The 55982-nt window shown below is 56.5% G+C and carries 59 protein-coding genes (1 of these 59 running past the window's edge); 19 read left to right on the plus strand and 40 right to left on the minus strand.

Annotated features, from left to right (window positions below):
- The 9 genes from ACOTYH_RS17685 to fkpA all read right to left on the minus strand — a co-directional run.
- Positions 1 to 170: GTP-binding protein (locus ACOTYH_RS17685; RefSeq protein WP_001692288.1), on the minus strand; the 170-nt coding region annotated here is incomplete at its 3' end.
- Positions 171 to 239: 69 nt separating this feature from the next.
- A complete protein-coding gene (gene fusA, locus ACOTYH_RS17690; RefSeq protein ID WP_006812195.1) occupies positions 240 to 2354 on the minus strand; it encodes an elongation factor G in 2115 nt (704 codons plus the stop codon).
- A 96-nt stretch (positions 2355 to 2450) separates the two neighbouring features.
- The gene (gene rpsG, locus ACOTYH_RS17695) at positions 2451 to 2921 is read right to left on the minus strand and encodes a 30S ribosomal protein S7 (protein WP_003861706.1); all 471 of its coding nucleotides are present in this window, start codon (positions 2919 to 2921) and stop codon (positions 2451 to 2453) included.
- 96 nt (positions 2922 to 3017) lie between these two features.
- Entirely contained in the window at positions 3018 to 3392 is a 375-nt protein-coding gene (gene rpsL / locus ACOTYH_RS17700; RefSeq protein WP_000246815.1) for a 30S ribosomal protein S12, read from the minus strand.
- Between the two features lie 124 nt (positions 3393 to 3516).
- The gene (gene tusB, locus ACOTYH_RS17705; protein ID WP_015571409.1) at positions 3517 to 3804 is read right to left on the minus strand and encodes a sulfurtransferase complex subunit TusB; all 288 of its coding nucleotides are present in this window, start codon (positions 3802 to 3804) and stop codon (positions 3517 to 3519) included.
- 7 nt (positions 3805 to 3811) lie between these two features.
- Positions 3812 to 4171 carry a sulfurtransferase complex subunit TusC gene (gene tusC / locus ACOTYH_RS17710; RefSeq protein WP_003861700.1) on the minus strand — a complete coding sequence of 120 codons (360 nt, stop codon included), beginning with the start codon at positions 4169 to 4171 and terminating at the stop codon, positions 3812 to 3814.
- Positions 4171 to 4557 (minus strand): sulfurtransferase complex subunit TusD, encoded by a 387-nt coding sequence (gene tusD / locus ACOTYH_RS17715; RefSeq protein ID WP_045910888.1) that lies wholly within the window; start codon positions 4555 to 4557, stop codon positions 4171 to 4173. Before tusD ends, tusC begins: the two co-directional genes overlap by 1 nt.
- Positions 4557 to 5279 carry a helix-turn-helix transcriptional regulator gene (locus tag ACOTYH_RS17720; RefSeq protein WP_003861697.1) on the minus strand — a complete coding sequence of 241 codons (723 nt, stop codon included), beginning with the start codon at positions 5277 to 5279 and terminating at the stop codon, positions 4557 to 4559. The genes tusD and ACOTYH_RS17720 overlap by 1 nt, the downstream gene beginning before the upstream one ends.
- Positions 5280 to 5446: 167 nt before the next feature.
- Positions 5447 to 6265 carry an FKBP-type peptidyl-prolyl cis-trans isomerase gene (gene fkpA / locus ACOTYH_RS17725; protein WP_058689703.1) on the minus strand — a complete coding sequence of 273 codons (819 nt, stop codon included), beginning with the start codon at positions 6263 to 6265 and terminating at the stop codon, positions 5447 to 5449.
- A 238-nt stretch (positions 6266 to 6503) separates the two neighbouring features.
- Here fkpA and ACOTYH_RS17730 point away from each other — a divergent pair, with 238 nt between their 5' ends.
- Positions 6504 to 6722 (plus strand): protein SlyX, encoded by a 219-nt coding sequence (locus ACOTYH_RS17730; protein ID WP_003861693.1) that lies wholly within the window; start codon positions 6504 to 6506, stop codon positions 6720 to 6722.
- Positions 6723 to 6773: 51 nt separating this feature from the next.
- Here the strand turns inward: ACOTYH_RS17730 and slyD are convergent, their stop codons facing one another.
- The 4 genes from slyD to kefG all read right to left on the minus strand — a co-directional run bounded on the left by slyD (position 6774) and on the right by kefG (position 10029).
- Complete coding sequence (gene slyD, locus ACOTYH_RS17735; RefSeq protein WP_003861691.1) at positions 6774 to 7364, minus strand: peptidylprolyl isomerase; 591 nt, start codon at positions 7362 to 7364, stop codon at positions 6774 to 6776.
- A 94-nt stretch (positions 7365 to 7458) separates the two neighbouring features.
- Positions 7459 to 7659: a YheV family putative zinc ribbon protein gene (locus ACOTYH_RS17740; RefSeq protein WP_003861689.1), complete on the minus strand. Its 201-nt coding sequence runs from the start codon at positions 7657 to 7659 to the stop codon at positions 7459 to 7461.
- Between the two features lie 13 nt (positions 7660 to 7672).
- On the minus strand, positions 7673 to 9478 hold the full coding sequence (gene kefB / locus ACOTYH_RS17745; RefSeq protein ID WP_017384173.1) for a glutathione-regulated potassium-efflux system protein KefB: 1806 nt from the start codon (positions 9476 to 9478) through the stop codon (positions 7673 to 7675).
- Entirely contained in the window at positions 9478 to 10029 is a 552-nt protein-coding gene (kefG, locus tag ACOTYH_RS17750) for a glutathione-regulated potassium-efflux system ancillary protein KefG (RefSeq protein ID WP_003861686.1), read from the minus strand. The genes kefB and kefG overlap by 1 nt, the downstream gene beginning before the upstream one ends.
- Before the next feature lie 132 nt (positions 10030 to 10161).
- Here kefG and ACOTYH_RS17755 point away from each other — a divergent pair, with 132 nt between their 5' ends.
- Both ACOTYH_RS17755 and ACOTYH_RS17760 read left to right on the plus strand, forming a co-directional pair.
- The gene (locus tag ACOTYH_RS17755) at positions 10162 to 12066 is read left to right on the plus strand and encodes an ABC transporter ATP-binding protein (protein ID WP_017693878.1); all 1905 of its coding nucleotides are present in this window, start codon (positions 10162 to 10164) and stop codon (positions 12064 to 12066) included.
- 15 nt (positions 12067 to 12081) lie between these two features.
- Complete coding sequence (locus tag ACOTYH_RS17760) at positions 12082 to 13014, plus strand: LysR substrate-binding domain-containing protein (protein WP_017384171.1); 933 nt, start codon at positions 12082 to 12084, stop codon at positions 13012 to 13014.
- A gap of 85 nt (positions 13015 to 13099) precedes the next feature.
- On the opposite strand, the gene mdcH is transcribed toward ACOTYH_RS17760, so the two are convergent.
- The 8 genes from mdcH to mdcA form a co-directional block, all read right to left on the minus strand.
- Positions 13100 to 13996 carry a malonate decarboxylase subunit epsilon gene (gene mdcH, locus ACOTYH_RS17765; protein WP_421637849.1) on the minus strand — a complete coding sequence of 299 codons (897 nt, stop codon included), beginning with the start codon at positions 13994 to 13996 and terminating at the stop codon, positions 13100 to 13102.
- Positions 13996 to 14613 (minus strand): malonate decarboxylase holo-ACP synthase, encoded by a 618-nt coding sequence (locus tag ACOTYH_RS17770; RefSeq protein WP_045910890.1) that lies wholly within the window; start codon positions 14611 to 14613, stop codon positions 13996 to 13998. Before ACOTYH_RS17770 ends, mdcH begins: the two co-directional genes overlap by 1 nt.
- Positions 14614 to 14615: 2 nt before the next feature.
- Positions 14616 to 15575, minus strand: a complete 960-nt coding sequence (locus tag ACOTYH_RS17775) for an AEC family transporter (protein ID WP_000222846.1) — start codon at positions 15573 to 15575, stop codon at positions 14616 to 14618.
- Between the two features lie 123 nt (positions 15576 to 15698).
- Positions 15699 to 16499 (minus strand): biotin-independent malonate decarboxylase subunit gamma, encoded by an 801-nt coding sequence (mdcE, locus tag ACOTYH_RS17780; RefSeq protein WP_032104009.1) that lies wholly within the window; start codon positions 16497 to 16499, stop codon positions 15699 to 15701.
- Entirely contained in the window at positions 16499 to 17332 is an 834-nt protein-coding gene (locus ACOTYH_RS17785; RefSeq protein WP_421637850.1) for a biotin-independent malonate decarboxylase subunit beta, read from the minus strand. Before ACOTYH_RS17785 ends, mdcE begins: the two co-directional genes overlap by 1 nt.
- Positions 17325 to 17624: a malonate decarboxylase acyl carrier protein gene (gene mdcC / locus ACOTYH_RS17790; protein ID WP_000411786.1), complete on the minus strand. Its 300-nt coding sequence runs from the start codon at positions 17622 to 17624 to the stop codon at positions 17325 to 17327. Before mdcC ends, ACOTYH_RS17785 begins: the two co-directional genes overlap by 8 nt.
- Before the next feature lie 9 nt (positions 17625 to 17633).
- Complete coding sequence (locus ACOTYH_RS17795) at positions 17634 to 18491, minus strand: triphosphoribosyl-dephospho-CoA synthase (protein ID WP_017384166.1); 858 nt, start codon at positions 18489 to 18491, stop codon at positions 17634 to 17636.
- Positions 18491 to 20146 carry a malonate decarboxylase subunit alpha gene (gene mdcA, locus ACOTYH_RS17800; RefSeq protein ID WP_015571421.1) on the minus strand — a complete coding sequence of 552 codons (1656 nt, stop codon included), beginning with the start codon at positions 20144 to 20146 and terminating at the stop codon, positions 18491 to 18493. The genes ACOTYH_RS17795 and mdcA overlap by 1 nt, the downstream gene beginning before the upstream one ends.
- A gap of 228 nt (positions 20147 to 20374) precedes the next feature.
- On the opposite strand from mdcA, the gene ACOTYH_RS17805 reads away from it, so the two are divergent.
- From ACOTYH_RS17805 to ACOTYH_RS17815, 3 genes are read left to right on the plus strand one after another with little or no spacing between them, the layout of a single operon-like run.
- Complete coding sequence (locus ACOTYH_RS17805) at positions 20375 to 21394, plus strand: hydrolase (protein WP_045339151.1); 1020 nt, start codon at positions 20375 to 20377, stop codon at positions 21392 to 21394.
- On the plus strand, positions 21394 to 21612 hold the full coding sequence (locus tag ACOTYH_RS17810) for a YheU family protein (protein ID WP_014171926.1): 219 nt from the start codon (positions 21394 to 21396) through the stop codon (positions 21610 to 21612). The genes ACOTYH_RS17805 and ACOTYH_RS17810 overlap by 1 nt, the downstream gene beginning before the upstream one ends.
- Before the next feature lie 30 nt (positions 21613 to 21642).
- Positions 21643 to 22512 carry a phosphoribulokinase gene (locus ACOTYH_RS17815; RefSeq protein ID WP_003861663.1) on the plus strand — a complete coding sequence of 290 codons (870 nt, stop codon included), beginning with the start codon at positions 21643 to 21645 and terminating at the stop codon, positions 22510 to 22512.
- Positions 22513 to 22598: 86 nt separating this feature from the next.
- Here ACOTYH_RS17815 and ACOTYH_RS17820 read toward each other — a convergent pair whose 3' ends face one another.
- Positions 22599 to 23003 (minus strand): OsmC family protein, encoded by a 405-nt coding sequence (locus tag ACOTYH_RS17820; protein ID WP_015571423.1) that lies wholly within the window; start codon positions 23001 to 23003, stop codon positions 22599 to 22601.
- 310 nt (positions 23004 to 23313) lie between these two features.
- Here ACOTYH_RS17820 and crp point away from each other — a divergent pair, with 310 nt between their 5' ends.
- Positions 23314 to 23946, plus strand: coding sequence for a cAMP-activated global transcriptional regulator CRP (gene crp, locus ACOTYH_RS17825; protein WP_000242758.1), 633 nt, complete (start codon positions 23314 to 23316; stop codon positions 23944 to 23946).
- Between the two features lie 57 nt (positions 23947 to 24003).
- On the plus strand, positions 24004 to 26091 hold the full coding sequence (locus tag ACOTYH_RS17830; protein ID WP_032104001.1) for a YccS/YhfK family putative transporter: 2088 nt from the start codon (positions 24004 to 24006) through the stop codon (positions 26089 to 26091).
- Here the strand turns inward: ACOTYH_RS17830 and argD are convergent.
- The 4 genes from argD to ppiA form a co-directional block, all read right to left on the minus strand.
- A complete protein-coding gene (gene argD, locus ACOTYH_RS17835) occupies positions 26088 to 27308 on the minus strand; it encodes a bifunctional acetylornithine/succinyldiaminopimelate transaminase (RefSeq protein ID WP_421637851.1) in 1221 nt (406 codons plus the stop codon). The genes ACOTYH_RS17830 and argD overlap by 4 nt on opposite strands.
- A gap of 87 nt (positions 27309 to 27395) precedes the next feature.
- On the minus strand, positions 27396 to 27959 hold the full coding sequence (gene pabA / locus ACOTYH_RS17840; protein ID WP_017384162.1) for an aminodeoxychorismate synthase component 2: 564 nt from the start codon (positions 27957 to 27959) through the stop codon (positions 27396 to 27398).
- Positions 27960 to 27989: 30 nt separating this feature from the next.
- Positions 27990 to 28574: a putative adenosine monophosphate-protein transferase Fic gene (locus ACOTYH_RS17845; RefSeq protein WP_063660120.1), complete on the minus strand. Its 585-nt coding sequence runs from the start codon at positions 28572 to 28574 to the stop codon at positions 27990 to 27992.
- Positions 28575 to 28679: 105 nt separating this feature from the next.
- Positions 28680 to 29252, minus strand: coding sequence for a peptidylprolyl isomerase A (gene ppiA / locus ACOTYH_RS17850; RefSeq protein ID WP_000920483.1), 573 nt, complete (start codon positions 29250 to 29252; stop codon positions 28680 to 28682).
- Between the two features lie 278 nt (positions 29253 to 29530).
- On the opposite strand from ppiA, the gene tsgA reads away from it, so the two are divergent.
- The 5 genes from tsgA (at position 29531) to ACOTYH_RS17875 (ending at position 35663) form a co-directional block, all read left to right on the plus strand.
- Positions 29531 to 30715, plus strand: a complete 1185-nt coding sequence (gene tsgA, locus ACOTYH_RS17855) for an MFS transporter TsgA (protein WP_015571426.1) — start codon at positions 29531 to 29533, stop codon at positions 30713 to 30715.
- Between the two features lie 260 nt (positions 30716 to 30975).
- Positions 30976 to 33519: a nitrite reductase large subunit NirB gene (nirB, locus tag ACOTYH_RS17860; RefSeq protein ID WP_032669047.1), complete on the plus strand. Its 2544-nt coding sequence runs from the start codon at positions 30976 to 30978 to the stop codon at positions 33517 to 33519.
- A complete protein-coding gene (nirD, locus tag ACOTYH_RS17865; RefSeq protein WP_015571429.1) occupies positions 33516 to 33842 on the plus strand; it encodes a nitrite reductase small subunit NirD in 327 nt (108 codons plus the stop codon). The genes nirB and nirD overlap by 4 nt, the downstream gene beginning before the upstream one ends.
- A 134-nt stretch (positions 33843 to 33976) precedes the next feature.
- Positions 33977 to 35350 carry a siroheme synthase CysG gene (cysG, locus tag ACOTYH_RS17870; protein ID WP_045907646.1) on the plus strand — a complete coding sequence of 458 codons (1374 nt, stop codon included), beginning with the start codon at positions 33977 to 33979 and terminating at the stop codon, positions 35348 to 35350.
- Positions 35351 to 35492: 142 nt separating this feature from the next.
- A complete protein-coding gene (locus tag ACOTYH_RS17875; protein ID WP_008503029.1) occupies positions 35493 to 35663 on the plus strand; it encodes a YhfL family protein in 171 nt (56 codons plus the stop codon).
- A gap of 137 nt (positions 35664 to 35800) precedes the next feature.
- Here ACOTYH_RS17875 and trpS read toward each other — a convergent pair whose 3' ends face one another.
- The 12 genes from trpS to pilM form a co-directional block, all read right to left on the minus strand.
- The gene (gene trpS, locus ACOTYH_RS17880; protein WP_048973134.1) at positions 35801 to 36805 is read right to left on the minus strand and encodes a tryptophan--tRNA ligase; all 1005 of its coding nucleotides are present in this window, start codon (positions 36803 to 36805) and stop codon (positions 35801 to 35803) included.
- On the minus strand, positions 36798 to 37559 hold the full coding sequence (gene gph, locus ACOTYH_RS17885; RefSeq protein WP_015571431.1) for a phosphoglycolate phosphatase: 762 nt from the start codon (positions 37557 to 37559) through the stop codon (positions 36798 to 36800). Before gph ends, trpS begins: the two co-directional genes overlap by 8 nt.
- Positions 37552 to 38229, minus strand: coding sequence for a ribulose-phosphate 3-epimerase (gene rpe / locus ACOTYH_RS17890; RefSeq protein WP_003861634.1), 678 nt, complete (start codon positions 38227 to 38229; stop codon positions 37552 to 37554). The genes gph and rpe overlap by 8 nt, the downstream gene beginning before the upstream one ends.
- A gap of 39 nt (positions 38230 to 38268) precedes the next feature.
- Positions 38269 to 39081, minus strand: coding sequence for an adenine-specific DNA-methyltransferase (gene dam / locus ACOTYH_RS17895; protein ID WP_015571432.1), 813 nt, complete (start codon positions 39079 to 39081; stop codon positions 38269 to 38271).
- A gap of 67 nt (positions 39082 to 39148) precedes the next feature.
- A complete protein-coding gene (gene damX / locus ACOTYH_RS17900) occupies positions 39149 to 40453 on the minus strand; it encodes a cell division protein DamX (RefSeq protein WP_032649714.1) in 1305 nt (434 codons plus the stop codon).
- A gap of 92 nt (positions 40454 to 40545) precedes the next feature.
- The gene (gene aroB, locus ACOTYH_RS17905; protein ID WP_003861631.1) at positions 40546 to 41634 is read right to left on the minus strand and encodes a 3-dehydroquinate synthase; all 1089 of its coding nucleotides are present in this window, start codon (positions 41632 to 41634) and stop codon (positions 40546 to 40548) included.
- Between the two features lie 57 nt (positions 41635 to 41691).
- The gene (gene aroK / locus ACOTYH_RS17910; RefSeq protein WP_003861630.1) at positions 41692 to 42213 is read right to left on the minus strand and encodes a shikimate kinase AroK; all 522 of its coding nucleotides are present in this window, start codon (positions 42211 to 42213) and stop codon (positions 41692 to 41694) included.
- 286 nt (positions 42214 to 42499) lie between these two features.
- Positions 42500 to 43738 carry a DNA uptake porin HofQ gene (hofQ, locus tag ACOTYH_RS17915; RefSeq protein ID WP_421637852.1) on the minus strand — a complete coding sequence of 413 codons (1239 nt, stop codon included), beginning with the start codon at positions 43736 to 43738 and terminating at the stop codon, positions 42500 to 42502.
- Positions 43650 to 44054, minus strand: a complete 405-nt coding sequence (locus ACOTYH_RS17920) for a HofP DNA utilization family protein (protein ID WP_234095384.1) — start codon at positions 44052 to 44054, stop codon at positions 43650 to 43652. Before ACOTYH_RS17920 ends, hofQ begins: the two co-directional genes overlap by 89 nt.
- Complete coding sequence (locus tag ACOTYH_RS17925) at positions 44044 to 44496, minus strand: hypothetical protein (RefSeq protein ID WP_023295534.1); 453 nt, start codon at positions 44494 to 44496, stop codon at positions 44044 to 44046. The genes ACOTYH_RS17920 and ACOTYH_RS17925 overlap by 11 nt, the downstream gene beginning before the upstream one ends.
- Before the next feature lie 3 nt (positions 44497 to 44499).
- Positions 44500 to 44991: a PilN domain-containing protein gene (locus ACOTYH_RS17930; protein ID WP_421637853.1), complete on the minus strand. Its 492-nt coding sequence runs from the start codon at positions 44989 to 44991 to the stop codon at positions 44500 to 44502.
- Entirely contained in the window at positions 44991 to 45764 is a 774-nt protein-coding gene (pilM, locus tag ACOTYH_RS17935; RefSeq protein ID WP_017384153.1) for a pilus assembly protein PilM, read from the minus strand. The genes ACOTYH_RS17930 and pilM overlap by 1 nt, the downstream gene beginning before the upstream one ends.
- Positions 45765 to 45884: 120 nt before the next feature.
- Here pilM and mrcA point away from each other — a divergent pair, with 120 nt between their 5' ends.
- The gene (gene mrcA, locus ACOTYH_RS17940) at positions 45885 to 48437 is read left to right on the plus strand and encodes a peptidoglycan glycosyltransferase/peptidoglycan DD-transpeptidase MrcA (protein WP_045907643.1); all 2553 of its coding nucleotides are present in this window, start codon (positions 45885 to 45887) and stop codon (positions 48435 to 48437) included.
- Positions 48438 to 48531: 94 nt separating this feature from the next.
- On the opposite strand, the gene nudE is transcribed toward mrcA, so the two are convergent.
- Positions 48532 to 49092 carry an ADP compounds hydrolase NudE gene (nudE, locus tag ACOTYH_RS17945; RefSeq protein WP_003861622.1) on the minus strand — a complete coding sequence of 187 codons (561 nt, stop codon included), beginning with the start codon at positions 49090 to 49092 and terminating at the stop codon, positions 48532 to 48534.
- 327 nt (positions 49093 to 49419) lie between these two features.
- On the opposite strand from nudE, the gene ACOTYH_RS17950 reads away from it, so the two are divergent.
- The 5 genes from ACOTYH_RS17950 (at position 49420) to pckA (ending at position 55576) form a co-directional block, all read left to right on the plus strand.
- Entirely contained in the window at positions 49420 to 51558 is a 2139-nt protein-coding gene (locus ACOTYH_RS17950; RefSeq protein ID WP_063138910.1) for an intracellular growth attenuator family protein, read from the plus strand.
- 64 nt (positions 51559 to 51622) lie between these two features.
- Positions 51623 to 52306, plus strand: a complete 684-nt coding sequence (gene yrfG, locus ACOTYH_RS17955) for a GMP/IMP nucleotidase (protein WP_000550486.1) — start codon at positions 51623 to 51625, stop codon at positions 52304 to 52306.
- On the plus strand, positions 52303 to 52704 hold the full coding sequence (hslR, locus tag ACOTYH_RS17960) for a ribosome-associated heat shock protein Hsp15 (protein ID WP_003861618.1): 402 nt from the start codon (positions 52303 to 52305) through the stop codon (positions 52702 to 52704). Before yrfG ends, hslR begins: the two co-directional genes overlap by 4 nt.
- 24 nt (positions 52705 to 52728) lie before the next feature.
- Complete coding sequence (gene hslO / locus ACOTYH_RS17965) at positions 52729 to 53607, plus strand: Hsp33 family molecular chaperone HslO (protein WP_023304550.1); 879 nt, start codon at positions 52729 to 52731, stop codon at positions 53605 to 53607.
- Between the two features lie 352 nt (positions 53608 to 53959).
- On the plus strand, positions 53960 to 55576 hold the full coding sequence (gene pckA / locus ACOTYH_RS17970) for a phosphoenolpyruvate carboxykinase (ATP) (protein WP_047740758.1): 1617 nt from the start codon (positions 53960 to 53962) through the stop codon (positions 55574 to 55576).
- 92 nt (positions 55577 to 55668) lie between these two features.
- Here pckA and envZ read toward each other — a convergent pair whose 3' ends face one another.
- Positions 55669 to 55982, minus strand: the final stretch of a protein-coding gene (envZ, locus tag ACOTYH_RS17975; protein WP_003861615.1) for a two-component system sensor histidine kinase EnvZ. 1033 nt of this gene lie beyond the right edge of the window; only the last 314 of its 1347 coding nucleotides appear in the window; its start codon lies off the right edge, out of view; the stop codon is at positions 55669 to 55671.

The raw sequence follows: 55982 nt of genomic DNA on the forward strand, positions 1-55982 counted from the left end.
TTTTCTTCTGGTGCGTTATCGATCTGGTCGAAAGCACGAGCAGCACCGCCGTAGGTTTTAGCCAGTACGGTGGTGATTGCAGCAGTCAGGGTAGTTTTACCATGGTCAACGTGGCCGATAGTACCAACGTTGACGTGCGGTTTTGTACGTTCAAATTTTTCTTTAGACACGGCTATATTCCTTACTATAGTGCTCTCCCCTTCGGAGAGAGCACGGGACTTAGGTTTTAATCCTGTGGATTACTTACCACGGGCTTCGATAACGGCCTGAGCAACGTTGTTCGGCGCATCATCATACTTCAGGAATTCCATAGTGTATGATGCACGACCTTTGGTCAGAGAACGCAGCTGAGTTGCATATCCGAACATTTCAGACAGCGGAACTTCAGCGTGGATCTTAACGCCAGTTACTTCGGATTCCTGACCACGCAGCATACCGCGACGACGGCTCAAGTCACCGATAACGTCACCGGTGTTCTCTTCAGGAGTTTCTACTTCAACCTTCATGATCGGCTCAAGCAGAACTGGTTTTGCTTTCTTAAAGCCTTCTTTAAAGGCAATAGACGCAGCCAGTTTAAACGCCAGTTCAGAGGAGTCAACGTCGTGGTAAGAACCGAAGTGCAGACGAACACCCATGTCTACAACCGGGTAACCAGCCAGAGGACCAGCTTTCAGCTGCTCCTGGATGCCTTTATCAACGGCAGGGATGTATTCGCCAGGAATTACACCACCTTTGATGTCGTTGATGAACTCGTAACCTTTAGGGTTAGAGCCCGGCTCCAGTGGGTACATGTCGATCACAACGTGACCGTACTGACCGCGACCACCAGACTGCTTAGCGTGTTTACCTTCAACATCGGTAACTTTCGCGCGAATCGCTTCGCGGTAAGCAACCTGAGGTTTACCCACGTTCGCTTCAACGTTGAATTCACGCTTCATACGGTCAACGATGATGTCCAGGTGCAGTTCACCCATACCAGCGATGATGGTCTGGTTAGATTCTTCATCAGTCCATACGCGGAATGATGGGTCTTCTTTCGCCAGACGGCCCAGAGCCAGACCCATTTTTTCCTGGTCAGCTTTGGTTTTTGGTTCAACTGCGATGGAGATTACCGGCTCAGGGAATTCCATACGCTCCAGAATGATCGGGTGATCCGGGTCACACAGGGTGTCACCAGTGGTCACGTCTTTCAGACCGATAGCAGCAGCGATGTCGCCCGCACGAACTTCTTTGATCTCTTCACGTTTGTTAGCGTGCATCTGTACGATACGGCCAAAACGTTCACGCGCCGCTTTCACGGAGTTCAGGATGGTGTCACCGGAGTTAACCACACCAGAGTAAACGCGGAAGAAGGTCAGGTTACCCACGAATGGGTCGGTAGCAATTTTGAACGCCAGTGCAGAGAACGGCTCGTCATCACTTGCGTGACGCTCAGCCGGAGTATCTTTACCGTCGTCCAGGATGCCGTTGATCGCAGGAACGTCAACCGGGGATGGCAGGTAGTCAACTACCGCATCCAGCATCGCCTGAACACCTTTGTTCTTGAACGCAGAACCACAGGTTACCAGGATGATTTCGTTGTTCAGAACGCGCTGACGCAGAGCAGATTTGATCTCTTGCTCAGACAGTTCTTCACCACCCAGGTATTTCTCCATCAGCTCTTCAGAAGCTTCTGCTGCGGATTCGATCAGGTTCTGGTGCCATTCGTCAGCCAGGTCCTGCATCTCTGCCGGGATATCTTCGTATTCGAAGGTAACGCCCGCATCTGCTTCGTTCCAGTTGATGGCTTTCATTTTCACCAGGTCGATAACGCCGGTGAAACCTTCTTCAGCACCAATTGCCAGCTGAAGCGGAACAGGGTTCGCGCCCAGACGGGTTTTGATCTGGCCAACAACTTTCAGGAAGTTAGCACCCATACGGTCCATTTTGTTAACGAACGCGATGCGTGGAACTTTATATTTGTTTGCCTGACGCCATACGGTTTCAGACTGTGGCTGAACACCACCAACTGCGCAATAAACCATTACCGCGCCGTCAAGAACACGCATGGAACGTTCTACTTCGATGGTGAAGTCAACGTGCCCTGGGGTGTCGATGATGTTTACGCGATGCGGTTCATACTGCTTAGCCATACCTGACCAGAATGCAGTAGTCGCTGCGGAGGTGATAGTAATACCACGCTCCTGCTCCTGTTCCATCCAGTCCATGGTGGCTGCGCCGTCATGAACTTCACCGATTTTATGGTTTACACCGGTGTAGAACAGAATACGTTCGGTAGTAGTGGTTTTACCGGCGTCGATGTGCGCACTGATACCGATGTTACGGTAGCGTGCGATGGGTGTTGTACGAGCCATTTGATTCCTCGTTTATATCTTTAGGCGTTCAGTTAAGTTACCCAGAGCGGGCGGCTTCTCTGAAGCGCCCGCCTGGTGACTACGACTCCGAAGGGATTACCAACGGTAGTGTGCGAACGCCTTGTTGGCTTCTGCCATACGGTGAACGTCTTCACGTTTCTTAACTGCGGTACCTTTGTTTTCCGCAGCATCAGAAAGTTCGTTCGCCAGACGCAGAGCCATGGATTTATCACCGCGTTTACGAGCAGCTTCAACGATCCAACGCATTGCCAGAGCATTACGACGAACCGGACGAACTTCAACTGGAACCTGATAAGTAGAACCACCAACGCGGCGAGACTTAACTTCTACAGTCGGGCGCACGTTGTCGAGAGCGACTTCGAAGGCTTCCAGTTCATTTTTACCAGAACGCTGAGCCAGGGTCTCCAGCGCGCTGTATACGATTGCTTCTGCGGTAGATTTTTTACCATCTACCATCAGGATATTTACAAATTTTGCCAGCAGTTCTGATCCGAATTTCGGATCTGGAAGAATTTTACGCTGACCAATGACGCGACGACGTGGCATGGGATTACTCCGTTGTTAATTCAGGATTGTCCAAAACTCTACGAGTTTAGTTTGACATTAAGATAAATCAGTTTGGCCTTACTTAACGGAGAACCATTAAGCCTTAGGACGCTTCACGCCGTACTTGGAGCGAGCCTGCTTACGGTCTTTAACACCTGAGCAGTCCAGCGCACCACGAACGGTGTGGTAACGAACACCCGGAAGGTCTTTAACACGACCGCCACGGATCAGGATCACGGAGTGCTCCTGAAGGTTGTGACCTTCACCACCGATGTAGGAAGTCACTTCGAAACCGTTAGTCAAACGCACACGGCATACTTTACGCAGTGCGGAGTTTGGTTTTTTAGGAGTGGTGGTATATACACGAGTACATACGCCACGTTTCTGCGGGCAGGCTTCCAGCGCAGGCACGTTGCTTTTTGCAACTTTGCGTGCACGTGGTTTGCGTACCAGCTGGTTAACTGTTGCCATTAAATAGCTCCTGGTTTTAGCTTTTGCTTCGTAAACACGTAATAAAACGACCTCATACAATATGAGGACGCGAAATTTTAGGGCTACGTCGAAAAGGTGTCAAGAAATATACAGCGATCTCAAATCACCAGTTCATTTGACTGGCGTGCGTCACAGTAAGATTGACGAAATCAGTATAGCCAACCACGTCAATTTTGGCTGAAATTTGACCAGAAAGACCCCGCGCATCCAGATCCTCTTTCAGCGCAGAGACTGTTATGGGGGCATTAGCGAGGATTTCAACAAAACGGCTGCCTTCAAGCGCCGCAAGCACGCCATCCTGAATCAGCAGCAGATCATCACCTTCGCGCAGCATGCTCAGTAACGTGTCGATATCGCATTGCCACGGTGAACGGCTCAGGGTATGGAGCATGACAGCCTCAGAAAGTCAGAACGGTATCGTAGTGAGAGAGTTGTTCGCGCAGCGCAGCAGATGTCAGGATCGTCACGTCCAGCACGAACGGTGTTTTCTCGTTTAACCCACGCGCGGCCAGCGAGTCGGCGCACACATAGAAGGTTTCAATGTCATAGAGCGGCAGAACTTTGAAGGTCGCAATGTAGTCGCGCGCAAGAATGGCCTGCGGTTGTTGGCCTGCCAGAAGCTGGAATACGCCATCGCCTAAAAAGAAGACGCCGATATCTTCGGTTAAAGCCGATGTCGCGAGCAATGCATCCAGCCCTTCCCGGCCTGAAGCGCTGCCATGCGGCGCAGAAGTAAAAACAAACGCTACGCGCTTCATCAAAATTGCACCATTCTGTCGCAGGTCAACGCCGCCTGTGCCAGGGCACCTAGTCCGCTGAGCGAAAAGCCCGGTTGCAGGTTAGCCCCCGCCAGACCAAGGCGCTCGGCTTCGGTCGCATCCGTCACGCCGCGACGCAGTGCCGCCGCGACGCAGATATGCAGGTCGACGCCCTGCGTTTCGTTTAATTTTTGCCAGGCGCGCACGAGGTCAAACTCATCGCTCGCCGGAGACGTAAACTGGTTCGCGTTATATACGCCTTCGCGATAAAAGAAGACGCTTGCCAGTTCATGACCGGCATCAAGCAGCGCATGGGCAAACTGTAGCGCGCTGCTGGCCTGCTGGGTACCGTACGCCGGGCCCGTCACCATTAACGCAAAACGCATTACTTGTCTTGTCCCAGGAAGTCGCCGCTTTTGAACTGGCGAATATAGAGGTAAACCGTGTGTTTGGAGATATTCAGGCGATCGGCCACCTGGTTGATGGCATCTTTGATATCAAAAATCCCTTTCTCATAGAGGTTCAGGACGATCTGACGATTCTTGGCGTTGTTGGATACGTTGCGATCGGCATTCACCTCTTCAATGGTGAACTCCAGCGTCTGGGTCACGAGATCCTCAACCGAAGAAGCAAAGTTCACCGATGAGCCCACGTCTGGCGTTTCTGGCGGAATAAAGGTGCTCATGATTTGCGAGAATGGCACATCAAGGTTCATGTTGATGCACAGGAGCCCGATCACACGGTGCTCGCGATTTCGTATTGCAATGGTTTCCGATTTCATCAGTACGCCACTCTTGGCGCGCGTAAAATAACATTTGGAGACGCTGCTATCCGCGCCGGTCATATCATGCAGCATACGCAATGCAAGATCGGTGATTGGCGAACCAATTTTACGCCCAGTATGCTCGCCATTGGCAATGCGAATGGCGGAACATTTCAGATCCTGCAGGGAGTGCAATACGATTTCGCAGTGGGAGCCAATGAGCATCGCTAACCCGTCCACCACCGCCTCGTAGGATTTCAGAATATCGAAGTCGGTCTGGTCAAAAGGACGTTGATCCAGCAAATCAAGTTCACTGGTTTCGTTGGTTAAAAGCGACCTGGACATGAAAAAAACACTCCTTTTCAGGAGCCTGTCGTTAGGTTTTCAGGGCAGGCTCATTATCTACACGGACAACTAAATTAATACAGCGTGTATAGCGCTTTCCAGTGTTAATTATATCTGCCCTACAATAAAAAAACCGCCGCCTCAAAGGCGGCGGTTTTTTTTCACCCTTACTTCTTAGCAGCAGCGGCTTTATCGTCAGCCGGAGCGTCTGCTTTGGCATCCGCTTTCGGTGCTGGTTTGATGTCCAGCAGTTCTACGTCAAAGACCAGCGTAGAGTTGGCAGGGATACCCGGAACGCCGGTTTTGCCGTATGCCAGATCCGGTGGGATGACCAGCTTGATCTTACCGCCTTTTTTGATGTTCTTCAGGCCTTCGGTCCAGCCTGGGATCACACCGTCCAGACGGAAGGAAAGAGGTTCACCACGGGTGTAAGAGTTGTCGAACTCTTTACCGTCGATCAGCGTACCTTTGTAGTTAACCACCACGGTGTCGCTATCTTTAGGCGCGTCGCCGGTACCTTCTTTCTCAACTTTGTACACCAGGCCAGTAGAAGACGTTTTTACGCCTTTCTCTTTAGCAAAGGTGTCACGATAGGCTTTGCCTTTCGCTTCGTTATCTTTGGCATCTGCTTCCATCTTGGTCTGAGCGGCGCCTTTCACGCGCGCTTCAAACGCCTGCAGAGTCTGCTCGATTTCCTGGTCAGACAGTTTGCTCTTGTCTGCGAATGCATCCTGAACACCTGCAATCAGCTGCGCTTTATCCAGTTTGATGCCCAGTTTCTCTTGCTCTTTCAGAGAGTTTTCCATGTAACGACCCAGAGACGCGCCAAGTGCGTAGGCGGATTTCTGGTCGTCATTTTTGAATGCCGCTTTGCTGTCTGTAGTCGCAGCAGGCTTCGCAGCAGTATCAGCAGCGAAAGACAGCGGCGCATTGAGCGCTACAGCCATAGTGGTCGCCAGCAGCGTAACTTTAAACAGTGATTTCATCCATATCTCCAGGACCTGAGGTCTCTCACCCCAGTGTTAAACGTAAATGAGTGACGTACTATAAAACGTTGCGGAAGAAATCTACAGACAGACTCCCCCGAATGTCGCTTCTTTTCAGACTATTTTTGTTTAAATAAGTTTCTTGTCAGGGAGATGGATACTGTACTTAAGGAAAAAGTCAGCTAAACTTCGCCGCCGCTGGTCCATTATGGCGAATGAGAGATAAACGAGGTGAATGATGAAGGATACAACGATCGAAGCGAGACTGGCTGAGCTGGAAAGCCGCCTGGCTTTTCAGGACATCACCATCGAAGAACTGAATCAGACCGTGACGGCCCATGAGCTTGAAATGGCAAAACTGCGCGATCACATGCGCCTGCTGACGGAAAAGCTGAAGGCCACGCAGCCGTCAAACATTGCCTCTCAGTCAGAAGAGACGCCACCACCTCATTATTGAGGCGTAAAAAAAGCGGGATTATCCCGCTTTTTTATTTTCCGGAGTACGGAATCAGTGGCAACCGCAGCCGCCGTTACCGCAACCACCTTTACCGTGGCCGTGGTCATGACCATGGTCGTGGCCGTGACCACCGCAGCAGCCATCGTGGCCGTGATCGTGGTCATGATCGTGACCGTGCGCACCGTGAACGTGGCCATGAGCCAGCTCTTCTTCGGTCGCTTCACGGATCGCAACAACTTCTACGTTGAACTTCAGGTTCTGACCCGCCAGCATGTGGTTGCCGTCAACCACAACGTGGTCGTCTTCAACTTCAGTGATTTCAACCGGAACCGGACCCTGGTCAGTTTCCGCCAGGAAGCGCATGCCAACCTGCAACTCGTCAACGCCCATGAATACGTCTTTAGGAACGCGCTGAACCAGGTTGTCGTCATACTGACCGTAAGCGTCGTTCGCGCCTACAGCAACGTCGAATTTGTCGCCAACTTCATGGCCTTCCAGCGCCGTTTCCAGGCCGGAAATCAGGGAACCGTGACCATGCAGGTAGTCCAGCGGCGCACTCACCGGAGACTCATCAACCAACACACCGTCTTCTGTACGTACCTGATAGGCCAGGCTGACCACCAGGTCTTTTGCTACTTTCATGATATCTCCTGAGCGTGGGAAAATTGCTGGCGCAGATTGTAGCGGAAATCTGCACCCGTGTACCCTTAAGCTTAAAAAAACTCAGAGCATATCGCTAGTCTGGATGAAAAATGCCGATCACTTGCTCTTCTTTGCGAACGTGATCGCGGGCTTCTTTATCGGCCTCACGCATCTGGTGACCGCACTTAACACATTCAACGATATCGATATTATTTTCACGCCACATGGCCAGCGTATCTTGCGCCTGGCAGGAAGGGCATTTTGCGCCCGCGATAAAGCGTTTACGTACAGCCATCTTTCGTTACCCTTTATTCAAATTCATCCCAGCCGTCGAGCTGGCGTCGTTCCTGTTGCATCTCACGCTGGAAGATCTCCTCCAGTTCGCGACGCGCTTCCCGAACGCGGGAGATCTGCGCCGTGTCGCTGTGCACGGGCATCAGTTCACGCAGCATTCGCATATCCAGCCGGCGGAAATGCATCTGGGCGCGTTGCGCCTGGTGAGGATGCATACCCAGCGAAACCAGCGCCTTGCGTCCCAGCTCCAGCGCGCTGGAGAAGGTTTCGCGGGAGAAGTGTTTCACACCCGCCTGCAAAAGTTCGTGAGCCTCCACACGTCCACGCGCACGCGCCAGAATATGCAGATGCGGGAAATGCTGCTGGCACAGCTCCACCAGCTTCATCGTGTCTTCCGGATCGTTGCAGGTGATGACGATGGACTCCGCAGCCTCTGCCCCCGCCGAGCGCAACAGCTCAAGCTGCGTCGCATCGCCGTAGTACACCTTATAACCATATTTGCGCATCAGGTTGACGGCGCTGATATCGCGCTCCAGCACCGTAATGCGCATTTTATTCGCCATCAACAGGCGACCAATCACCTGTCCGAAGCGACCAAAGCCCACGACGATCACCTGCGGTTTATCATCTTCCACCCACGGCGCTTCGTCTTCATCGTCTGCGGGATTCAGGCGGCGCGACAGCAGTTTGTCCACCAGCTTCATCAGCAGCGGGGTGGTCATCATCGACAGCGTAACCGTCACCAGCAGCAGCGCCATCTGGTCATCTTTGAACAGCTTCTGAGACGACGCAGTGGAAAACAGCACAAACGCAAATTCTCCACCCTGGCTTAACACGCTGGAAAACTGCATTCTTTCCGAGCTGCGCAGCCCGTAAATCCTCGCGAGGACATACAGCACCAGCGTTTTGACCGCCACCAGCACGGCGACACTCGCAATAACCCACAGCAGATGGGTATAGAGCACGCCAAGATTAAGCGCCATACCCACCGAGATAAAGAACAGCCCTAACAGCAGCCCCTTAAACGGATCGATGGCGGTCTCCAGCTCGTGGCGGTACTCGCTTTCCGCAAGCAGCACCCCGGCGATAAACGTCCCAAGCGCCATCGACAGCCCCAGCGCATCCATAAACAGCGCTGAGCCAAGCACCAGCAGCAGCGTTGCGGCGGTGAATACCTCGCGCACGCCGGATGCGGCAATAAACCGGAATACCGGACGCAGTAAAAACCGTCCGCCGATCAGCATCCCCGCGAAGGCCAGCACCTTCATGGAGATCTTCATCCAGTCGAAATGATCGTCTCCGGAGCCCGCCAGCAGCGGCACCAGCGCCAGCGCCGGGATCACCGCTAAATCCTGGAACAGCAGCACCGAAAAACCCAGCTGCCCCGCCTCGTTGCGGTTCATCCCTTTGTCGCGCATCAGCTGAAGCGCCATCGCCGTCGACGACATCGCAAGACCGATCCCGCCAATCACCGCGGCCTGCCAGGAAAACTGCGTCAACATCAGCAGTCCCGCGAGAATGGCCGCGCTGAGTAACACCTGCGCCGCCCCGACGCCAAAAATAGATTGCCGCAGTTGCCACAGCTTGGCGGGGTTCAGCTCCAGCCCGATGATAAACATCAGGAAGACCACGCCCAGCTCGGAGAAGTGGAGAATTTCATCCACATCGCTGATAAACCCAAGCCCCCAGGGGCCAATGGCGATCCCCGCCAGCAAATAGCCCAGCACCGCGCCAATGCCGAGACGCGCGGCAAGCGGGACCGCGACGACGGCGGCAAACAAAAACAGCACCCCGGCAAGGAGTAAATTCGAACCGTCCATTAGCGTCCTCCCGCCGGAATCGGTGACGCCAGCCATTCGCCATAGGCCCTGGCATGGCTCGCCAGTGCTTTCGGATCCTGCCGCCGTGCCCAGTAGATAATAATCGGGCTCATCCAGTGCATACGGCACATCGCCGCCGTCAGCTCAAACGGCCGCAGAATGTCGCTCATGGGGTAACGGTTCAGCCCGTCGTGACGGTAAGCGCTTTCCGGCTCACCGGTGGTAATGACACTCCGCCAGTACTTTCCCGCCAGCTGGTTGCCCCCCACCCCGCTGGAGAAGCCCCGGCTCAGCACGCGGTCCAGCCACTCTTTGAGCAGCGCCGGACAGCTGTAGGTATAAAGCGGATGCTGGAACACAATCACGTCGTGCTGACGCAGCAGTTCCTGCTCGTAAGGAATATCGATAAAAAAATCAGGATAGTGCGCGTAGAGATCGTGCACCGTTACATTACTGAGCTGTGTGGCCGGCTTAAGCAGCACCCGGTTCGCCACCGAGTCCTGTGATTCCGGATGGGCATACAGCAGCAGCACTTTCGCTGTCTGAGACATCACTCCCCTCCCGGTTCTGTTTTTGTGTATTGTTGTCGTTTTGGGCTACCATGGCGGCCCGGTGGGGAAAATGGCCCACACCTTACATTATCATAATGACAAATTAACATAGTCGGAACATACGGCGCTTCTATGATTGTTTTCTCCTCGTTACAAATTCGTCGCGGCGTGCGCGTCCTGCTGGATAACGCGACTGCTACCATCAACCCGGGCCAGAAAGTGGGGCTGGTCGGCAAAAACGGCTGCGGTAAATCCACCCTGCTGGCGCTGCTGAAAAACGAGATAAGCGCGGATGGCGGTAACTTTACCTTCCCGGGCAACTGGCAGCTCGCCTGGGTGAACCAGGAGACGCCCGCGCTGAGCGAACCCGCGCTCGACTATGTTATCGACGGCGACCGTGAATACCGCAAGCTCGAAGCGGAGCTCAACGCCGCCAACGAACGTAACGACGGCCACGCCATCGCCACCGTCCACGGCAAGCTGGACGCCATCGATGCCTGGACCATTCGCTCCCGCGCCTCCAGCCTGCTGCACGGTCTGGGTTTCAGCAACGAACAGCTTGAACGCCCGGTGAGCGATTTCTCGGGCGGCTGGCGCATGCGCCTTAACCTGGCCCAGGCGCTGATCTGCCGCTCCGACCTTTTGCTGCTCGATGAACCAACCAACCACCTCGATCTTGATGCGGTTATTTGGCTGGAGAAGTGGCTCAAGAGCTATCAGGGCACTCTGATTCTGATCTCCCACGACCGCGACTTCCTCGATCCGGTAGTGGATAAAATCATTCATATCGAACAGCAAAGCATGTTCGAATACACCGGCAACTACAGCTCTTTCGAGCGCCAGCGCGCGACGCGCCTTGCCCAGCAGCAGGCGATGTATGAAAGCCAGCAGCAGCGCGTGGCGCACCTGCAAAGCTTTGTGGATCGCTTCAAGGCCAAGGCGTCAAAAGCCAAGCAGGCGCAGAGCCGCATCAAGATGCTGGAACGCATGGAGATGATCGCCCCGGCGCACGTGGATAACCCGTTCCACTTCAGCTTCCGCGAGCCTGAAAGCCTGCCTAACCCGCTGCTGAAGATGGAGAAGGTCAGCGCGGGCTATGGCGATCGCATTATCCTCGACTCTATCAAGCTCAACCTGGTGCCAGGTTCACGCATTGGTCTGCTGGGACGTAACGGCGCCGGTAAATCGACGCTGATCAAGCTGCTGGCGGGCGAGCTTAACCCGGTCAGCGGCGAAATCGGCCTGGCGAAAGGCATCAAGCTTGGCTACTTCGCCCAGCATCAGCTGGAATTTTTACGCGCGGATGAATCGCCGATCCAGCACCTGGCGCGCCTTGCGCCGCAGGAGATGGAGCAGAAGCTGCGCGACTACCTCGGCGGCTTTGGCTTCCAGGGCGATAAGGTGACTGAAAACACCGAGCGCTTCTCCGGCGGCGAAAAGGCCCGTCTGGTGCTGGCGCTGATCGTCTGGCAGCGTCCAAACCTGCTGCTGCTTGATGAACCGACCAACCACCTCGATCTCGACATGCGTCAGGCGCTGACCGAAGCGCTGATAGAGTTCGAAGGGGCGCTGGTTGTCGTATCGCACGACCGCCACCTGATCCGCTCCACCACCGACGATCTCTACCTGGTGCACGGTGGCAAAGTGGAGCCGTTCGACGGCGATCTGGAAGATTACCAGCAGTGGCTGACGGACGTGCAGAAGCAGGAAAACCAGCCGGAAGAGTCAGCGAAAGACAACGCCAACAGCGCCCAGGCGCGTAAAGACCAGAAGCGCCGTGAAGCGGAACTGCGCACCCAGACGCAGCCGCTGCGTAAAGAGATTGCCCGTCTCGAAAAAGAGATGGAAAAGCTCAACGCCACGCTTGCTGCCGTCGAAGAGAAGCTGGGCGACAGCGAACTGTACGATCAGAGCCGCAAAGCGGAGCTGACGGACTGTCTGCAAACTCAGGCGAAAACCAAATCCAGCCTCGAAGAGTGCGAAATGGCATGGCTGGACGCGCAGGAACAGCTGGAAGCGATGCTGCAAGCCGACTAACACGCCGGGAGGGTTATGGGCTTCGATACCACGAGCGAGATTACATTCCGTAAGCTCAGCATCTTCATGACGTTCATGGAGAAGGGCAATATCGCACGTACCGCCGAAACGCTCGGCCTGAGCGGTGTCAGCGTGCACCGCGCGCTGCATACCCTCGAAGAGAACGTCCGCTGCCCGCTCTTTGCTCACAAAGGGCGTAACCTGATTGCCCTCCCCTCCGCGTGGACGCTGCTGGAGTATTGTCAGGAGGTGATGCAGGTGATGGAGCGCGGGCTGGAAGAGTCGCGCAAGATCGCCGGTATCGGCCAGGGACGGTTGCGCGTCGGCACGCTCTACTCGCTGACGCTGGAAACTGTGCCGCGCCTGATAATGGGCATGAAGCTGCGCCGTCCGGATCTGGAGATGGATCTGACGATGGGCTCGAACGAAACCCTGCTCCATATGCTGGATGAGGGATCGCTGGATGCGATTTTAATCTCTATTTCCGAAAGCGATATCGACCGTAACAGCCTCGAAGTGCTTCCTCTGTTCCATGACGATATTTTCCTTGCCGCACCGGCCTCTGCCACGCTTAATACCAGCGGCCCCGCCGATCTGCGTGATTACAAAGATCAGAAGTTTGTCGCCCTCGCGGAAGGGTTCGCCACTTACGCCGGGTTTCAGGAAGCGTTTCATATCGCCGGTTTCGAGCCGGAGATTGTGACGCGCGTGAACGATATCTTCTCGATGCTGAGTCTGGTGCAGGCGGGGGTCGGGTTTACGCTGATGCCGGGCAGGATGAAGAAAGTGTATGAAAATTCGGTACAGCTACTGAAGCTGGCGCAGCCGTACCAGATGCAGCAGCTGATTGCGATTGTCTTTGCCCGCAACCGCGAGCAGGATCCGAGCCTGCGCGCGCTGGCCGCCGAAGGGCGGATGTATGCCAGAAGTTTGCAGGATAGTGCCTGATGTTATTGCCCGGTGGCGGCTGCGCCTTACCGGGCCTACTCCCGAATTGTAGGCCCGGTAAGCGTAGCGCCACCGGGCTAAAAACTCATGCACGAAGCCGCCCCGCCAGATGCACCGCCACGTCCACCCCGCTGCGCTCCAGCGAAATGGATTCACCTTCCCACGCCGCCTGCCGCGTCAGACAGGTCAGGATGCCCCCTGGCGGCATCTCAATCGCCAGCCGCGCTTCACGCTCGTTAGCGGAAATCACCGCCTCCTGCCAGCGCACGGTTCGCGCCATATTCATCGCCAGATCGTCGGCAATTTTCTCCGGCTGCCAGAGCACGCGTCCGGTACTGCCGCTCAGGTACGCACAGCCCGGACGTGAAAGCGTGACCGAATTAAATGCTGCCACCAGCTTCTGCGCCGGTTCCGCCAGCAGTTCACAGTGCGACGGTACGCTCACCGCCAGCCGCTTAGCCTTGCTCGCGCCTTTTGCCAGGGCGCGCTCCGCCACCTGCGCCATGCCGTCATCGGTTCCGGCAATCACGATCTGCGTTTCGGCGTTCAGGTTAGCAATATAGGTTCCTGTCCCCTGAATCAGGTTTTCCACCTGGGGCAGGGTCAACCCCATAATCGCCGTCAGGCCGTAACCGTGCGGGTAAGCCTGCTCCATCAGATCGCCGCGCAACGCCACCAGCTTCAGCGCGTCCGTAAAGTCCAGCGCACCGGCGATAACCGCCGCAGGATAAGCGCCAATGGACAGCCCGCTGACGATATCCGGCGACACGCCGCGACGTTCCAGCTCGCGCGCCCACGCCACGCCGGCAATCAACAGCGAAAGCTGAACCGCACGGGTGTGGGTTAACGAGCATGCGCTGTCCAGGGTATCGACTTCCGCCCCCAGCACAGCACGGGCCTGCTCCAGCTCCGTTCCCGGCAGGTTTTGCAGCATACCTTCATGCTGTGTGCCCTGCCCCGGAAAGGTAAACAGTATTTTCATTACTCCTCCCTGTGCCATGGATCCGCCACCAGGCGCGGTCCACATTGCGTTTTTAGCAGCGTTTTGCCGTCGCGTAACCATTCCGCCAGCGCGAATCCGCCCTCGGGCGTGTCCACCTGCGTATCCGCCCGGCACAACGCACGGCTGAGCTGAGCCTGCCAGCCAGTAAACGCCTCAGGGGAAACGGCACGCGGGGCGCGGATGAGCAGATCGAGATCGCTGTCGGCGTGGATCACCGGAATGCCGGTCGCCAGCGCGTAACCCGTACTGCCGGTTATCCCCCACGTCCACGTCCACGACTGCTGCGCAAGCTGAAGCGCCACCTGAACCGGCGGCTGAGTGATAAACGGCGAACGCAGCAGGTCGGCGGCAACGCTCAAATCTTCGGGCGACACCACGCGCAACACGTTCTCAGGCTTCACCCATCCGCCCGCCCGCTGGTCGCGGCGCAATCCGCGCACGCCAACGGGAATACGGCCTTCATTATCAACATCACGCCGCACCACTACCGGTAGTCCGGTATGCCAGGCCGCGTCCACCCAGGATTCGGTAACCCCTTCCAGGGCGTCGCGCGCGGTAAGCCAGATGAGGTCGTGTGGGCGTAATGTTGTGGTCATGATTACATTCCTGAAGTCAGCGAGATAAACAGCGGCAGCGACAGGATACACAGTACGGAGCTCAACAGCAGCACGGCTTCAGCATCCGGCGACTGCACGCCAAAGCGGTTACCGAACACCACGCCAAAGAAGCCCGCGGACAGCGCAATCATCAGGATGGCGGTGATCGCCACGGAGCCGTGCAGACCGAAGATTAAAACGATACCCCAGGCGATCGCTGGCTGGATCAGCAGCTTGGCGATAGTGGAAGTGATCACCATGGTGTTGATCTGAAGTTTACGCGCGGAGAGGATCACCCCGGTCAGGAACAGCGCCGCAGCGGTCGCAGACAGTCCCAGCGGTTTAATCGCCGCCAGTACCAGCTCCGGCATTTTGATGCCGATAGCGGACAGGATCACACCCAGCAGCGGGCCCATCACGATCGGTTTTTTAATGGAACGCCACATCAGCACCGGCAGCATGGAAAGCGTTGAACCCGAGTTATTGCCTTCGGCGCGGGCTTTCTCACGCTCCAGAATCAGCAGGCAGAACGGGGTCATCAACACTGAACCACAGGCGATGGAGACCGCCACGGACAGTGAGGTTGAAGGGCCTTCGCCCAGCACGCTGCCCAGAATCGGCAGGCCAAGCGCCGCGTAGTTTGGCAGGGCGACGGTAAGCGTCAGCACGGCCGCATCCTGCGGGGATTTTTTAAACACTTTCGTCGCGAGGAAGTAGATGACCGCATAGGTGATCCACATCGCCAGGGTGAGCACCAGGATCAGCGGCGACTGCGCCACGATGCCGGTCCACGGGGTTTGCACGGTGGCGCTGAACAGCGCAGCCGGGAGTGCAAAATCCATCACGAAGATATTCAGCAGGGAAACATTTTTGTTATCGACCATCTTTGCCTTACCGGCCCAGAATCCCAGCAGCATGATGACGAAAATCGGTGCAAGAGCATGAACAATTACGTAAGTCATAAATCACCTGTAGTAAAAAAGTTTAAGCACTGGCGCGATGTTTATTATTTTCAGGATGCAGGTTCCCGCGTGGACGCAACGGGCGCGCCCACGGGGTGATGCATCTGGCAGGTCTCTTTTTACTTACCAGCTGGCTCGCATACGTTCACGTACGAGCGCCGAGCTGCGGCGGTTGTCAGCACCCAGACGGTTTTTCAACGTGGTGTCCTGACGCGCGTCGCTGATGGCCTGTTGCAGGGTGGTTTTCACCCGCGTCAGATCGCTTTCGGTAGGGGCATCCGGATTGCTGATATCCAGCAGGTCGGAAAGCAGCCCCAGCGTGGCGTAGTTGCTGATGTCATACGCCATTGGCGGAATGGTTGCAGCCAGTTTTTCCAGCGCCTCAACGGTACGCAGCGTAATGCGCGCCGCAGACTCTTTGCCCATGGCATGGATCAGCACGCCTTTATCGTTGAAGGCAATCAGACGGTTAGCCTGGTAGCCGTGCGCCAGAAACGCGCCGGACATGGCCTTACCGACGATAAGACCAATCACCGGATGACCCGCCAGCCGCGCATTAGCGTAGGCGGCAGCGGCGCCGGCCAGCGCCTGGTGGATACCAAACGCCTCTTCGCGACGGCCATAGGCCTGGCTTGGGACGTCGATTACCGCCACAATCGGGCGCTTCACGGCTTTATCTGCGTCGGCGGCGACGGTTTCGCTGACCACTTTTGCCAGCGTCCATCCTTCCAGCAGGCCGACTTCACCCTGCGCCGCGCGCGGGAAGTGGTTGTTGGCGTCCGGCACCACGGCGACAAAACGCACCGTTTCACCGTTTAGCTCGCCGTCTGCGGCCTGCACGGACGGGCATAACCCCTCCAGACGTTTCGCGTTCGGGGCCAGAGTTTCCAGCCAGAGTTCGCCACGGCTAATTGAGTTAGTCATCATTTCACCTCCCGGGCAAAAAGCGCTTTAATCTGTTCGACATCGGCCTGTTTGCGGGTGTCGAAATTCGTCAGACGGTTCAGGTAATCGTCGTAGTTATCGGTGCGATGTTTCGCCGGTACGCCTTTGGCGATGGCTTCGTTCATCGCGGCTTTCACCGCGTTCACGCCGTCGCCCACCAGCGCGTCCACCAGCCCGCTTTCAAAGCGTACTTCGCCGCCGGTCATGCTCCAGATAAACGGACGATCGCGGGAGTCATACTCTTCAATGCCCGCTTCCTGCTCGATAACCTGCGGACCGTTGAGGCCGAGCCGCGCTTCGCGGGTCACAATCAGGTAGCTGCACAGCGCCGCGGCGATAGACATCCCACCGAAGCAGCCCACGGTCCCGGCGACAATCCCGACGACCGGGGTATAGCGACGCAGGTCAACGATCGCGGCGTGGATATCGGCAATCGCCGCCAGGCCGAGGTTGGCTTCCTGCAAACGTACGCCGCCGGTTTCGAGGCACAGCACCGCCTGAGTCGGAATGCCGTTGCGGTTATCTTCCGCCGCCAGCTCCAGCGCTGCCGCCATTTTGGCGCCGGACACTTCGCCCATGCTGCCGCCCTGGAAGGTGCCTTCAATCGCCACCACCACCGCAGGCTGGCCGTTGATGGTCCCTTTCGCGACCACCATGCCGTCATCGGCCTGAGGAACAATCCCCTGTGGCCCAAGCCAAGGAGAGATAATGCCTTCAAACGGATCCAGCAGTTCGCGGTAGCTGCCGTCGTCGAGCAGCGCCTGCGCACGCTGGCGCGCTTTTAATTCGATAAAGCTGCTGTCATCACGCATGGTTCACCCCTTCAAAAACCTGTTCGATACGAATGCGTGCCACGCCCGGCGTCGCGCCGAAGTCGTGGATGGTCAGCTTACCTGCGGGCAGGCTGCTGACGGTTTGCAGGCGGTTGAACAATGCCTCCCAGCGCCCGCGGCTGTTGTCGACGGAGGTGGTGATATCAATGGTTAAGGTCTGGCCCGGTTCGGCGGTGAAAAGCACCTCCATATCCCCGGAACCGACGACCCCTGCCAGCGCCCTGCCGCTTACTTCGCGGCTGGCGGGCACGGTCAATGTGATTTTTTCCATAACATCCTCTTAATGCTTTGAATAGGGCGTTTCGGCGCGGTCAAGAAACAGCGTGGCGGCAAGCAGGTCTGCGGCTCCGCCCGGCGAGGCGTTAAGCGCCAGCATCTGACGGTCTAACCGCGCCAGCGCCTGCTGCCCGGCGAGGGTTGCGCATCCTCCGGCGTTCAGCACCGCACGGGCGCCGTTCTGCATGGCGTCCAGCCCCTCCATGCCGGCGCGCGACAGCACGCAGGTGTCGGTGAGCGAGGTCATGATCGCCATCAGCGCGTCGAGTCTGGCCTGCGTTTCGCTGCTGCCGTTGAGACGGCTGAGGCGAAGCTGCGGCAGCGCGCGCTGCATGATGTGCGGAAACGCCTGCTGAGCCTCTTCACGCGCGCCCGGCACACGGTAGCGGTGCGTAACGCGTAACCCCTTGCTGAACACTTTCGGCGCCGCGTCATCCGGCAGCTTCGCCAGCTGAGCGGCGGTGTTCGCGACGGTTTGCGCCCGGGCATCGCCGCCCAGCATCGCCACCGCGCTCACCAGCAATCCCAGCGCCCAGATCGCGCCACGGTGCGTGTTCACGCCGTCGGTAGCGGCCATCATCTGCCGTTCACCTTCGCGACCCAGGCGGCCAACGGTTTGCCTGAGGGCAATATCCGCCGGACGCTGCCAGCTCTGCTGCGCCAGCGCCTGAAACGTGGGGGTCAGGCTGTGAGCGGAGCGCTCCATCAGCGCAAGCGATAAATCGTGGTGCGCGCCGTTCCCCCGGCTGTCCACCAGACCGGGCTTCGGGCTTAAACGTGCTTCGTCAATCAGACACTGCGTGGCGGTTCGCGCCAGCCATTCGGCACCGCCTTCAACCTGGATCTGGGGCAGAAGTTTCATTACCAGCTCCGGAATTTCGCAGGTGGGTTGTAAAGACCGCCGGACCATTCCACCAGGTCCGCGACGCTACCGGCCGCCAGCAGCGAACGGGTGGCATCGGTGCGGCGAATGCCCATATCTTCCGGATACACAACCTTGCCGCTCTGGCGCAGTTCTGCCACGCGTTTGGCGTCAACGCCCAGACCGATATCGGTGATACCCGCCACGGCGGCGACCATGGCGCGACGCTCTTCCAGATCTTTCGCCCGGTAGAGGTAAGCAATCCCCTCTTCCGTCAGCACGTGGGTGACGTCATCGCCGTAAATCATGACCGGCGCCAGCGGCATACCGGAGGCTTTCGCGACCTCAACGGCGTCGAGTTTTTCCACGAAGGTTGGCTTCACGCCCGCCTGGAAGGTTTCCACCATCTGCACAACCAGCTTTTTACCGCGCTGCATCGGGTCAGGCTCGGTGATCATGTTCAGCCAGGCCGGTGTGGCGTGGCGACGACCGTGCGGATCGTGGCCCATGTTTGGCGCGCCGCCGAAGCCGGAAAGACGGCCGCGAGTCACGGTTGAGGAGTTAGCGTAACCGTCGACCTGTAGCGTGGAGCCGATAAACATATCGACCGCGTACTGACCTGCCAGCTGACAGAAGGCGCGGTTAGAGCGCATGGAGCCGTCGGCACCGGTAAAGAACACGTCAGGACGGGCGCGGATGTACTCTTCCATTCCCAGCTCGCCGCCGAAGCAGTGGACGCTCTCCACCCAGCCGCTTTCGATGGCCGGGATCAGCGTTGGATGCGGGTTCAGGGTCCAGTGTTTACAGATTTTGCCTTTGAGTCCGAGCTGTTCGCCGTAGGTTGGCAGCAGCAGCTCGATCGCTGCGGTGTTAAAGCCAATCCCGTGGTTCAGGGACTGCACCTGGTGTTCAGCGTAGATGCCTTTAATCGCCATCATCGCCATCAGGATATGTTCCTGTTTGATCAGGCGCGGGTCGCGGGTGAAGAGCGGTTCGATAAAGAACGGCTTATCGGCAACCACCACAAAATCAATCCACGAGCCCGGAATATCCACACGCGGCAGGTCGCACTCGTCGTCCACCAGCTCGTTCACCTGCGCGATGACGATGCCGTCGTGGAACGCGGCGGCTTCCACCAGCGCAGGAGTATCTTCGGTACTCGCCCCGGTATAGAGGTTGCCTTTGCGGTCCGCTTTAAAACCGGCAATCAGCGCCACGTTTGGCGATAGGTCGACGTATAAACGTGAGTAGAGTTCGATGTAGGTGTGAATCGCCCCGATTTCGAGCTGACCATCCTCCAGCAGTTGGGAGATTCGCAGGCTTTGTGTACCGGAGAAGGAGAAGTCCAGCTTGCGGGCGATGCCTTTCTCAAAGATGTCCAGATGCTCGCTGCGGCCCACGCTCGGCATGATCATATGCAGATCGTGTACGATTTGCGGGTTCACTTCCGCCAGTGAACGGGAAAGGAAATCCGCCTGCTTCTGGTTGTTGCCTTCCAGAACGACTTTGTCGCCTGGTGCGATCAGTTTTTCCAGCATGGCGACAAGATCGCCGGTTGGCAGTACCTTGCCCTGCACCGGTACGGACGCCAGACGACGCGCTTTCTCACTGCGTCGGGTGTTCCATTGCCGGGTGGGTGTTTGCCCAGATAACATTATTAACCTCCTGATTCAGCACATCATTCTGATTTGCTTAACGTTGAGTAAAGTGTGCGCTCTGGTGAGAAAGGCATCAATTAAGCGTAGAGCCAAATCATTAGCCTGAGAGTAATAATCAAGGTAAATATTTGTGATCGGGATCAGTTCATGTTTCGGAAAAACGGGCTAAACGGGGTACAATTCGGAAGGTATAGTTAATTTCTGACAAGAATCAGCATCGCCCTTATGACCCAAATCATTCCCTCAGACTTCGACATTGCAGCCGAAGAGAGCGCAGAGTTCGTGCCCATGCGCGGTGTGGCTAACCCTCACCTGCAAACCATGCTGCCGCGCCTGATCCGCCGCAAGGTACAGTTCACCCCGCACTGGCAACGCCTGGATTTGCCGGATGGCGACTTTTTGGATCTCGCCTGGAGCGAAGATCCGGATCGGGCCAGACATAAACCCCGTCTGGTGGTGTTTCACGGTCTGGAAGGCAGCCTGCACAGCCCTTACGCACACGGTCTCATTGAGGCGGCGAAAGCCCGCGGCTGGCTTGGGGTAGTGATGCATTTTCGCGGATGCAGCGGCGAGCCTAATCGTCAGAAACGTATTTATCACTCGGGTGAAACCGAGGACGGTACCTGGTTCCTGCGCTGGCTAAGAGACAATTTCGGCGAGGCGCCAACGGCAGCGGTGGGGTATTCCTTGGGCGGCAATATGCTGGCCTGCCTGCTGGCGAAGGAGAGCGACGCCGTACCGCTGGATGCGGCGGTGATCGTCTCTGCGCCCTTTATGCTGGAGCAGTGCAGCTATCATATGGAAAAGGGGTTTTCGCGAGTGTACCAGCGCTACCTGCTCAACCTGCTGAAAGCCAACGCCGCGCGCAAGCTGAAGGCCTATCCGGATACGCTGCCTGTGACGCTGCAACAGCTCAAACGCGTGAAGCGCCTGCGCGAGTTTGATGATTTGATCACCTCGAAAATTCACGGCTTTGCCGATGCGATTGACTATTACCGTCAGTGCAGCGCCATGCCTTTACTGAACCAAATCACGAAACCTACGCTGATTATCCACGCCAAAGATGATCCGTTTATGGATCACCACTCGATTCCGGCGCCCGATCATCTGCCGGCCAACGTGGAGTATCAGCTCACCCAATTCGGGGGACACGTCGGCTTTGTCGGCGGCACGCTGCGTCGGCCAAAAATGTGGCTTGAGACGCGTATTCCCGACTGGTTAATGGCTTATCTGGACGGTAAATAATGATTATTCCCTGGCAGGATCTCTCTCCCGACACGCTCGATAATCTGATTGAAAGCTTTGTCTTGCGCGAAGGCACCGATTATGGTGAACATGAACGTTCGCTTGAACAAAAGGTCAACGATGTTAAGCGCCAGCTTAAAAGCGGCGACGTGGTGCTGGTATGGTCCGAACTGCATGAGACGGTCAATATCATGCCACGCAACGCGTTTCACGGCTGATCTTTACACTTTTCCAGTCAGGGAGTTGCTATGTCTGCCAGACATCCGGTTATTGCCGTTACGGGTTCGAGTGGGGCGGGAACCACTACCACCAGCCTCGCCTTCCGCAAGATCTTCGCCCAGCTTAACTTACGGGCGGCAGAGGTAGAAGGCGACAGCTTTCACCGCTACACGCGCCCGGAGATGGATATGGCCATCCGCAAGGCGCGCGATCTGGGTAAACACATCAGCTACTTCGGCCCGGAGGCGAATGACTTCGGCCTGCTGGAGCAAACCTTCCGTGAATACGGGCAAAGCGGTACCGGGCAGTCCCGCAAGTATCTCCACACCTACGATGAAGCCGTGCCCTGGAACCAGGTCCCCGGCACGTTCACGCCCTGGCAGCCGCTGCCGGAACCGACTGACGTGCTGTTTTACGAAGGTTTGCACGGCGGCGTGGTGACGCCTCAGCACGATGTGGCGCGCCACGTGGATTTGCTGGTGGGGGTGGTGCCGATTGTTAACCTTGAGTGGATCCAGAAGCTGACGCGTGACATGAGCGAGCGCGGCCATTCGCGAGAGGCGGTCATGGACTCGGTGGTGCGCTCCATGGAAGATTACATCAACTTCCTGACGCCGCAGTTCTCCCGAACCCACATTAACTTCCAGCGCGTCCCCACCGTGGACACCTCCAACCCGTTCGCTGCAAAAAGCATCCCTTCCCTGGACGAGAGCTTTGTGGTGATCCACTTCCGCAACCTGGAAGGCATTGATTACCCCTGGCTGCTGGCGATGCTACAGGGTTCGTTTATTTCGCACATGAATACGTTAGTGGTACCGGGCGGAAAAATGGGGCTGGCAATGGAGCTGATCATGACACCGCTGGTGCAGCGGCTGATGGAAGGAAAGCAGATCGCGTGAATTGTTTTGCCCGGTGGCGCTGCGCTTACCGGGCCTACGGGCGTGCTTTTGTAGGGCGGGTCAGCGAAGCGCCACCCGCCAAAAAATTAAGCCGCGATCACTTCATAAGAATGGGTGATTTTTACCGCTTTCTCCAGCATTAGCGCCACAGAGCAGTATTTCTCCGCAGACAGGTCAACCGCACGCGAGACCGCCGCATCCTTCAGTTCTTTGCCGGTGACGATAAAGTGCAGATTAATATGCGTAAACAGGCGTGGCGCCTCTTCGCGACGTTCTGACGTCAGCTTCACTTCACAATCGGTCACGTCATGACGGCCTTTTTGCAGGATCGACACCACGTCGATCGCGCTGCATCCGCCCGCCGCCATCAGCACCATTTCCATCGGGCTTGGCGCTTTATCGCCGGAGTTGCCATCCATCAAAACCTGGTGCCCGGAAGCAGACTCGCCCAGGAACGTTAACCCTTCAACCCATTTCACACGCGCTTGCATATTCACTCACTCCAACGTTGCATTTTTTATGACAGATTACGTGTACGTTACATTTCTCGCAACGGAAGGCGACCTGCGTCATGCTGAAGCGAGACACCAGGAGACACGCGGCGAAAGCTATGCTAAAACACTCTGGATGCTACAGTAATACATTGACGTTACACATGTATGCAGAGGACATCAAACTTTACTGGCTGCGAAACGTTACGACAGCCGACTTCCCAGGTATGGGTAAGAATTCGATTGCAACCCCAGAGTCCGGATGCATCTTATGACTCTGGTGACAGCTTATAACAGAGGATAACAGCGCATGGTGCTTGGCAAACCGCAAACAGACCCGACTCTCGAATGGTTCTTGTCTCATTGCCACATTCATAAGTACCCATCAAAGAGCACGCTGATTCACCAGGGTGAAAAAGCGGAAACGTTGTATTACATCGTTAAAGGCTCGGTGGCCGTGCTGATCAAAGATGAAGAAGGGAAAGAGATGATCCTTTCTTATCTGAACCAGGGCGATTTTATCGGTGAACTGGGCCTGTTTGAAGAAGGCCAGGAACGTAGCGCCTGGGTTCGTGCAAAAACAGCATGTGAAGTGGCTGAAATTTCTTACAAGAAATTCCGTCAGCTGATTCAGGTCAACCCTGACATCCTGATGCGTCTTTCTTCCCAGATGGCACGCCGTCTGCAAGTGACCTCTGAGAAGGTGGGTAACCTCGCCTTCCTGGACGTGACCGGTCGTATCGCGCAGACACTGTTGAACCTGGCGAAACAGCCAGACGCCATGACCCACCCTGACGGTATGCAAATTAAAATTACCCGTCAGGAAATCGGTCAGATCGTCGGCTGCTCCCGTGAAACAGTGGGCCGTATCCTGAAGATGCTGGAAGACCAGAACCTGATCTCTGCCCACGGTAAAACTATCGTGGTCTACGGAACCCGTTAATTTCGGTCAAACGGCGTGCCGCCGCAGGGTGGCACGCCGTTTTTGTCTCTACTCCTCATGTGGCGCAGGCTGATCTATCACCCGGAAGTTAACTACGCACTACGACAAACGCTGGTGCTGTGTCTTCCCGTGGCCGTGGGCCTGATCCTCGGACATCTTCAGCAAGGCCTGCTGTTTTCCCTCGTGCCCGCCTGCTGCAACATTGCCGGTCTGGATACGCCGCATAAACGCTTTTTTAAACGTCTGATTATTGGCGGCTGCCTGTTTGCCGGCTGTAGCCTTGCCGTACAACTCTTACTGGCCCGCGACATTCCTCTGCCGTTGATCCTGACCGTGCTGGCGATGACGCTCGGCGTCACCGCCGAAATCAGCTCGCTGCACGCCCGCCTGCTTCCCGCATCGCTGATTGCCGCCATCTTCACCTTAAGCCTTGCGGGCAATATGCCGGTGTGGGAGCCATTGCTGATCTACGCCCTCGGCACGCTGTGGTACGGGCTGTTTAACTGGTTCTGGTTCTGGCTGTGGCGGGAACAGCCGCTGCGCGAATCCCTGAGCCTGCTCTACGTGCAGCTTGCTGAATACTGCGAAGCAAAATACACCCTGCTCACTCAACATACCGACCCGGAAAAATCCCTGCCGCCGCTGCTGGCGCGCCAGCAAAAAGTGGTGGATCTGATCAGCCAGTGCTATCAGCAGTTGCACATGCTTGCCGCCAACAAAAATCATGAATACAAGCGGCTGCTGCGAACCTTCCAGGTCGGGCTGGATTTGCAGGAGCATATCTCCGTCAGCCTTCATAATCCGGAAGAGGTGCAAAAGCTGGTGGAGCGCAGCCATGCGGAAGCGGTGATCCGCTGGAACGCGCAGACCGTCGCGGCCCGCCTGCGGGTGCTGGCTGACGATATCCTCTATCACCGCTACCCGACGCGCTTTAACATGGACAAACAGCTCGGCGCGCTGGAAAAGATTGCGCGTCAGCACGCGGATAACCCGGTCGGGCAATTTGCTGCCTGGCATTTCAGCCGCATCGCCCGGGTGTTACGCACCCAGCGCCCGCTTTATGCCCGGGACCTGATGGCCGATAAGCAAAAACGGCTGCCGCTGCTGCCCGCGCTCAAAAGCTATCTATCACTGAAATCTTCCGCCCTGCGCAATGCCGCGCGGATCAGTGTGATGCTGAGCATCGCCAGCCTGATGGGAATGGCCCTGCACCTGCCGAAACCCTACTGGATCTTAATGACCGTGCTGTTTGTCACCCAGAACGGCTATGGCGCCACGCGGGTGCGCATTCTGCATCGGGCGGGCGGTACGATGGCGGGGCTGATTATCGCGGGCGTGACGCTGCACTTCCACGTGCCGGAAGGCTATACCCTGGCCGGTATGCTGGCAATCACGCTGGTGAGCTACCTGATCATCCGCAAAAACTACGGCTGGGCGATGGTGGGCTTTACGGTGACGGCGGTGTATACCCTGCAACTGCTCACGCTTAACGGGGAACAGTTTATTATTGCCCGGCTGGTCGATACGCTAATTGGCTGCCTGATCGCCTTTGGCGGCATGGTCTGGCTGTGGCCGCAGTGGCAAAGCGGGCTGCTCAGGCAGAACGCCCACGACGCGCTCGAAGCTGACCAGCAGGCCATTCGTCTTATTCTGAGCGATGACCCGCAGCCCTCTCCGCTGGCCTACGAGCGCATGAAGGTCAACCAGGCGCATAACGCCCTGTTCAACTCCCTTAACCAGGCCATGCAGGAGCCGGGCTTTAACGCGCACTATCTGGCTGACATGAAGCTGTGGGTCACGCACAGCCAGTTTATCGTCGAGCACATCAATGCCATGACGACGCTGGCGCGGGAGCACACGATGCTGACGACGGATCTGGCGCAGCGCTATTTGCAGTCGTGTGAAATTGCGTTGCAGCGCTGTCAGCAGCGTCTGGAGTATGACGCGCCGGGCGAGTCAGGGGATTCGAACATTCTGGAAGCGCCGGAGACGCTGACCCACGGGCCGATGAGCACCCTCGAGCAGCATTTACAGCGCGTTCTCGGGCACCTGAACACCATGCACACCATTTCGTCGGTGGCATGGCGTCAGCGCCCGCATCACGGGATTTGGTTAACGCGCCGGTTAAAACGAACCGCGTATTAGCCGCTGACGATCTTCGCGACCGCCGCGGCAAAACGGGTTAATCCGTCTTCGATGTCTTTGTCTTCCACCACCAGCGATGGCGCAAAGCGCATCACGTCCGGCCCGGCGTTGAGCACCATGACGCCTTCGTGCGCGGCGGCGTGCAGGAAATCGCGCGCGCGGCCTTTGTACTGCGGCTTCAGTTCGGCGCCGATCAGCAGCCCCATCCCGCGGATGTCGCTGAAGACATCAAACTGTTGGTCAATCTGCTGGAGATGTTTCACAAACAGGTCGCGTTTCGCATTCACGCCATTCAGGACGTCCGGCGTATTAATGATGTCGAACGCCGCACCCGCCACGGCGCACGCCAGCGGATTACCGCCGTAGGTGGAGCCGTGTGAGCCCACATGAAATGCGGAAGCGATATCCTGGGTGGTGAGCACCGCACTGACCGGGAAACCGCCGCCGAGCGCTTTCGCGCTGGTCAGAATATCCGGCGTTACGCCGTAGTGCATATAAGCAAACAGGTCTCCGGTACGCCCCATCCCACACTGCACTTCATCAAACACCAGCAGCGCCTGGTGCTCGTCGCACAGCTCGCGCAGCCCTTGCAGAAATTCCGGGGTGGCCGCCGTGACGCCGCCTTCCCCCTGAATGGGCTCGACCACCACGGCACAGGTGTGATCGTCCATCACCGCTTTAACGGCGTGGAGATCGTTAAACGGCACGTGGATGATATCCGCAGGTTTCGGACCAAAGCCGTCGGAATACTTCGGCTGGCCGCCAACGGAAACGGTAAAGAAGGAGCGTCCGTGGAAGGCGTTATGGAAGGCGATGATTTTGGTTTTGTACGGGCTATGACGCGTGGTTGCGTAGTAGCGCGCCAGCTTAAAGGCGGTTTCGTTGGCTTCGGTGCCGGAGTTCATAAACAGCACGCGTTCGGCGAAGGTGGCATCGATGATCTTACGCCCCAGACGCAGCGCCGGTTCGTTGGTGAACACGTTGCTCGTGTGCCACAGCGTTTCGCCCTGCGTTTTCAGCGCGTCCACCAGCACAGGATGGCAATGGCCCAGCGCCGTCACCGCAATACCGCCTGCGAAATCAACATACTCGTTGCCCTGCTGATCCCAGACGCGGCTGCCTCTCCCTTTTACCGGGATAAACTCAGCCGGTGCATAAATCGGCAGGATCACTTCATCGAATGTCGCGCGGGTAATTGCTGGTTGTTCAGTTGCCATGTCATGACCATCCATTTTTATGTCACATTGATTGTGAAAATATAATCACAAAATATGCATAAAAAATCACAACAAGGCAACAGATATTCAGCGATTAAGGAAATTGGCCAGCAGCGCGTGCCCCTGTTCGCTGAGAATGCTTTCCGGGTGGAACTGCACGCCTTCCAGATCGTACTCACGGTGACGAATGCCCATGATCTCCTGCGTCTCGCTCCAGGCGGTGACCTCAAAGCAGGCCGGCAGGGTCGGCGGATCAATGATCAGAGAATGGTAGCGCGTCACGGTTAACGGATTGTTTAGCCCCAGGAATACGCCGGTACCGGTGTGCGTGACCGGAGAGGTTTTGCCGTGCATGACTTTCGCGGCACGGACAATGGTGGCGCCAAAGACCTGCGCAATGGCCTGATGACCCAGGCAGACGCCCAGAATCGGCAGTTTGCCCGCATAATGGCGGATCGCCTCCAGCGAGATACCAGACTCCGAAGGGGTACACGGCCCCGGCGAAATCACGATTTTCTGGGGCGCCAGCGCGTCAATGTCAGCCAGCGCGATCTCATCGTTACGGCGGACAACCACCTCTGCCCCCAGCTCACAAAAATACTGGTAAAGGTTCCAGGTAAAGGAATCGTAGTTATCAATCAGCAGAATCATGGCGGCTCCTGAAAAAATGGCCGCCCTATTTTACGCAGATTCCCGCGCTTCGCTCACAACTTTGGCAAAGATGGCGTTCAGGGCGGTCAAATCCCCCATTGCCCCGCTCTGATTGGCGGCTGCCCAGCCGTTCGGGTCGATCCCCTGCCAGTTCAGCACATAGCCCGCATGAATAGCCAGTTGTTCAAAGAAGATCCGCTGGGCCACGCCATTACCGCTCATAAACGGATGTAGCATGTTGATTTCACAGTAGTAATGACTGATTCTGTCTGTAAACTCTGCTTTCTGAAGGCCCACCAGATATTTATCACTTTCCAGCGAAGCCATCAGCTCATTACCCACTTTCTCGATGTACTCGAAATGGCAAAAAGGAATGTCGCCCTTAGAAATATCGGCGGTGCGCAGCTCGCCCGCGCCTTTCATTTCGTTGCGGAATAAATGGCGGTGAATAAGACACAGATGGGGTAAACCCGGTGCGGAAGGCCCCAGTTCCAGCGTCTCGATATCGGGTTCAGCGGGACCCTTACCTTTTTCAAGGAGGCAGCTGGCCTGAAAATTGACCTTACGTTGTTGCTCCCAGAGACGGGATTTTTGCTTGTCGGTGAGTTTTTTCACTACGCCTCCCTGAATAGTCCGTTTGCCACAAGTATAAGCAGCAAAACGCGCTTTCGCAGGGAGGGTGGAAAGACACGGGCAAGATGTGCCCGTGTGGGGGAACGATTACGGCAGCACTTTCGCGGAGAGAATGACGACTGGCTTAGACGGCACATTCTGGTATGGACCGACATCGTGAGTCTGAACCTGAGAAATCTTATCCGCAACGTCCATGCCTTTCACCACTTTGCCAAACACCGCGTAGCCAAAGTCGCGCTGACCGTGGTCCAGGAAGGCGTTATCAGCCACGTTGAGGAAGAACTGGCTGGTGGCGCTGTCTTTGTCCGCCGTACGCGCCATGGAGATGGTGCCGCGCTTGTTCAGCAGGCCGTTGTCTGCTTCATTTTTGATGGGCGGGTTGGGCTGTTTCTGCTGCATCTGCTCGTTAAAACCGCCACCCTGAATCATAAAGCCCGGGATCACGCGGTGGAACGTGGTGTTGTTATAAAAACCACTGTTCACGTAGTCGAGGAAGTTTTTCACCGAAACAGGGGCTTTCTGGCTATCCAGCTCCAGCTCAATATTCCCCGCAGAGGTAGTCAGCAGGACGTGGGGGTCTCCTTTGGCTGCCAGCGCAGCAGGGGAAACGGCAGAAAGAGCAAACACAGCTGCGACAGCCGCCAGTGTTGATTTGAGCATGAGAATTCCTTAACAAAGCGCAGTATAAAAAGCGAATGGCTTGATTCTAAAGAGCAGTATGAACCCAGACCAGTCTTTTACCTAATTTTACCAAATTGAAACAATTATTACCGCGCAAACGATTGTTCACCCCACAACGTAATGTGATCTGCATCACGTTAAAACCTGCAATTGTGCTCAAAATTTTCTGAAAAGATTTAATTAGATCACTTTCGCGACTAAAATCTGCCCGCTCAAACGCAGTCATTGCTTTTTTCTTTACTTTTAACAGGCCAGACATGACTAACAGCAATCGCATCAAGCTCACATGGATCAGCTTCTTCTCTTACGCCCTGACCGGCGCGTTGGTGATCGTCACCGGGATGGTGATGGGAAATATCGCAGACTACTTCCAGCTGCCCGTTTCCAGCATGAGTAACACCTTCACCTTCCTGAACGCGGGGATCCTGATCTCTATTTTCCTTAATGCCTGGCTGATGGAAATCGTGCCGCTGAAAACGCAGTTGCGTTTCGGCTTCGTGCTGATGGTTGCCGCCGTGGCGGGCCTGATGCTGAGCCACAGCATCGCCCTCTTCTCTGCCGCCATGTTCGTGCTGGGCCTGGTGAGCGGGATCACCATGTCGATCGGTACATTCCTGATTACGCACATGTATGAAGGCCGCCAGCGCGGCGCGCGTCTGCTGTTCACCGACTCCTTCTTCAGCATGGCCGGGATGATTTTCCCGATGGTCGCCGCGTATCTTCTGGCGCGCAGCATTGAGTGGTACTGGGTGTACGCCTGCATTGGTCTGGTTTATGTCGCGATCTTTGTTCTCACCTTCGGCTGCGAGTTCCCGGTGCTGGGCAAAAAAGCGCAGACTACGTCCGAGCCGGTTGCGAAAGAAAAATGGGGTATCGGCGTACTGTTCCTCTCCATCGCCGCGCTGTGTTACATCCTCGGTCAGCTGGGCTTTATCTCCTGGGTTCCTGAATACGCTAAAGGTCTGGGCATGAGCCTGAACGACGCGGGTAAACTGGTGAGCGATTTCTGGATGTCTTACATGTTCGGCATGTGGGCGTTTAGCTTTATCCTGCGCTTCTTCGACCTGCAACGGATCCTGACCGTTCTGGCGGGTCTGGCGACCGTGCTGATGTATCTGTTCATCAACGGTTCCCCGGAGCATATGCCGTGGTTCATCCTGACCCTGGGCTTCTTCTCCAGTGCGATTTACACCTCGATCATCACCCTTGGCTCTCTTCAGACCAAAGTGGCCTCGCCAAAGCTGGTGAACTTCGTGCTGACCTGCGGCACCATCGGCACCATGCTGACCTTCGTGGTCACGGGCCCGATTGTTGCGCACAGCGGCCCGCTGGCGGCGCTGCATACCGCTAACGGTCTGTACGCCGTGGTGTTCATCATGTGCTTCGTGCTGGGCTTTGTGACCCGTCATCGTCAACACAACCCGGCAACAGCTACCCACTAATCGCCATAACCCCTTTGCGTACTGCAAAGGGGTTTTCCCCTGCTCACCCGCCCTGCCCGCCGATGGGTAAAAAACCCCACTATATTTGTGCAAAAAATAAGCAAGCACAAAAATCAAACAATATCCGTCACTTATAAAAATCCTGACAAATCATAGATATACCCACTAAGGGGTAGGTGAAGGCGTATTTGATTTGCATCAATAAGTGCCCCTGCTGAATCGTTAAGGTAGGCAGTAATAGAAAAGAAATCGAGGCAAAAATGAGCAAAGTCAGACTCGCTATCATCGGTAACGGCATGGTCGGCCACCGCTTTATTGAGGATCTTCTCGATAAAGCCGATGCTGAGCAGTTCGATATTACCGTGTTCTGTGAAGAACCCCGCAAGGCGTACGACCGTGTGCACTTGTCTTCCTACTTCTCTCACCATACCGCCGAAGAGCTCTCTCTGGTGCGTGAAGGGTTCTACGAGAAACATGGCGTAAAAGTGCTGGTGGGCGAACGCGCTATCACCATCAACCGTCAGGAGAAAGTGATCCACTCCAGCGCCGGACGTACGGTTTTTTACGATAAGCTGATCATGGCGACGGGCTCGTATCCGTGGATCCCGCCTATTAAAGGGTCGGAAACCCAGGATTGCTTCGTTTACCGTACCATTGAAGACCTCAACGCCATTGAATCCTGCGCACGTCGAAGCAAACGCGGCGCGGTTGTCGGCGGTGGTCTGCTGGGTCTGGAAGCGGCAGGCGCGCTGAAAAACCTCGGCGTTGAAACCCACGTCATCGAATTTGCCCCGATGCTGATGGCGGAACAACTGGACCATATGGGTGGCGACCAGCTACGCCGTAAAATCGAAAGCATGGGCGTGAAGGTTCACACCAGCAAGAACACCAAAGAGATCGTGCAGGAAGGCACCGAAGCGCGTAAAACCATGCGCTTTGCCGACGGCAGCGAGCTGGAAGTGGATTTCATCGTCTTCTCCACCGGTATTCGCCCGCGCGACAAGCTGGCCACCCAGTGCGGTCTGGCCGTTGCGCAGCGCGGCGGGATCATGATCAACGATACCTGCCAGACCTCCGATCCGGATATCTACGCTATCGGCGAATGCGCCAGCTGGAATAACCGCGTATACGGTCTGGTTGCACCAGGGTACAAAATGGCGCAGGTCGCCGTTGACCATATCCTCGGCAGCGAAAACGCCTTCACCGGCGCAGACATGAGCGCCAAGCTGAAACTGCTGGGCGTGGACGTGGGCGGTATTGGTGATGCGCATGGCCGCACCCCGAACTCCCGCAGCTATGTTTATCTGGACGAAAGCAAAGAAGTCTACAAACGCCTCATCGTCAGCCAGGACAACAAAACCCTGCTCGGGGCGGTGCTGGTGGGTGATACCAGCGACTTCGGTAACCTGCTCCAGCTGGTGCTGAACGCCATTGAGCTGCCGGAAAACCCGGACGCGCTGATCCTCCCGGCACACGCCTCCAGCGGTAAGCCGTCCATCGGCGTGGATAAACTGCCGGACAGCGCGCAAATCTGTTCCTGCTTCGACGTGACCAAAGGCATGCTGATCTCCGCCATTAACAAAGGCTGCCACACCGTTGCGGCGCTGAAGGCGGAAACCAAAGCAGGGACCGGCTGCGGCGGCTGTATTCCTCTGGTCACTCAGGTGCTGAACGCCGAGCTGGCAAAACAGGGCATTGAAGTGAACAACAACCTGTGCGAGCACTTCGCTTACTCTCGCCAGGAGCTGTATCACCTGATCCGCGTGGAAGGCATTAAGTCCTTCGACGAACTGCTGGAGAAACACGGCCAGGGCTATGGCTGTGAAGTATGTAAGCCTACCGTCGGTTCCCTGCTGGCGTCCTGCTGGAACGAATATGTGCTCAAACCAGAACACACTCCGCTTCAGGACACCAACGATAACTTCCTGGCCAATATTCAGAAAGACGGGACTTACTCGGTGATCCCGCGTTCTGCCGGAGGGGAAATCACCCCGGAAGGGCTGGTCGCCGTGGGTCGTATCGCCCGTGAGTTTAACCTGTACACCAAAATCACCGGCTCCCAGCGTATCGGCCTGTTCGGTGCGCAGAAAGATGACCTGCCGGAAATCTGGCGTCAGCTGATTGAAGCGGGCTTTGAAACCGGTCACGCGTACGCCAAGGCGCTGCGCATGGCGAAAACCTGCGTGGGCAGCACCTGGTGCCGCTACGGCGTGGGCGACAGCGTGGGCTTCGGCGTAGAGCTGGAAAACCGCTACAAAGGCATCCGTACGCCGCACAAAATGAAGTTCGGCGTCTCAGGGTGTACCCGCGAATGTGCAGAAGCACAGGGGAAAGACGTGGGTATCATTGCCACCGAGAAAGGCTGGAACCTGTACGTGTGCGGTAACGGCGGGATGAAACCTCGCCACGCGGATCTGCTGGCCGCCGATCTCGATCGCGATACGCTGATCAAATACCTCGACCGCTTCATGATGTTCTACATTCGTACCGCCGATAAGCTGACCCGTACCGCGTCCTGGCTGGATAATCTCGAAGGCGGCATCGACTACCTGAAGTCGGTCATTATCGACGACAAGCTGGGTCTGAATGAACAGCTGGAATCCGAGATGACTCGCCTGCGCGAGGCGGTGATCTGCGAGTGGACCGAAACCGTGAACACGCCAGCGGCGCAGACGCGCTTCAGACACTTTATCAACAGCACCCAGCGCGACCCGAACGTGCAGGTGGTACCGGAGCGCGAACAGCATCGTCCAGCGACCCCGTATGAACGTATTCCGGTGATGCTGGTGGAGGAAAACGCATGAGCCAGTGGGTAAACATCTGCAATATTAACGACATTCTGCCAGCAACCGGCGTCTGTGCCCTGCTGGGCAACGAGCAGGTGGCGATTTTCCGCCCTCGCCACGATGAACAGGTCTATGCCATCAGCAATATCGACCCGTTCTTCGAGGCCAGCGTGCTCTCCCGCGGTCTGATTGCGGAGCACCAGGGCGAGCTGTGGGTTGCCAGCCCGCTGAAAAAGCAGCGCTTCCGCTTAACCGACGGACTCTGCATGGAAGATGAAAGCTTCTCGGTCAAACACTACGACGTCCGCGTGAAGGACGGCGAGGTGCAGCTGAAAGCGTAACCCCTCGCCTTTTCAATAGGAAAGGCTTATGACCCCTTATGGGTAACGGCAGGAAAAACCGTATGTTCTGTACGATTCCTGCTGTTATCCTGACGTCAATTCTTCCCCCGCCATGAATGCTGTGAGGTAACGTCGTGGATCACCTGCCGATTTTTTGTCAATTACGCAACCGCGACTGCCTGCTCGTGGGCGGCGGCGATGTGGCTGAACGCAAGGCACGCCTGCTGTTAGAGGCGGGTGCCCGGCTGACCGTCAACGCCCTCACCTTTGCCCCACAGTTTGACGTCTGGGCGCAGGAAGGGATGCTCACCCAGGTGCAGGGCGAATTTGATGAATCCCTTCTGGATACCTGCTGGCTGACCATCGCCGCAACGGATAACGATGACGTTAACCAGCGCGTCAGCGACGCCTGCGAAGCGCGCCGCATCTTCTGTAACGTTGTGGATGCGCCGAAAGAGGCGAGCTTTATCATGCCGTCGATTATTGACCGTTCACCGCTGATGATTGCGGTGTCGTCCGGCGGGCGCTCGCCCGTTCTTGCCCGTCTGCTGCGGGAAAAACTGGAAGCCGTGCTGCCGCAGCATCTTGGTCAGATTGCCCACTACGCCGGGGAGCTGCGTTCCCGCGTGAAGCAAACCTTCGCAACCGTGGGCGAACGCCGTCGCTTCTGGGAGAAGTTCTTTGTCAACGACAGGCTGGCGCAGTCCCTTGCCAATCAGGACACCAAAGCCGTTGAAGAGACGACCGAACAGCTCCTGAGCGAGCCGCTGGACCATCGCGGTGAAGTGGTGCTGGTGGGCGCAGGTCCCGGCGATGCGGGCCTGCTGACGCTGAAGGGTCTCCAGCAGATCCAGCAGGCGGACATCGTGGTGTATGACCGTCTGGTCTCTGATGACATCATGAATCTGGTGCGCCGGGATGCTGACCGCGTGTTCGTCGGCAAACGGGCAGGTTATCACTGCGTGCCGCAGGAGGAGATCAATCAGACCCTGCTGCGGGAAGCGCAAAAAGGTAAGCGCGTGGTGCGCCTGAAGGGTGGCGATCCGTTTATCTTTGGTCGTGGCGGCGAAGAGCTGGAAACCCTGTGCAACGCGGGTATTCCGTTCTCCGTGGTGCCGGGCATTACGGCGGCGTCCGGCTGTTCTGCCTATTCCGGCATTCCGTTAACCCATCGCGACTATGCCCAGAGCGTGCGCCTGGTGACGGGCCACCTGAAAACCGGCAGCGAACTGGACTGGCATAATCTGGCCGCTGAAAAGCAGACGCTGGTGTTCTATATGGGGCTAAATCAGGCAGCCACGATCCAGGCGAAACTACTGGAGCACGGCATGGAAGCAGATATGCCGGTCGCGCTGGTGGAAAACGGCACCGCCATTACGCAGCGCGTGGTCGATGGCGTGCTGACGCAGCTGGGCGAGCTGGCGCAGCAGGTTGAAAGCCCGGCGCTGATCGTGGTGGGTCGCGTGGTAGCCCTGCGCGAAAAACTGAACTGGTTCTCCAGCCACTAACGCATAATCTCTCCCGGGAGTAGTCTTTAAGCGGACTACTCCCTTCTTACCTCAGTCGATAACATACCGCCCGCATAATGGAACTTTTCCATTTATTCCCTCGTGTTACATCCAATTTTCGATTTATTGACAAGGAATGCGTATGTTCAAACTGGCAAAAGCTGCCGTTCTGGTCGGCCTGTTATCAACTCTGACGGCCTGCACCGGTCACGTTCAAAATACTAAAAATAATTGCAGCTACGATTACCTGCTTCACCCGGCGATCTCCATTTCGAAGATCATCGGCGGTTGCGGCCCGGCGGCACAGCAGTAAGCGTTTTTCAGGCGTAAAAAAACCGGGGATGTCCCGGTTTTTTTGTTTCGTCAGTTTTGTCGGGTGGCGGCTCCGCCTTACCCCACCTGCACGGTCCCGTAGGCCGGGTAAGCGTAAGCGCCACCCGGCAAAGCGGCTTAAGGTTTCGCCACAAACCCAATCGCGTCGTACACCGCTTTCAGGGTTTCGGAGGCGCGCGCGCTGGCTTTTTCCGCGCCCTCTTTCATCACTTTTTGCAGGAAAGCTTCGTCGTTACGGTAACGGTGATAGCGCTCCTGCAACTCGGTCAGCATGCCGGAAACGGCGTCTGCCACTTCGCCTTTCAGGTGGCCGTACATCTTGCCTTCAAAGTATTTTTCCAGCTCAGGGATGCCCTGTCCGGTCACACCGGAGAGAATGTCCAGCAGGTTAGACACGCCCGCTTTGTTCTGCACGTCGTAGCGCACCACTGGCGGCTCGTCGGAGTCGGTCACCGCACGCTTGAGCTTTTTCACCACCGATTTCGGATCTTCCAGCAGGCCGATAACGTTGTTGCGGTTATCGTCAGACTTGGACATCTTTTTGGTCGGCTCCAGCAGCGACATCACGCGCGCACCGGATTTCGGAATAAACGGCTCAGGCACTTTGAACACGTCACCGTAAAGCGCATTGAAGCGCTGGGCAATATCGCGGCTCAGCTCCAGGTGCTGCTTCTGGTCTTCACCCACCGGCACCTGGTTGGTCTGGTACAGCAGAATGTCGGCCGCCATCAGCACCGGATAGTCAAACAGACCGGCGTTGATGTTTTCAGAGTAGCGGGCAGACTTATCCTTGAACTGGGTCATGCGGCTCAGCTCGCCGAAATAGGTGTAGCAGTTCAGCGCCCAGCCCAGCTGCGCGTGCTCTGGCACGTGAGACTGAACGAAAATGGTGCTCTTCTCTGGATCGATACCGCACGCCAGGTACAGCGCCAGCGTATCAAGTGTTGCTTTGCGCAGCTTCTCGGGATCCTGACGCGCGGTGATAGCATGCAAATCCACGATGCAGTAAATGCAGTGGTAGTCATCCTGCATGCTCACCCACTGACGTAACGCACCCATGTAGTTACCAATGGTCAGTTCACCTGAAGGCTGTGCGCCACTAAAAACGATGGGCTTAGTCATTATTCAATTCCTGATGTTCACTGTGCGAGAGCCCGAGTGCGGGCAACAAATCTTTGAAGTGGTCGAACACAACGTCCGGCTCACTCAGCGTAATGGCTTCACCGTAGTTGTAGCCGTAGGTCAACCCAACCGACGGGCAACCTGCCGCTCTGGCAGCCAGAATATCATTGCGGGAATCCCCGACAAAGAGCAGCTCCGCAGGCGCTAAGGATAATTTTCCTGCCACCAGCAATAGCGGTTCCGGATGCGGCTTTTTATTCTGCACGTCATCGCCGCCCACAATTACGGAGAAGTATTTCGCGATATCCAGCGCTTCCAGCAGAGGCGCAACGAACGGTGTCGGCTTGTTAGTCACCAGTCCCAGCGGGATGCCTTTGGCATGTAGCGCGCTCAGCGTTTCAGCGACATCCGGGAACAGGAAGCTACCCTCTTCGACGGTCTCTTCGTAGAAACGGTCGAACAGTTTGCGCAGAATACGCTGCTGCTCATCCTGGGGAATATCCGCGTGGTCAACACTCGGTTTACCTTGCGCGGAACGCTGAGAGGCACGCTCCTGACGAGCCCAGGACAGCGCGCGCTCCATCAGCACGTCTGCACCGTTACCAATCCACGTCACGACGCGCTCTTCGCCTGCAACGGGGAGTTCAAGGGCATACAGCGCCTGATCGACGGCGCGGGTTAATCCTGGCGCGCTGTCGACCAGCGTGCCGTCGAGGTCAAATGCTACACCCCGAATAGCCTGCAATTTATCCATGACTTACCTTCGCCAGTTCACGGCGCATTTCATCAATGACTTTTTTGTAATCCGGTTGATCGAAGATGGCGGAGCCTGCGACGAACATATCCGCTCCTGCCGCCGCAATCTCACCGATGTTATTGACCTTCACGCCGCCGTCCACTTCCAGACGAATATCATAGCCAGACTCATCGATACGGCGGCGCACTTCACGCAGTTTGTCGAGGGTCTGAGGGATAAATGACTGACCACCAAAGCCTGGGTTGACGGACATCAGCAGGATCACGTCCAGCTTGTCCATCACGTAGTCGAGATAGCTCAGCGGGGTCGCCGGGTTAAAGACCAGTCCCGCCTTACAGCCGTTCTCTTTGATCAGCTGTAGCGTGCGGTCAACGTGTTCGGAGGCTTCCGGGTGGAAAGTGATGATGCTGGCACCCGCCGCGGCGAAATCAGGCACGATGCGGTCAACCGGTTTCACCATCAGATGCACGTCAATGGGCGCGGTGATCCCGTAGTTACGCAGTGCTTTAAGCACCATCGGACCGATGGTCAGGTTGGGAACGTAGTGGTTATCCATAACGTCGAAATGGACGACATCCGCGCCAGCCGCGAGAGCTTTGGCAGTGTCTTCACCCAGGCGGGCAAAATCGGCCGACAGAATTGAGGGGGCAATCAAAAACTGTTTCATCCGCATCTCCTTGAAATGTGTTTACCGGCGGGCAAAGGCTCAGGGTCGATAAAGCGCCAGAAGTTCGTCCACCTTTTTACGTGTGCCGCCGTTGCTGCTAATGCTACGCCGCACTTTTACCTGAAAATGCTTCGCGGCTTTGTACCATTCGCGCGTATCAGGCGTGTCGTGATTCGAAATTAACACCGGAATTCTTTTGCTGACCAGCTTTTCCGCCATCTCAGCCAGACGAGCCTGCTCGGCCGGGCTGAAGCTATTGGTGTGGTAGGCGGTGAAATTTGCCGTGGCAGACAGCGGCGCGTAAGGCGGGTCGCAGTAGACCACCGAGTTTACGCCCGCCAGATCCATGCACTCTTCGTAGGAGAGACAGTAGAACTCGGCATTCTGCGCTTTTTCAGCAAAGTGATACAGCTCGTCCTGTGGGAAGTAGGGACGCTTATAGCGGCCAAACGGCACGTTAAACTCGCCACGCAGATTATACCGGCACAGACCGTTGTAGCCATGGCGATTGAGATAAAGAAACAACAGCGCGCGACGGAACGGATCCTGGCTTTGATTAAACTCAGCGCGGAACTGATAGTAGACGTCCGGGTTGTTGTTCTCTGGCGTAAACAGCTTCCGCGCCTCTTCCACATACTCATCGGTACGCAGTTTGACGATGTTATAGAGGCTGATAAGGTCGCTGTTGATATCCGCCAGGATATAACGAGAAAAATCGGTATTCAGGAACACCGATCCAGCACCCACGAAGGGCTCGATAAGACACTCGCCTTTCGGCAGGTGCTTTTTAATATCGTCGAGCAGGGGGTATTTCCCCCCTGCCCATTTCAGAAAAGCGCGATTTTTTTTCATGCTGACTAACTGATTACACCTTCTCCGGCTGTGGAGAAAGCTCCGACAGCATCCTGCGCTTTAAACATTACTTCAGATCGGCCTGCACCTGATGAATCGGCTTCGCCCACGGGTTTTTCGCCTGCACGTCGGCTGGCAGCGTGGAAACGGCACGTTTTGCTTCATCTTTGGAAGCATAAATACCACTCACCAGCACATACCACGGTTGACCGTTACGGGTCGTCTGATAAACCACGTAGTTTTTCAGATTCGATTTCTTCGCCCAGGCGTTGAGGTTGTCATAGTTAGACGAACTGCTCAGCTGAAGGGTGTAATTGCTGGAAGAGGCCGACTGCAAAGAACCCACGTTGCCCGTCGTTTTACCTGATGCAGCGCCTGTTTTGGCTGCGGGAGCCGCAGGGGTTGTTGCAGCAGGCGTTGTTGCCGCAGGCGCGGCTGTGGTCGCCGTTGCTTTCGGTGCAGTGGTTGCCGCAGGCGTTGGCGCTTTAACCGGCTGGCTCACCGCAGGTTTTGTCTGCGCTGGCGCTTTCGTTTCTGGCGCTTTTGCCACGGTTTGCGGTTTCGTCTCACGCTTCGGCTCAATCACAGCCTGCTTACGCTCCTGGCGTGGCGCAGTCTGCGTCTGGCGCGGTTTGGTTTCCGTTGTCGCCGTTTGCTGCTGGGCATTGCTGCCATGAACTGGCGCAACGGTGGCTGGTTCAGTTGGCAGCGTGGAGTTCACCACGGCAGTGTTAACCTGCTCCTGATTCTGCGGCTGCATCAGCGCATTGTTCAGATCGCCCTGAACTTCAACACGCTGCTGACCTTCAGGCGTCGCAGGCGCCTGGCCCTGAGTCGGGGTCGCAGAGACAGGCGGCAGAGAGATATCCTGGCCAGCGCTGGTGTTACCTGCGGTCTGCTCTGCGGAAGTGGTGCCCGGCGCAGGCTGAGCGCCATTCGCCTGGTTGCTCGCATCGTTACCAGACAGGTCGATGCTCTTCTCGGCAGACGCCGTCTGCTCGGTAGAATTGGTAGAAGGTGCTTTTAGCGCGGACCCAATGCCGACAATCAGCAAGACCAGCACCAGAACGCCAAGGCCCATCATGATGTACTGACGGGAGGCCGGTTTTGCCGCTACCGCTTTTTTACGTTTGCGCGGACGACGTTCAACAGGCTGTTCATCCATTAACTCTTCTTCGGATTCATACTCCTCGTCTTCTCGCTCATTTCGCGCGTTACGGCTACGCGAAGGGCGACGATCGTCTGCATCCAGTTCGACATCGTCAAAATTGATCTGCGGCTCGTTATCACGTTCTGAAGATTGACGAGAACGACCAGTACGACGATCGCTGGGATCGGGTTTCAGCTCGTCTTCTGGTTTGAATTCATCCATTTAACACCCCACTCAAAGGCTTCTGCCAACGACTCTGCATTTACCTGAAGCTAAAACGACCACCTGTTACAGCGGTCTGACCTTTCTAGTTGTTACGCCTGCTGACAATCAGCAATAGCGCCAAGTACGACTTCGTGCGGCACTCCGCCGCGCACTTCACTTTTCCCTATTGCAAGCGGGAGTACCAGACGCATCTCACCTGCCAATACTTTTTTATCGCGCATCATGTGGGGAAGGTACGCCTGCGCAGACATTTCCTGCGGACCACTCACCGGCAAGCCAGCACGTTTAAGCAACGCGATGATACGTGCTGTCTCTTCCGGCCTGAACTGCCCCAGACGTTCAGAGGCTCGCGCCGCCATAACCATTCCGGCAGCGACAGCTTCACCGTGAAGCCAGTTACCGTAGCCCATTTCGGCTTCGATCGCATGACCAAACGTATGCCCCAGATTCAGTAAAGCACGTAAGCCGGTTTCACGCTCATCTGCGGCAACGACTTCTGCTTTCAGCTCACAACAACGGCGAATACAGTAGGCCATTGCCTGCCCGTCGAGGCGCAGCAGCGCATCCATATTCTCTTCCAGCCAGGTGAAGAATTCCCCGTCAAGAATAATGCCGTATTTGATCACTTCTGCAAGGCCGGACGCCAGTTCGCGCGCTGGCAAGGTTTTCAGACAGTCGAGATCCACCACCACCGAGGCAGGCTGGTAGAACGCGCCAATCATGTTTTTGCCGAGCGGATGGTTAACCGCCGTTTTACCGCCCACAGAAGAATCGACCTGTGAGAGCAACGTGGTTGGAATTTGAATAAAGCGCACGCCGCGCTGATAGCTGGCGGCTGCAAAACCGGTCAGATCGCCCACAACGCCGCCGCCCAGGGCAAGCAGTGTTGTATCACGACCGTGCGGTTTTTGCAGAAGTGCGGTAAAGACGGTATCCAGTACCGTCAGGCTTTTGTACTGCTCGCCATCGGGCAGAATCACACTGTCGACCTTCACGCCCGCCTGCTCAAGCAGGTGACGTACACGGTCGAGATAAAGCGGAGCCAGCGTCTCGTTGGTGACCAGCATCGCCTGATCACCCGCTTTCAGTGGTAAGAAGGAAGCTGGGTCGTTAAACAAACCAGCCGCGATGGTGATAGGGTAACTACGTTCCCCGAGAGTAACTGTAATCCTCTCCATGACGCGACATCCACCTTAAATGCTTTTACCCGCAGGCGAGTGTATATAAAGCCAGAATCAGTTGCTTTCCAGCATATGAATAATCTGGTTTGCAACCACTTTAGCGCTTTGATCGTCAGTACGAATGGTCACATCAGCAATCTCTTCGTACAGAGGATTGCGTTCATCGGCCAAAGCTTCCAGAACTTCACGTGGCGGTGTTTCAACCTGCAACAACGGGCGCTTTTTATCACGCTGCGTGCGTGCCAGCTGTTTTTCGATGGTCGTCTCAAGATAGACCACTACGCCACGGGCGGAGAGACGGTTGCGGGTTTCGCGAGATTTTACAGAGCCGCCGCCAGTTGCCAGCACAATGCCCTGTTTTTCCGTGAGTTCGTTGATCACTTTTTCTTCTCGGTCACGGAAACCTTCTTCGCCTTCTACGTCGAAGACCCAGCCCACATCCGCTCCGGTTCGTTTCTCAATCTCTTGATCAGAATCGTAAAATTCCATATTGAGTTGTTGAGCTAACTGACGCCCAATAGTGCTTTTGCCGGCACCCATAGGCCCAACCAGAAAGATATTGCGTTTCTCTGCCATTTTTTCGGTACTACTAAGACTATTCGTTAATGGTAATCCCCGCTGCGCAGACACCCGGCGTAGCAGGACATGAACTGAAACCTCATTTGCAATAGAGCGAGAGTCAGACGAAAAATTATCTCAATACTCCGGCTTGTTTGGCAACTGATTAAATCACCGTTCCCGGCGCATAAGGAAATAAGACGTAAGTCCAACTCAAATCGGTACTCCTTGTATGCTAATTCATGCCCCACGTCAAACATCTGCAACAAACTGAATGCAAAATCATTGCGGGGATCGTTACCCATTACTGAATACTGACCAGACGTGGCGTGATAAACACCACTAACTCGCGCCGTTCATTATCTTTTCCGTCATGGCGGAACAGCTGACCCAGCCACGGAATGTTGCCCAGCACGGGCACGCTGTCGCGTCCGGTTTTATTCTTTTGCGAAAAGATCCCGCCCAGCGCGAGCGTTTCCCCACTTTTTACCTCAACCTGCGTTTCGATCTCCTGCTTATCGATCGCCAGCGTTTCGCCGTCTGCCTGTTGCAGCACCTGGCCGGGCATATTTTCACTGATATGCAGTTTCAGGCGCACGCGACCACCCGGCAGGACCACCGGCGTGACCTCCATGCCTAATACCGCCTCTTTAAATTCAACGGATGTCGCCCCGCTCTCGCCGCTGGAAACCTGATACGGAATTTCGCTGCCCTGCTTGATGCTGGCCGGCTGCATGTGTGACGCCAGCAGCCGCGGGCTGGCGATGATATCCACCTGCTGCTTTTGCTCAAGCGCCGACAACTCAAGATCCAGCATCCTGCCGTTGATGCGCCCGATGTTAAACCCTGCGTGGGTGGTTGCACTGGCCACCGACAGGTCCGCCCCCAGCGTCGTGACCTGACCCACCTTACCGGCCTCCGTTGCGTCAGCGAGGTTCCATTTCCCCCCCAGTTCACGCAGGCTTTTTTCACTGATGGTCACAATCTGCGCCGCCAGTTCCACCTGCTCGACGGGCAGATCCATCTGCACAGCCCAGCGCTGGAGCATATCCACCACCGTCTGGTTATCCCTGACCAGGAAACGGTTGGTGCGCTTGTCGACGGAGAGACTGCCTTTCGGGCTTAAGAGCTTTTCTGCCGCTTTTTGCAATTCGGCTGCATCCGCATAAGCAAACGGAATGCTGTGAGAGTGCAGCGGGGCGTCAAGCAGACGCTGGGCCCGCTCCTGCTCTTTACGCGTCTGTTGCTCCCGTTGCCAGGCCGCCGTATGCACATAAAAAATGCCGCCCTCTTCCCGCAATACCAGCCCGGCGCAGTTCACTACTGTCTGAAGCGCCTGTCTCCAGGGCACCCGCGTTAAATTCAGCGAAAGCGAACCGCTGACATCCGGCGACACCACCAGATTGCGCTCCTCCTGCGCCACCAGCGCCTGTAATATCTGCACCACCGGGACATCATCCACCAGCAGGGTGACCGGTTTTGGCGTCGCGGCCCACAGGGGCTGGCTGAGTGCCGCCAGTAACAGCCCTATCCTTATCTTCACTTTTTTTCGTTCCTTCTCGTTGCCATGTCCATCGCTTCGGCTCGCACATGTCGCCGACATCAACGGTCAGTTGTTGTTTATCTATCGCGCTCACCCGCCAGCCTGTCGGTAACCGCACCTGCGTATTTACCCGGTGCCAGCGTTTCTGCCCGTCCTGCATAAGGCCGATATCCCTGCTGCCGCTGACTCCCCCCTGATACCGCCACTGGCTGAGCTGCCCGGCTGCGCAACGCTCTTCCGGTACAGAGAAGGGATCCCGCATCCCGGTCAGGAAAAGTGGAGAAAGCAGGATCAGCAAACGGGCTTTACTGCGCATGACCGATCTCCAGTTGCAGGCTGAGGCGTAACTGTTTGCCCTGTGGGGTGATGGAAAACGCACTCACCCGCGCGTTCTCAAGCGCCAGCCGGGAAAAGAGCGCCGGGACCGCGCCCCAGGAGGCATCCAGCGCCAGCTCTCCCCCACTCTGCTGCGGCTTCCAGTACACCAGCCTTGCGCCCTCACGCTGAAAAGCCAGGGGAGAAAAGAGCCGCGAGGGCATCACTTGCGTAACCACTGCTCTCCGTCCGGCCTCTGGCCACAGCGAGGCGTTGATTCGCTTCGCACTGATGGCCTGCGCCTGAATATCGGCGTAACGCAGAGCAGCGGGCCTGAGCAGCAGTCCCCAAATTGCCCACGCAACAAGCCCCGATGCGATCAACCAGCAAAGGACGCGCCGGGAAGGACGTGCATCAGTCCAGCGTTGATACCAGATACCCACGGGCTACCTCCGGCTATGCAGTTGAAAAGAGAAAATCCATCGCCCCTGGCTATCCTGTTGCATTTCGCCTGCCGGTCCGGGGTTAAATCCCGTCACCCTTTTCAGGGCATCGGTCATGGCGGTGAGCGCTGGCAGTGAGGTGGTATAGCCGGTCAGGGTCAGCGAGGGTGGCTGATAACGCAGCGCCGTTAGCCACGCCTGCCGGGGCATTGCGCTGGCAAGGGACTCCAGCGCAGGTTGCCAGGCCGGATCAAACGGCAGCGAAGGGGTTTTCTGCCCCGCTGACTGCGGCTGACGGGCTCTCAATACTTTCTGTACCGCACGTGTCCCCGCCAGTTCGCTCTGCAACGCCTGTAATGCGAGAGTCTGCGTCGCCCGCAGGCTGATACTCCCCGCCAGCATCACCAGCCATGAGCCAGCAAACAGCAGCCCCCAGAAACGCAGACGCTGATTACGTTGCTGCCGACGCCAGGGTAAAAGATTGGGCATGCTCATTACGGCGCCTCGCTCATGGCCAGCGCCAGGGCGACGGTGTAATCAGCACCGCATTCCGGCAACGGCGGCTGGCACAGCGTCACCGCTTCCCAGGGATCGCGGGCAGCATCAAACACGGCGATATCAGAAGGAGAAAGCGCAAGCAGCGCCGCCAGTTCATTCACCGTCGCCGCTTCTGTGGTGTAGCGCCGCCCCCACTGGTGACGCATCGCCCATAGCCACTGGTGTTGATCTCTCCAGGCGACGCACCGGGCGGGGGCAACAGCAGAGAGAAGATTAGCCAGCGCGCCGGCATCCGGGGCGATTGCTGCCAGACGCAAACGCAGCGCGTTCGCCAGCGTCAACAGGGTATCGACCTCTCTGTTTTGCGCTGCTGTAACCTGAAAAGTGTTGCTGAACGTATCCTGCGCGTAGTCAAAGCAGAGCGTATCGGCGGGCATCTCCAGCTCACGCGCTAATGCGGCGCCTACCCAAGTGAGCTGTTCGCTGTCACGCAAGGTAACGGATGGACGGGGCAACGCGCGTTGCAGAACGCGCGTCGCCGGAAATGAGAGAAATACCCGATGCGAGTGCGGCAATGTTTTCCGCCAGCCACGTAATGCGTTAACCAGCTGTTCTGGCTTAAGTATTTTGCCTTCCCCGATAACGCCGTCCGACAGCGGCACCGCCCACCAGCGCCGTAAACGCCAACCGGCCCGCTCTCTGGTCAGCGCTACCGCAACCACCTTATCCTGTTGAATATGAACGCCTGTTTGCCACGTTTTAAAAGCCATGCTTCACGATCTCCTTATCGCCCGTCGGAGTGACGGCTATATCAATGAATCAGGCTTGCCTTTATACTACCGCGCGATTGTTTAGAAACTGCCCAGGCTAAACCAAATGGGAAATCTCCGGTGAAGTTCGTAAAGTATTTATTGATCCTTGCAGTCTGTTGCATTCTGCTGGGAGCAGGCTCGATTATTGGTTTGTACAAATATGTCGAGCCGCAACTCCCTGATGTCGCCACGCTTCGTGATGTGCGGCTTCAGATCCCTATGCAGGTCTATAGCGCCGATGGTGAACTGATGGCGCAATACGGCGAGAAACGTCGTATCCCTCTGACCTTAAATCAAATTCCACCCGTGATGGTGAAGGCTTTTATCGCCACCGAGGACAGCCGTTTTTACGAGCACCACGGTGTCGATCCGGTCGGTATTTTCCGTGCGGCAAGCGTGGCGCTGTTCTCCGGTCATGCCTCTCAGGGGGCAAGTACCATTACCCAGCAGCTGGCGCGTAACTTCTTCCTCAGCCCGGAAAAGACGCTGATGCGTAAGATCAAAGAGGTGTTCCTCGCGATCCGCATTGAGCAACTGCTGAGCAAAGACGAGATCCTTGAGCTTTACCTCAACAAGATCTATCTGGGCTACCGCGCCTATGGCGTAGGGGCTGCGGCTCAGGTCTATTTTGGTAAGCCGATCGATCAGCTCACGCTGAGCGAAATGGCGACCATTGCCGGCCTGCCAAAAGCGCCATCCACGTTTAACCCGCTCTACTCGCTGGACCGCGCCACCGCGCGCCGTAACGTGGTGCTGTCGCGTATGTTGAGCGAAGGCTATATCAGCCAGTCTGAATACGATAAGGCGCGCAGCGACGTTATTGACGCCAATTACCATGCGCCGGAAATTGCTTTCTCTGCACCGTATCTCACTGAAATGGTTCGCCAGGAGATGGTGAGTCGCTACGGTGATAAAGCGTATGAAGATGGTTATCGCGTCTATACCACCGTGACCCGCAAGGTGCAGCAGGCTGCCCAGCAGGCGGTGCGTAATAACGTGATGGATTACGATATGCGTCACGGCTATCGCGGCCCGTCCAACGTGCTGTGGAAAGTGGGTGAAGGCGCATGGGACAGTAAAAAAATCACGGATTCCCTGAAAGCGCTGCCGACCTATGGCCCGCTGCGTCCGGCGGTCGTCACCCAGGCCGATCCACAGGAAGCAGTGGCGATGATGGCCGATGGCACATCCGTTTCGCTGCGCATGGAGGGTGTCCGCTGGGCGCGTCCATACCGTTCTGACACCCTTCAGGGGCCAACGCCACGTAAAGTGACCGATGTCGTACAAATCGGACAACAAATCTGGGTGCGTCAGGTCGGCGATGCCTGGTGGCTGGCACAGGTGCCGGACGTAAACTCTGCGCTGGTCTCCATCAATCCGCAGAACGGCGCCGTGATGGCGCTGGTTGGCGGGTTCGATTTCAACCAGAGCAAATTTAACCGCGCGACCCAGGCGCTGCGTCAGGTTGGTTCGAACATCAAACCGTTCCTGTATACCGCGGCGATGGATAAGGGGCTGACTCTCGCCAGCATTCTCAACGACGTGCCAATTTCCCGCTGGGATGCCGGTGCGGGCTCTGACTGGCAGCCGAAGAACTCTCCGGCGCAATACGCTGGCCCTATCCGTCTGCGCCAGGGCCTTGGCCAGTCGAAGAACGTGGTCATGGTTCGCGCGATGCGTGCGATGGGCGTGGATTATGCGGCAGAGTATCTGCAACGCTTTGGCTTCCCGGCGCAAAACATCGTTCATACTGAATCTCTGGCGCTCGGCTCCGCGTCCTTTACGCCGCTCCAGGTTGCGCGAGGCTACTCGGTGATGGCGAACGGCGGCTTCCTGGTCGATCCGTATTTCATCAGCAAAATAGAGAACGATCAGGGCGGCGTACTGTTTGAAGCGAAACCGAAAATTGCCTGCCCTGAATGCGATATTCCGGTGATTTACGGCGACACGCCAAAATCCAATGTCCTGGAAAACAAGGATATGGAAGATGTGGCGATCTCTCAGGAACGTCAGAATCTGGCGGTGCCGCAGCCGCAGCTGGAACAGGCCAATCAGGCGCTGGTCGCCCAGAGTGGCGCGCAGGAGTATGCCCCGCACGTGATCAGCACGCCGCTGTCGTTCCTGATTAAGAGCGCACTGAACACCAACATCTTTGGTGAACCGGGCTGGCAAGGCACCGGCTGGCGAGCGGGCCGCGATTTGCAGCGCCACGACATCGGCGGAAAAACCGGGACAACCAACAGTTCAAAAGATGCCTGGTTCTCAGGTTATGGCCCGGGGGTTGTCACCTCCGTCTGGATTGGTTTTGACGATCACCGCCGCGATCTGGGGCGCACGACCGCCTCTGGCGCGATTAAAGATCAGATTTCCGGTTACGAAGGCGGCGCGAAGAGTGCGCAACCTGCCTGGGATGCATACATGAAGGCCGTTCTCGAGGGCGTACCAGAGCAGCCGCTAACGCCTCCACCGGGCGTGGTGACGGTGAATATCGACCGCAGTACCGGACAGCTCGCGAATGGCGGTAACAGCCGTGCCGAGTATTTCATCGAGGGCACTCAGCCAACCACGCAGGCAGTGCATGAGGTGGGTACGGAATTGATTGATAACGGCGAAACGCACGAGCTGTTCTGACGCCAACAAAAAAGCCGGGTGGCGACTACGCCTGACCCGGCCTACAACGTCAATGCAAAACGGCAACCTTCGGTTGCCGTTTTTAATGGTGGCGCTACAAACGCCCCTGTCCCTTCAGCCACTCCCGCACCAGGAACAGTGCGCTCACGTTGCGCGCCTCGTTAAAGTCAGGATCTTCCAGCAAATCCATCAGATGAGCCAGCGGCCAGCGAACCTGCGGTAGCGGTTCCGGCTCGTCTCCTTCCAGCGATTCAGGATAGAGATCTTCCGCGACAACGATGTTCATTTTGCTGGAGAAATAGGACGGTGCCATGCTCAGCTTTTTCAGGAACGTCAGCTCTTTCGCGCCAAAACCGACCTCTTCTTTCAGCTCCCGGTTTGCCGCTTCAAACACCGTTTCGCCCGGATCGATCAGTCCTTTGGAGAAACCCAGCTCGTAGGATTCTGTGCCCACGGCGTATTCACGAATGAGGATCAGGTGCTCGTCGACGATGGGCACAATCATCACCGCTTCACGCGAGGAGGGGCGCATACGCTCATAAACACGACGCACACCGTTGCTGAACTCCAGATCCACGCTTTCGACATTAAACAGACGCGATTTCGCGACGGTTTCAACATTCAGAATGGTGGGCTTTTGTAAGGGTTTGGTCATCTTGACGGGTCTTTGCTGGGTGAACTGGCTTTATTGTGCGATACGCCGCACGGTTTCGGCAATGTCAATTGCTCTTTATTTACATTTATGCAACGTAACTGTTGGCGATTCTCATTTCAAAACAAATGTCAAGAGGTTGAAATGTTTCCAGGAATTTGCTGATATCGCGCCGGAACAGGCTTTGTTATCATTACCGGTCACTGGGATGCGCGTCAACATGCTCAAGTTAGACTCCATACTTGCCGATAGCCGACCACAGAATCTCATTCATTGTACAAAAGGTGCGACTGACAACACCTGTAAGAAGATAAGTAAGATGGGGAAAGCATGAGCACCATTTTGATTTTTCTCGCTGCTGTGCTGGCCTGCGCGTCGATTGCGGTGTGGGTATTCAGGCGCCGCGTACATCGCCGTTATCGGCTGCCCTTTTTGAACGCGTTTGCCGGGGCAAACACGCGCAAGCTTTCGCCAGAGGAACGCAGCACCGTTGAGCAGTATCTCGACACGCTGAACCGATCCCGGCTTTCGCCTGGCCCTACCGGTGCCAGCGCCGCCCCCGTATCGCTCAACCTGAACGCCCAAAGTGACACCGTTCTGTGCGTAACGCGCTCCATTACCCGCTACGGTATTACAACCGACGATCCCAACAAGTGGCGTTACTATCTCGACTCTGTTGAAGTGCACCTGCCTCCCTTCTGGGAGCAGTATATTAACGACGAAAACAGCGTCGAGCTCATCCATACCGATACGCTGCCGCTGGTTATCTCCCTCAATGGTCATACTCTGAGCGAATATGTTCAGGAAGCGCCACGCTTTGCGCTGGAACGCGCAAGCGGAACGCAGGCCTCTATTCGCGGTGAAGAGACTGAGCAGATCGAACTGCTGAACATCCGCCAGGAGACGCATGAAGAGTACGTCCTGAGCCGCCCGGATGGCATTCGCGAAGCGGTGTTGATTGTCGCCTCGTTCCTGCTCTTTTTCATCTGCCTGCTGACGCCGGACGTGTTTGTTCCGTGGCTCGCGGGTGGCGCAGTACTGCTTCTGGCCGCCGGGCTGTGGGGCATATTTGCTCCGCCGGCAAAAACGTCATTACGCGAAATTCACTGCCTGCGCGGAACCCCAAAACGCTGGGGACTGTTCGGTGAGAACGATCAGGAACATATCAACAATATCTCGCTCGGGATCATCGATCTTATCTATCCGCGCCACTGGCAGCCGTGGATTGCGCAGGACCTTGGCCACAAAACGGATATTGATATCTATCTCGACCGCCACGTTGTACGCCAGGGGCGCTACTTATCCCTGCACGACGAAGTGAAAAACTTCCCGCTTCAGCACTGGCTCCGCAGCGCGGTGATTGCCGGTGGTGCCGCGTTAATCTTCGTCATGCTGCTGCTCTTCGTGCCGCTGGATATGCCGATTAAATTTACCCTGTCGTGGATCAAAGGGGCGCAAACTGTGGAAGCCACCAGCGTACAGCAGCTCGAAGAAGCGGGTGTACGCGTGGGAGATACGTTGCGCCTCAAAGGCACCGGGATGTGTAATATCCACACGCCGGGCGCCTGGAACACGCGCCAGAACTCGCCGTTCGCGCCGTTCGACTGCTCTCAGATCATCTGGAATGACGCCTCTCCGCTGCCGCTGCCGGAATCAGATGTGGTCAACAAGGCCACTGCGCTCACCCAGACGATTAATCGCCAGCTCCATCCAAAACCGGATGATGATTCTCGCGTCAGCCCTGCCCTGCGTTCGGCTATTCAGAAGTCGGGCATGGTACTGCTGGATGACTTTGGCGAAATCGTCCTGAAAACAGAGGATCTCTGTTCCGCCCAGGATGACTGTATCCGACTGAAGAACGCGCTGGTCAACCTCGGCAACAGCAAAGACTGGGACGCGCTGGTGAAACGCGCCGAAGCGGGACGCCTGGACGGTGTGAACGTGCTTCTGCGTCCGGTCAGCGCCGAGTCGCTGGATAACCTGGTGGCGACCTCTACCGCCCCCTTCGTGATGCGTGAAACCACCCGTGCCGCCCAGGCGCTTAATAGCCCGGCGCCGGGCGGTTTTGTGATTGCCAGCGATGAAGGCAGCGACCTGGTGGATCAACCTTATCCGCAGGTTTCGCTGTATGACTATCCGGCCCAGGAGCAGTGGAGCGAATTCCAGCGTCTGGCGCAGATGCTGATGCAGACGCCATTCAGCGCGGAAGGGATCGTCACCACCCTCTTTACCGACGCCAACGGCACGCGTCATATTGGCCTGCACCGTATGCCGGATAGCGCTGGCCTGTGGCGCTATATAGGGACATCCCTGCTGATGATTGCGATGCTGGCGTGCATCGTCTGGAACGGTTATCAGGCCGTACGCCGCTATCAGCGTTCCCGCACGCGGCTGGCAGAAATCCAGGCCTACTACGAAAATTGCCTTAACCCGAAACTGATCTCCTCTTCCGAGAGCCTGATCGGATAACGTCCCTGCGCGACAAGTTGTGCTACCCTGTCGCGCACGTTTCTTCTGGCTGGAGTTCCCCCTTATGCATCTTAATATCGACTGGCAGGCGGTCGATACCGTCCTGCTTGATATGGACGGCACGCTGCTTGATCTCGCCTTTGATAACTATTTCTGGCAAAAGCTGGTCCCGGAAACATACGGTGAACAGCAGGGGATCTCCCCGGCGGAAGCGCAGGAATTCATTCGTTCGCAATATAGCGCGGTGCAGCATACGCTAAACTGGTACTGTCTTGACTACTGGAGCGAGCGACTCGGTTTGGATATTTGTGCCATGACCACCGCCCAGGGCGCACGCGCTGTACTGCGCGACGATACGGTCCCGTTCCTGGATGCGCTGAAAGCCTGCGGTAAGCGCCGCATTTTGCTGACGAATGCGCATCCCCATAACCTGGCCGTGAAGCTGGAACATACCGGTCTTGCTTCACACCTTGATTTATTGCTTTCCACCCACACATTTGGTTATCCGAAAGAGGATCAGCGGTTGTGGCATGCCGTGGTGGAAGAGACCGGTTTACAGCCTGAACGCACGCTGTTTATTGACGACAGCGAGCCGATTCTGGATTCTGCGGCCGCTTTTGGCATTCGCTATTGTCTGGGCGTGACTAATCCGGATTCCGGCCTGGCTGAAAAAAGCTATCTGCGACATCCGGGGCTGAACGACTATCGCCGGATGATCCCCTCACTCACCGTGAAGGAGACGCCATGAAAGAAAAACCCTCTGATGGGGTAAGACTGGATAAATGGCTGTGGGCCGCCCGTTTTTACAAAACGCGCGCCCTTGCCCGTGAAATGGTTGATGGCGGAAAGGTGCATTACAACGGTCAGCGCAGCAAACCGAGCAAGCTGGTTGAACTGAATGCCACGCTAACGCTTCGCCAGGGCAACGATGAGAAAACGGTGGTGGTGAAAGCCATTACCGAGCAGCGGCGGCCCGCAACCGAAGCCGTTTTGCTGTATGAAGAGACGGCCGAAAGCATAGAGAAGCGCGAGAAAACCGCGCTGGCGCGCAAGATGAATGCGCTGACCATGCCTCACCCGGACCGGCGACCGGATAAAAAAGAGCGCCGCGATCTGATGAAATTTAAACACGGTGAGAGCGAGTAACCCTCACCTGCACGAGAGATGAAAATGGCCCAACACGACCAATTACACCGCTATCTGTTTGAACAATTCGCCGTGCGCGGCGAGCTGGTCACCGTATCCGAAACCTGGAAACAGATTCTGGAAAACCACAACTACCCGCTGCCGGTGAAAACCCTGTTGGGCGAACTGCTGGTTGCCACCAGCCTGCTGACCGCCACGCTGAAGTTCGCTGGCGATATTACCGTTCAGTTGCAGGGTGATGGCCCGATGTCGCTGGCGGTGATCAACGGCAATAACCAGCAGCAGATGCGCGGCGTGGCGCGCGTTCAGGGCGATATCCCTGAAAATGCGGATCTGAAAACGCTGGTCGGAAATGGCTATCTGGTTATCACGATCTCGCCTGAAGAGGGTGAGCGCTATCAGGGCGTTGTCGGTCTGGAAGGCGACACGCTTGCCGCCTGCCTGGAAGATTACTTCATGCGTTCCGAACAGCTGCCAACCCGCCTGTTCATCCGCACCGGTGAAGTGGATGGTCAGCCTGCTGCCGGTGGTATGCTGCTTCAGGTTCTGCCTGCGCAGGATGCGCAGACCAATGATTTCGAGCATCTGGCAACGTTGACGGAAACCATCAAAGCGGAAGAGTTGTTCACCCTGTCGGCGACCGACGTGCTGTGGCGTCTGTACCACGAAGAAGAAGTGACGGTTTACGATCCGCAGGATGTGGAATTTAAGTGCACCTGCTCTCGCGAGCGTTGTGCTGGCGCCCTGAAAACGCTGCCGGATGAAGAGATCGACAGCATCATGGCGGAAGACGGTGAGATCGATATGCACTGTGATTACTGCGGTACGCACTACGTGTTCAATTCCATGGATATCGCGGAGATCCGCAATAACGCCTCTCCAGCGGACCCGCAGGTTCACTAAACCTCTTTCCCCTCACCCTAACCCTAACCCTCACCCCTTTGGGTGAGGGGTAAAAAACGCCACCCAAGCTGAATCGTTTTCCCAATGTAACCCTTACGTAATTTTCTTACATGTATGCGATTACATTCACATTCTTCTGGATAAATTCACCAGAGATTAACCTTTTAAGAACATTTTCCCCATCCAAAAAGCGATTCCTGCGATAATCTGCCCGCCCTGTGACTGGAGTCGCAGCGTTTTCCGTTAGTAAGGGTTTTGACCAGATACGTAAATCTATGAGCCCCGTCGCGGTTAACATCCCCAGAAAAACCCTACAATTTTAGGCAGTACATATTGGCTAAGGAGCAGTGATATGCGTGTTAATGGTTTAACCCCGCAAGATCTCAAGGCTTATGGTATTCACGACGTCCAGGAAGTGGTCTACAACCCCGATTACGATACGCTGTATCAGGAAGAGCTCAATCCGGCACTGGAAGGATACGAGCGCGGTGTGTTGACGAACCTGGGTGCTATCGCCGTCGATACGGGTATTTTTACCGGTCGTTCGCCTAAAGATAAGTATATCGTCCGAGACGACACCACCCGCGATACGCTGTGGTGGGCTGATAAGGGCAAAGGGAAGAACGATAACAAACCGCTCTCCCCGGAAACCTGGCAGCATCTGAAAGGACTTGTCACCCATCAGCTTTCCGGCAAGCGTCTGTTTATTATTGATGCGTTCTGCGGCGCTAACGCCGACACCCGTCTCTCCGTACGGTTCATTACTGAAGTGGCCTGGCAGGCGCATTTCGTGAAGAACATGTTCATTCGTCCGACCGATGAAGAACTGCAAGACTTCACCCCTGACTTTATCGTGATGAACGGCGCGAAATGCACCAACCCGCAGTGGAAAGAGCAGGGTCTGAACTCCGAAAACTTCATCGCCTTCAACCTGACCGAGCGTATCCAGCTGATCGGCGGTACCTGGTACGGCGGCGAAATGAAGAAAGGGATGTTCTCGGTCATGAACTACCTGCTGCCGCTGCGCGGTATCGCCTCCATGCACTGCTCGGCGAACGTCGGGGAAAAAGGCGATGTAGCAGTGTTCTTCGGCCTTTCCGGCACCGGTAAAACAACGCTGTCCACCGATCCAAAACGTCGTCTGATTGGCGACGATGAACACGGCTGGGATGATGACGGCGTGTTTAACTTTGAAGGCGGCTGCTACGCGAAGACCATTCGCCTGTCGGAAGAGGCAGAGCCGGATATCTACCACGCGATTCGCCGCGATGCGCTGCTGGAAAACGTCACCGTGCGTGCCGATGGTTCTATCGACTTCGACGATGCCTCGAAAACGGAAAACACCCGCGTCTCTTACCCGATCTACCACATCGAGAACATCGTCAAGCCGGTATCGAAGGCGGGTCATGCCACGAAGGTGATTTTCCTGACCGCGGATGCGTTCGGCGTGCTGCCACCGGTTTCCCGCCTGACCGCCAGCCAGACGCAGTACCATTTCCTCTCCGGCTTTACCGCTAAACTGGCGGGTACCGAGCGCGGTGTGACCGAGCCAACCCCAACCTTCTCCGCCTGCTTCGGCGCGGCGTTCCTGTCGCTGCACCCAACGCAGTACGCGGAAGTGCTGGTGAAACGCATGCAGGCATCCGGCGCCCAGGCGTACCTGGTGAACACCGGCTGGAACGGTACGGGCAAACGTATCTCCATCAAAGATACACGCGCCATCATCGACGCGATTCTGGATGGTTCGCTGGATAACGCTGAGACCTTTACGCTGCCGATGTTCGATCTGGCGATCCCAACAGAGCTGCCGGGCGTGGATTCGCGTATCCTGGATCCGCGTAACACCTACGGTTCACCGGAACAGTGGCGTGAGAAGGCTGAATCGCTGGCGAAACTGTTTATCGAAAACTTCGAGAAGTATACCGACACCCCGGCCGGTGCTGCGCTGGTGAGTGCGGGACCAAGGTAAAAGCAAAAAGGCAACGAAAGTTGCCTTTTTTAATGTTTTCTCCCTCTCCCTGTGGGAGAGGGCCGGGGTGAGGGCATCAGGCCCCCCCTTTTTTAACTCTCTTTCACCTGCCCCCGTAAAACCGGCACCGGTAACCACGCACGAATGCTCAAACCGCCCCGCTCGCTGGTGCCAATTTCCAGTAGTCCGTTATGGTTATCAACAATACGCTGCACAATCGCCAGGCCTAAGCCGGTTCCGCTGGTGCTGCGCGCGCTGTCGCCGCGCACAAATGGCTGGAACAGGTGCTTACGCTGCTCAGGCTTAATGCCCGGACCATCGTCTTCCACCTGGAACCAGGCGCGGTTGAGTTCCGTACCGCTGCTGACTTTGATCCAGCCGTTGCCGTACCGCGCCGCGTTGACCA

This window comes from Enterobacter cloacae complex sp. SHL001 (assembly GCF_049236825.1).
GTDB classification, from domain to species: Bacteria; Pseudomonadota; Gammaproteobacteria; order Enterobacterales; family Enterobacteriaceae; genus Enterobacter; species Enterobacter hormaechei_C.

What these genes read in the sequence shown, in the direction of transcription:
- fusA (WP_006812195.1), bottom strand. Translation starts at nt 2,354, where the DNA reads ATGGCTCGTACAACACCCATCGCACGCTACCGTAACATCGGTATCAGT.
- rpsG (WP_003861706.1), bottom strand. Translation starts at nt 2,921, where the DNA reads ATGCCACGTCGTCGCGTCATTGGTCAGCGTAAAATTCTTCCAGATCCG.
- rpsL (WP_000246815.1), bottom strand. Translation starts at nt 3,392, where the DNA reads ATGGCAACAGTTAACCAGCTGGTACGCAAACCACGTGCACGCAAAGTT.
- tusB (WP_015571409.1), bottom strand. Translation starts at nt 3,804, where the DNA reads ATGCTCCATACCCTGAGCCGTTCACCGTGGCAATGCGATATCGACACG.
- tusC (WP_003861700.1), bottom strand. Translation starts at nt 4,171, where the DNA reads ATGAAGCGCGTAGCGTTTGTTTTTACTTCTGCGCCGCATGGCAGCGCT.
- tusD (WP_045910888.1), bottom strand. Translation starts at nt 4,557, where the DNA reads ATGCGTTTTGCGTTAATGGTGACGGGCCCGGCGTACGGTACCCAGCAG.
- ACOTYH_RS17720 (WP_003861697.1), bottom strand. Translation starts at nt 5,279, where the DNA reads ATGTCCAGGTCGCTTTTAACCAACGAAACCAGTGAACTTGATTTGCTG.
- fkpA (WP_058689703.1), bottom strand. Translation starts at nt 6,265, where the DNA reads ATGAAATCACTGTTTAAAGTTACGCTGCTGGCGACCACTATGGCTGTA.
- ACOTYH_RS17730 (WP_003861693.1), top strand. Translation starts at nt 6,504, where the DNA reads ATGAAGGATACAACGATCGAAGCGAGACTGGCTGAGCTGGAAAGCCGC.
- slyD (WP_003861691.1), bottom strand. Translation starts at nt 7,364, where the DNA reads ATGAAAGTAGCAAAAGACCTGGTGGTCAGCCTGGCCTATCAGGTACGT.
- ACOTYH_RS17740 (WP_003861689.1), bottom strand. Translation starts at nt 7,659, where the DNA reads ATGGCTGTACGTAAACGCTTTATCGCGGGCGCAAAATGCCCTTCCTGC.
- kefB (WP_017384173.1), bottom strand. Translation starts at nt 9,478, where the DNA reads ATGGACGGTTCGAATTTACTCCTTGCCGGGGTGCTGTTTTTGTTTGCC.
- kefG (WP_003861686.1), bottom strand. Translation starts at nt 10,029, where the DNA reads ATGTCTCAGACAGCGAAAGTGCTGCTGCTGTATGCCCATCCGGAATCA.
- ACOTYH_RS17755 (WP_017693878.1), top strand. Translation starts at nt 10,162, where the DNA reads ATGATTGTTTTCTCCTCGTTACAAATTCGTCGCGGCGTGCGCGTCCTG.
- ACOTYH_RS17760 (WP_017384171.1), top strand. Translation starts at nt 12,082, where the DNA reads ATGGGCTTCGATACCACGAGCGAGATTACATTCCGTAAGCTCAGCATC.
- mdcH (WP_421637849.1), bottom strand. Translation starts at nt 13,996, where the DNA reads ATGAAAATACTGTTTACCTTTCCGGGGCAGGGCACACAGCATGAAGGT.
- ACOTYH_RS17770 (WP_045910890.1), bottom strand. Translation starts at nt 14,613, where the DNA reads ATGACCACAACATTACGCCCACACGACCTCATCTGGCTTACCGCGCGC.
- ACOTYH_RS17775 (WP_000222846.1), bottom strand. Translation starts at nt 15,575, where the DNA reads ATGACTTACGTAATTGTTCATGCTCTTGCACCGATTTTCGTCATCATG.
- mdcE (WP_032104009.1), bottom strand. Translation starts at nt 16,499, where the DNA reads ATGACTAACTCAATTAGCCGTGGCGAACTCTGGCTGGAAACTCTGGCC.
- ACOTYH_RS17785 (WP_421637850.1), bottom strand. Translation starts at nt 17,332, where the DNA reads ATGCGTGATGACAGCAGCTTTATCGAATTAAAAGCGCGCCAGCGTGCG.
- mdcC (WP_000411786.1), bottom strand. Translation starts at nt 17,624, where the DNA reads ATGGAAAAAATCACATTGACCGTGCCCGCCAGCCGCGAAGTAAGCGGC.
- ACOTYH_RS17795 (WP_017384166.1), bottom strand. Translation starts at nt 18,491, where the DNA reads ATGAAACTTCTGCCCCAGATCCAGGTTGAAGGCGGTGCCGAATGGCTG.
- mdcA (WP_015571421.1), bottom strand. Translation starts at nt 20,146, where the DNA reads ATGTTATCTGGGCAAACACCCACCCGGCAATGGAACACCCGACGCAGT.
- ACOTYH_RS17805 (WP_045339151.1), top strand. Translation starts at nt 20,375, where the DNA reads ATGACCCAAATCATTCCCTCAGACTTCGACATTGCAGCCGAAGAGAGC.
- ACOTYH_RS17810 (WP_014171926.1), top strand. Translation starts at nt 21,394, where the DNA reads ATGATTATTCCCTGGCAGGATCTCTCTCCCGACACGCTCGATAATCTG.
- ACOTYH_RS17815 (WP_003861663.1), top strand. Translation starts at nt 21,643, where the DNA reads ATGTCTGCCAGACATCCGGTTATTGCCGTTACGGGTTCGAGTGGGGCG.
- ACOTYH_RS17820 (WP_015571423.1), bottom strand. Translation starts at nt 23,003, where the DNA reads ATGCAAGCGCGTGTGAAATGGGTTGAAGGGTTAACGTTCCTGGGCGAG.
- crp (WP_000242758.1), top strand. Translation starts at nt 23,314, where the DNA reads ATGGTGCTTGGCAAACCGCAAACAGACCCGACTCTCGAATGGTTCTTG.
- ACOTYH_RS17830 (WP_032104001.1), top strand. Translation starts at nt 24,004, where the DNA reads ATGTGGCGCAGGCTGATCTATCACCCGGAAGTTAACTACGCACTACGA.
- argD (WP_421637851.1), bottom strand. Translation starts at nt 27,308, where the DNA reads ATGGCAACTGAACAACCAGCAATTACCCGCGCGACATTCGATGAAGTG.
- pabA (WP_017384162.1), bottom strand. Translation starts at nt 27,959, where the DNA reads ATGATTCTGCTGATTGATAACTACGATTCCTTTACCTGGAACCTTTAC.
- ppiA (WP_000920483.1), bottom strand. Translation starts at nt 29,252, where the DNA reads ATGCTCAAATCAACACTGGCGGCTGTCGCAGCTGTGTTTGCTCTTTCT.
- tsgA (WP_015571426.1), top strand. Translation starts at nt 29,531, where the DNA reads ATGACTAACAGCAATCGCATCAAGCTCACATGGATCAGCTTCTTCTCT.
- nirB (WP_032669047.1), top strand. Translation starts at nt 30,976, where the DNA reads ATGAGCAAAGTCAGACTCGCTATCATCGGTAACGGCATGGTCGGCCAC.
- nirD (WP_015571429.1), top strand. Translation starts at nt 33,516, where the DNA reads ATGAGCCAGTGGGTAAACATCTGCAATATTAACGACATTCTGCCAGCA.
- ACOTYH_RS17875 (WP_008503029.1), top strand. Translation starts at nt 35,493, where the DNA reads ATGTTCAAACTGGCAAAAGCTGCCGTTCTGGTCGGCCTGTTATCAACT.
- trpS (WP_048973134.1), bottom strand. Translation starts at nt 36,805, where the DNA reads ATGACTAAGCCCATCGTTTTTAGTGGCGCACAGCCTTCAGGTGAACTG.
- gph (WP_015571431.1), bottom strand. Translation starts at nt 37,559, where the DNA reads ATGGATAAATTGCAGGCTATTCGGGGTGTAGCATTTGACCTCGACGGC.
- rpe (WP_003861634.1), bottom strand. Translation starts at nt 38,229, where the DNA reads ATGAAACAGTTTTTGATTGCCCCCTCAATTCTGTCGGCCGATTTTGCC.
- dam (WP_015571432.1), bottom strand. Translation starts at nt 39,081, where the DNA reads ATGAAAAAAAATCGCGCTTTTCTGAAATGGGCAGGGGGGAAATACCCC.
- damX (WP_032649714.1), bottom strand. Translation starts at nt 40,453, where the DNA reads ATGGATGAATTCAAACCAGAAGACGAGCTGAAACCCGATCCCAGCGAT.
- aroB (WP_003861631.1), bottom strand. Translation starts at nt 41,634, where the DNA reads ATGGAGAGGATTACAGTTACTCTCGGGGAACGTAGTTACCCTATCACC.
- aroK (WP_003861630.1), bottom strand. Translation starts at nt 42,213, where the DNA reads ATGGCAGAGAAACGCAATATCTTTCTGGTTGGGCCTATGGGTGCCGGC.
- ACOTYH_RS17920 (WP_234095384.1), bottom strand. Translation starts at nt 44,054, where the DNA reads ATGCGCAGTAAAGCCCGTTTGCTGATCCTGCTTTCTCCACTTTTCCTG.
- ACOTYH_RS17930 (WP_421637853.1), bottom strand. Translation starts at nt 44,991, where the DNA reads ATGAGCATGCCCAATCTTTTACCCTGGCGTCGGCAGCAACGTAATCAG.
- pilM (WP_017384153.1), bottom strand. Translation starts at nt 45,764, where the DNA reads ATGGCTTTTAAAACGTGGCAAACAGGCGTTCATATTCAACAGGATAAG.
- nudE (WP_003861622.1), bottom strand. Translation starts at nt 49,092, where the DNA reads ATGACCAAACCCTTACAAAAGCCCACCATTCTGAATGTTGAAACCGTC.
- ACOTYH_RS17950 (WP_063138910.1), top strand. Translation starts at nt 49,420, where the DNA reads ATGAGCACCATTTTGATTTTTCTCGCTGCTGTGCTGGCCTGCGCGTCG.
- yrfG (WP_000550486.1), top strand. Translation starts at nt 51,623, where the DNA reads ATGCATCTTAATATCGACTGGCAGGCGGTCGATACCGTCCTGCTTGAT.
- hslR (WP_003861618.1), top strand. Translation starts at nt 52,303, where the DNA reads ATGAAAGAAAAACCCTCTGATGGGGTAAGACTGGATAAATGGCTGTGG.
- hslO (WP_023304550.1), top strand. Translation starts at nt 52,729, where the DNA reads ATGGCCCAACACGACCAATTACACCGCTATCTGTTTGAACAATTCGCC.
- pckA (WP_047740758.1), top strand. Translation starts at nt 53,960, where the DNA reads ATGCGTGTTAATGGTTTAACCCCGCAAGATCTCAAGGCTTATGGTATT.